Source organism: Bradyrhizobium sp. AZCC 1588 (assembly GCF_036924735.1).
GTDB lineage: Bacteria > Pseudomonadota > Alphaproteobacteria > Rhizobiales > Xanthobacteraceae > Bradyrhizobium.
The window spans coordinates 3,074,901-3,131,932 of the sequence record NZ_JAZHSC010000001.1 but is presented as its reverse complement, the minus strand read 5'-3'; the positions used below and the strand labels follow the sequence as shown (position 1 = coordinate 3,131,932).

The 57,032-nt window shown below is 63.5% G+C and carries 49 protein-coding genes and 2 tRNA genes (1 of these 51 only partly in view); 20 read left to right on the top strand and 31 right to left on the bottom strand.

Going from position 1 to position 57,032, the window contains the following annotated elements:
• Positions 1-42: 42 nt before the first annotated feature.
• Positions 43-2,496, bottom strand: coding sequence for a DNA translocase FtsK (locus V1277_RS14600; RefSeq protein WP_334416866.1), 2,454 nt, complete (start codon positions 2,494-2,496; stop codon positions 43-45).
• A gap of 13 nt (positions 2,497-2,509) precedes the next feature.
• A complete protein-coding gene (locus V1277_RS14595; protein WP_334416864.1) occupies positions 2,510-3,736 on the bottom strand; it encodes an aminotransferase class I/II-fold pyridoxal phosphate-dependent enzyme in 1,227 nt (408 codons plus the stop codon).
• Between the two features lie 171 nt (positions 3,737-3,907).
• Between V1277_RS14595 and V1277_RS14590 the strand changes: the two genes are divergently transcribed.
• Positions 3,908-4,144: an AbrB/MazE/SpoVT family DNA-binding domain-containing protein gene (locus tag V1277_RS14590; RefSeq protein ID WP_057844908.1), complete on the top strand. Its 237-nt coding sequence runs from the start codon at positions 3,908-3,910 to the stop codon at positions 4,142-4,144.
• Positions 4,141-4,551 carry a type II toxin-antitoxin system VapC family toxin gene (locus V1277_RS14585; RefSeq protein WP_334416862.1) on the top strand — a complete coding sequence of 137 codons (411 nt, stop codon included), beginning with the start codon at positions 4,141-4,143 and terminating at the stop codon, positions 4,549-4,551. The genes V1277_RS14590 and V1277_RS14585 overlap by 4 nt, the downstream gene beginning before the upstream one ends.
• Before the next feature lie 130 nt (positions 4,552-4,681).
• Here the strand turns inward: V1277_RS14585 and V1277_RS14580 are convergent, their stop codons facing one another.
• From V1277_RS14580 to V1277_RS14565, 4 genes are all read right to left on the bottom strand, one after another.
• Complete coding sequence (locus tag V1277_RS14580; protein ID WP_334371714.1) at positions 4,682-6,124, bottom strand: ammonium transporter; 1,443 nt, start codon at positions 6,122-6,124, stop codon at positions 4,682-4,684.
• A 37-nt stretch (positions 6,125-6,161) separates the two neighbouring features.
• Positions 6,162-6,500, bottom strand: coding sequence for a P-II family nitrogen regulator (locus tag V1277_RS14575; protein WP_008142813.1), 339 nt, complete (start codon positions 6,498-6,500; stop codon positions 6,162-6,164).
• Positions 6,501-6,802: 302 nt separating this feature from the next.
• The gene (locus V1277_RS14570) at positions 6,803-8,110 is read right to left on the bottom strand and encodes an ammonium transporter (protein ID WP_334416860.1); all 1,308 of its coding nucleotides are present in this window, start codon (positions 8,108-8,110) and stop codon (positions 6,803-6,805) included.
• A 91-nt stretch (positions 8,111-8,201) separates the two neighbouring features.
• Positions 8,202-8,540, bottom strand: coding sequence for a P-II family nitrogen regulator (locus V1277_RS14565; RefSeq protein ID WP_028348351.1), 339 nt, complete (start codon positions 8,538-8,540; stop codon positions 8,202-8,204).
• Between the two features lie 249 nt (positions 8,541-8,789).
• On the opposite strand from V1277_RS14565, the gene V1277_RS14560 reads away from it, so the two are divergent.
• Complete coding sequence (locus tag V1277_RS14560) at positions 8,790-9,677, top strand: DUF4339 domain-containing protein (RefSeq protein ID WP_334416858.1); 888 nt, start codon at positions 8,790-8,792, stop codon at positions 9,675-9,677.
• Between the two features lie 133 nt (positions 9,678-9,810).
• Here the strand turns inward: V1277_RS14560 and tesB are convergent, their stop codons facing one another.
• A complete protein-coding gene (gene tesB / locus V1277_RS14555) occupies positions 9,811-10,671 on the bottom strand; it encodes an acyl-CoA thioesterase II (protein ID WP_334416856.1) in 861 nt (286 codons plus the stop codon).
• A gap of 215 nt (positions 10,672-10,886) precedes the next feature.
• Between tesB and V1277_RS14550 the strand changes: the two genes are divergently transcribed.
• Positions 10,887-12,104, top strand: a complete 1,218-nt coding sequence (locus V1277_RS14550; protein ID WP_334416854.1) for a ubiquinone biosynthesis hydroxylase — start codon at positions 10,887-10,889, stop codon at positions 12,102-12,104.
• 75 nt (positions 12,105-12,179) lie between these two features.
• Here V1277_RS14550 and V1277_RS14545 read toward each other — a convergent pair whose 3' ends face one another.
• Together V1277_RS14545 and V1277_RS14540 are read right to left on the bottom strand one after the other, a co-directional pair.
• A complete protein-coding gene (locus V1277_RS14545; RefSeq protein WP_334371721.1) occupies positions 12,180-12,374 on the bottom strand; it encodes a Trm112 family protein in 195 nt (64 codons plus the stop codon).
• Between the two features lie 50 nt (positions 12,375-12,424).
• On the bottom strand, positions 12,425-12,961 hold the full coding sequence (locus tag V1277_RS14540) for a TetR/AcrR family transcriptional regulator (protein ID WP_334416852.1): 537 nt from the start codon (positions 12,959-12,961) through the stop codon (positions 12,425-12,427).
• A 94-nt stretch (positions 12,962-13,055) separates the two neighbouring features.
• Between V1277_RS14540 and V1277_RS14535 the strand changes: the two genes are divergently transcribed.
• The gene (locus V1277_RS14535; protein WP_334371725.1) at positions 13,056-13,406 is read left to right on the top strand and encodes a hypothetical protein; all 351 of its coding nucleotides are present in this window, start codon (positions 13,056-13,058) and stop codon (positions 13,404-13,406) included.
• Between the two features lie 128 nt (positions 13,407-13,534).
• On the opposite strand, the gene V1277_RS14530 is transcribed toward V1277_RS14535, so the two are convergent.
• Both V1277_RS14530 and trxA read right to left on the bottom strand, forming a co-directional pair.
• Positions 13,535-14,209, bottom strand: a complete 675-nt coding sequence (locus V1277_RS14530) for an LON peptidase substrate-binding domain-containing protein (RefSeq protein WP_334371727.1) — start codon at positions 14,207-14,209, stop codon at positions 13,535-13,537.
• 73 nt (positions 14,210-14,282) lie between these two features.
• Complete coding sequence (trxA, locus tag V1277_RS14525) at positions 14,283-15,206, bottom strand: thioredoxin (RefSeq protein WP_213286599.1); 924 nt, start codon at positions 15,204-15,206, stop codon at positions 14,283-14,285.
• Between the two features lie 429 nt (positions 15,207-15,635).
• On the opposite strand from trxA, the gene V1277_RS14520 reads away from it, so the two are divergent.
• The 3 genes from V1277_RS14520 (at position 15,636) to V1277_RS14510 (ending at position 17,788) form a co-directional block, all read left to right on the top strand.
• Positions 15,636-15,710 (top strand) — tRNA-Gly (locus V1277_RS14520).
• Positions 15,711-16,044: 334 nt separating this feature from the next.
• Positions 16,045-17,382, top strand: coding sequence for an MATE family efflux transporter (locus V1277_RS14515; RefSeq protein ID WP_334416850.1), 1,338 nt, complete (start codon positions 16,045-16,047; stop codon positions 17,380-17,382).
• A gap of 115 nt (positions 17,383-17,497) precedes the next feature.
• Positions 17,498-17,788, top strand: a complete 291-nt coding sequence (locus V1277_RS14510) for a hypothetical protein (RefSeq protein ID WP_334416849.1) — start codon at positions 17,498-17,500, stop codon at positions 17,786-17,788.
• A gap of 68 nt (positions 17,789-17,856) precedes the next feature.
• Here V1277_RS14510 and V1277_RS14505 read toward each other — a convergent pair whose 3' ends face one another.
• The gene (locus V1277_RS14505) at positions 17,857-18,330 is read right to left on the bottom strand and encodes a hypothetical protein (RefSeq protein ID WP_334416848.1); all 474 of its coding nucleotides are present in this window, start codon (positions 18,328-18,330) and stop codon (positions 17,857-17,859) included.
• Between the two features lie 85 nt (positions 18,331-18,415).
• Positions 18,416-20,500 carry a DUF2235 domain-containing protein gene (locus V1277_RS14500; RefSeq protein WP_334416846.1) on the bottom strand — a complete coding sequence of 695 codons (2,085 nt, stop codon included), beginning with the start codon at positions 20,498-20,500 and terminating at the stop codon, positions 18,416-18,418.
• 419 nt (positions 20,501-20,919) lie between these two features.
• Between V1277_RS14500 and V1277_RS14495 the strand changes: the two genes are divergently transcribed.
• Both V1277_RS14495 and V1277_RS14490 read left to right on the top strand, forming a co-directional pair.
• A complete protein-coding gene (locus V1277_RS14495) occupies positions 20,920-22,182 on the top strand; it encodes a PQQ-dependent sugar dehydrogenase (RefSeq protein WP_334416844.1) in 1,263 nt (420 codons plus the stop codon).
• A gap of 89 nt (positions 22,183-22,271) precedes the next feature.
• Positions 22,272-22,853 (top strand): c-type cytochrome, encoded by a 582-nt coding sequence (locus V1277_RS14490; protein ID WP_334416842.1) that lies wholly within the window; start codon positions 22,272-22,274, stop codon positions 22,851-22,853.
• A gap of 144 nt (positions 22,854-22,997) precedes the next feature.
• Here the strand turns inward: V1277_RS14490 and panE are convergent, their stop codons facing one another.
• The 3 genes from panE to V1277_RS14475 form a co-directional block, all read right to left on the bottom strand.
• Positions 22,998-23,921 (bottom strand): 2-dehydropantoate 2-reductase, encoded by a 924-nt coding sequence (gene panE / locus V1277_RS14485; protein WP_334416840.1) that lies wholly within the window; start codon positions 23,919-23,921, stop codon positions 22,998-23,000.
• A gap of 149 nt (positions 23,922-24,070) precedes the next feature.
• A complete protein-coding gene (locus V1277_RS14480; RefSeq protein ID WP_334416838.1) occupies positions 24,071-24,676 on the bottom strand; it encodes a 2-hydroxychromene-2-carboxylate isomerase in 606 nt (201 codons plus the stop codon).
• 37 nt (positions 24,677-24,713) lie between these two features.
• Positions 24,714-25,325 (bottom strand): DUF2239 family protein, encoded by a 612-nt coding sequence (locus V1277_RS14475; protein WP_334416836.1) that lies wholly within the window; start codon positions 25,323-25,325, stop codon positions 24,714-24,716.
• Positions 25,326-25,473: 148 nt separating this feature from the next.
• Between V1277_RS14475 and V1277_RS14470 the strand changes: the two genes are divergently transcribed.
• Positions 25,474-26,139 (top strand): glutathione S-transferase family protein, encoded by a 666-nt coding sequence (locus V1277_RS14470; RefSeq protein ID WP_334416834.1) that lies wholly within the window; start codon positions 25,474-25,476, stop codon positions 26,137-26,139.
• A 33-nt stretch (positions 26,140-26,172) separates the two neighbouring features.
• Here the strand turns inward: V1277_RS14470 and V1277_RS14465 are convergent, their stop codons facing one another.
• Together V1277_RS14465 and ggt are read right to left on the bottom strand one after the other, a co-directional pair.
• Positions 26,173-27,069 carry an SDR family oxidoreductase gene (locus tag V1277_RS14465; RefSeq protein WP_334416832.1) on the bottom strand — a complete coding sequence of 299 codons (897 nt, stop codon included), beginning with the start codon at positions 27,067-27,069 and terminating at the stop codon, positions 26,173-26,175.
• 298 nt (positions 27,070-27,367) lie between these two features.
• Complete coding sequence (ggt, locus tag V1277_RS14460) at positions 27,368-29,107, bottom strand: gamma-glutamyltransferase (protein ID WP_334416830.1); 1,740 nt, start codon at positions 29,105-29,107, stop codon at positions 27,368-27,370.
• A 128-nt stretch (positions 29,108-29,235) separates the two neighbouring features.
• Here ggt and V1277_RS14455 point away from each other — a divergent pair, with 128 nt between their 5' ends.
• Positions 29,236-30,621, top strand: a complete 1,386-nt coding sequence (locus V1277_RS14455) for an MFS transporter (RefSeq protein WP_334416828.1) — start codon at positions 29,236-29,238, stop codon at positions 30,619-30,621.
• Between the two features lie 172 nt (positions 30,622-30,793).
• Here V1277_RS14455 and purH read toward each other — a convergent pair whose 3' ends face one another.
• From purH to V1277_RS14440, 3 genes are all read right to left on the bottom strand, one after another.
• A complete protein-coding gene (purH, locus tag V1277_RS14450) occupies positions 30,794-32,386 on the bottom strand; it encodes a bifunctional phosphoribosylaminoimidazolecarboxamide formyltransferase/IMP cyclohydrolase (protein WP_334416826.1) in 1,593 nt (530 codons plus the stop codon).
• A gap of 105 nt (positions 32,387-32,491) precedes the next feature.
• Positions 32,492-34,207 (bottom strand): heparinase II/III family protein, encoded by a 1,716-nt coding sequence (locus V1277_RS14445; protein WP_334416825.1) that lies wholly within the window; start codon positions 34,205-34,207, stop codon positions 32,492-32,494.
• Positions 34,208-34,368: 161 nt separating this feature from the next.
• Positions 34,369-35,718: an RsmB/NOP family class I SAM-dependent RNA methyltransferase gene (locus V1277_RS14440; protein ID WP_334416823.1), complete on the bottom strand. Its 1,350-nt coding sequence runs from the start codon at positions 35,716-35,718 to the stop codon at positions 34,369-34,371.
• Between the two features lie 159 nt (positions 35,719-35,877).
• On the opposite strand from V1277_RS14440, the gene V1277_RS14435 reads away from it, so the two are divergent.
• Entirely contained in the window at positions 35,878-36,087 is a 210-nt protein-coding gene (locus tag V1277_RS14435) for a DUF1674 domain-containing protein (RefSeq protein WP_334416821.1), read from the top strand.
• A 76-nt stretch (positions 36,088-36,163) separates the two neighbouring features.
• On the top strand, positions 36,164-36,775 hold the full coding sequence (locus V1277_RS14430; RefSeq protein ID WP_442894578.1) for a thermonuclease family protein: 612 nt from the start codon (positions 36,164-36,166) through the stop codon (positions 36,773-36,775).
• Here the strand turns inward: V1277_RS14430 and cysC are convergent.
• The 6 genes from cysC to acs form a co-directional block, all read right to left on the bottom strand.
• Positions 36,741-38,636, bottom strand: a complete 1,896-nt coding sequence (cysC, locus tag V1277_RS14425) for an adenylyl-sulfate kinase (protein WP_334416817.1) — start codon at positions 38,634-38,636, stop codon at positions 36,741-36,743. The genes V1277_RS14430 and cysC overlap by 35 nt on opposite strands.
• Positions 38,636-39,598, bottom strand: a complete 963-nt coding sequence (gene cysD, locus V1277_RS14420; protein WP_334416815.1) for a sulfate adenylyltransferase subunit CysD — start codon at positions 39,596-39,598, stop codon at positions 38,636-38,638. Before cysD ends, cysC begins: the two co-directional genes overlap by 1 nt.
• 5 nt (positions 39,599-39,603) lie before the next feature.
• Entirely contained in the window at positions 39,604-40,623 is a 1,020-nt protein-coding gene (locus V1277_RS14415; RefSeq protein ID WP_334416813.1) for a sulfotransferase family protein, read from the bottom strand.
• 158 nt (positions 40,624-40,781) lie between these two features.
• On the bottom strand, positions 40,782-42,500 hold the full coding sequence (locus V1277_RS14410) for a methyl-accepting chemotaxis protein (RefSeq protein WP_334416811.1): 1,719 nt from the start codon (positions 42,498-42,500) through the stop codon (positions 40,782-40,784).
• Positions 42,501-42,675: 175 nt separating this feature from the next.
• Complete coding sequence (locus tag V1277_RS14405) at positions 42,676-43,188, bottom strand: L,D-transpeptidase (protein ID WP_334416809.1); 513 nt, start codon at positions 43,186-43,188, stop codon at positions 42,676-42,678.
• A 320-nt stretch (positions 43,189-43,508) separates the two neighbouring features.
• Entirely contained in the window at positions 43,509-45,461 is a 1,953-nt protein-coding gene (acs, locus tag V1277_RS14400) for an acetate--CoA ligase (protein WP_334416807.1), read from the bottom strand.
• Between the two features lie 368 nt (positions 45,462-45,829).
• Between acs and V1277_RS14395 the strand changes: the two genes are divergently transcribed.
• Positions 45,830-46,981: a DNA topoisomerase IB gene (locus V1277_RS14395; protein ID WP_334416805.1), complete on the top strand. Its 1,152-nt coding sequence runs from the start codon at positions 45,830-45,832 to the stop codon at positions 46,979-46,981.
• Between the two features lie 190 nt (positions 46,982-47,171).
• Here V1277_RS14395 and V1277_RS14390 read toward each other — a convergent pair whose 3' ends face one another.
• The 3 genes from V1277_RS14390 to tsaD are packed head-to-tail and all read right to left on the bottom strand — an operon-like array spanning position 47,172 to position 49,643.
• The gene (locus V1277_RS14390; protein WP_028348379.1) at positions 47,172-47,585 is read right to left on the bottom strand and encodes an EVE domain-containing protein; all 414 of its coding nucleotides are present in this window, start codon (positions 47,583-47,585) and stop codon (positions 47,172-47,174) included.
• 2 nt (positions 47,586-47,587) lie between these two features.
• Entirely contained in the window at positions 47,588-48,568 is a 981-nt protein-coding gene (locus V1277_RS14385; protein ID WP_334416803.1) for an NAD(P)H-dependent glycerol-3-phosphate dehydrogenase, read from the bottom strand.
• Between the two features lies 1 nt (position 48,569).
• Positions 48,570-49,643 carry a tRNA (adenosine(37)-N6)-threonylcarbamoyltransferase complex transferase subunit TsaD gene (gene tsaD, locus V1277_RS14380; protein WP_334420378.1) on the bottom strand — a complete coding sequence of 358 codons (1,074 nt, stop codon included), beginning with the start codon at positions 49,641-49,643 and terminating at the stop codon, positions 48,570-48,572.
• A 133-nt stretch (positions 49,644-49,776) separates the two neighbouring features.
• On the opposite strand from tsaD, the gene V1277_RS14375 reads away from it, so the two are divergent.
• From V1277_RS14375 to V1277_RS14355, 5 genes are all read left to right on the top strand, one after another.
• The gene (locus V1277_RS14375) at positions 49,777-50,532 is read left to right on the top strand and encodes a uroporphyrinogen-III synthase (RefSeq protein ID WP_334416801.1); all 756 of its coding nucleotides are present in this window, start codon (positions 49,777-49,779) and stop codon (positions 50,530-50,532) included.
• Positions 50,533-50,643: 111 nt separating this feature from the next.
• Positions 50,644-51,867, top strand: coding sequence for a COG4223 family protein (locus tag V1277_RS14370; protein ID WP_334416799.1), 1,224 nt, complete (start codon positions 50,644-50,646; stop codon positions 51,865-51,867).
• Between the two features lie 8 nt (positions 51,868-51,875).
• A complete protein-coding gene (locus tag V1277_RS14365) occupies positions 51,876-53,654 on the top strand; it encodes a heme biosynthesis protein HemY (protein WP_334416797.1) in 1,779 nt (592 codons plus the stop codon).
• 94 nt (positions 53,655-53,748) lie between these two features.
• Positions 53,749-53,824, top strand: a tRNA-Thr gene (locus V1277_RS14360).
• A gap of 152 nt (positions 53,825-53,976) precedes the next feature.
• Complete coding sequence (locus V1277_RS14355; RefSeq protein ID WP_334416795.1) at positions 53,977-55,503, top strand: hypothetical protein; 1,527 nt, start codon at positions 53,977-53,979, stop codon at positions 55,501-55,503.
• Positions 55,504-56,102: 599 nt separating this feature from the next.
• Here the strand turns inward: V1277_RS14355 and V1277_RS14350 are convergent.
• Positions 56,103-57,032 carry the 3' portion of a polysaccharide deacetylase family protein gene (locus V1277_RS14350; protein ID WP_334416793.1) on the bottom strand. It continues 105 nt past the right edge of the window, so only the last 930 of its 1,035 coding nucleotides appear in the window; the start codon falls outside the window, past its right edge; it ends in the stop codon at positions 56,103-56,105.

The window sequence follows — 57,032 nt, the reverse complement described above, 5'->3', positions numbered from 1 at the left end:
TTTTTCCGTGAAAATCGTTGCGCCGAATCCACGTTCGGCGCTTTAGAATCCGCCCTCTTCCTCCTCGACCAGAATTTCGCGTTTGCCGGCATGGTTCGCTTGGCCAACGATGCCTTCCTGTTCCATCCGTTCCATCAGCGAGGCGGCGCGGTTGTAGCCGATTTGCAGCCGGCGCTGAATATAGGAGGTCGAGGCCTTGCGGTCGCGCTTGACGATCGCAACCGCCTGCGCGAACAGGTCGCCGCCACCATCGCCGCCCATGCCGGTGGAATCGAATACCGCGCCGTCTTCTTCGCTCGGTTCCTCCGCGGTGACCGCTTCCAGATATTCGGGCGCGCCTTGCGTCTTGAGGTGACGCACCACCTTCTCGACTTCTTCGTCTGAAGCGAATGGTCCATGCACGCGGCTGATGCGACCGCCGCCGGCCATATAGAGCATGTCGCCCTGGCCGAGCAGTTGCTCGGCGCCCATCTCGCCAAGAATCGTGCGGCTGTCGATCTTCGACGTGACCTGGAAGGCGATGCGAGTCGGGAAGTTAGCCTTGATGGTGCCGGTGATGACGTCGACCGACGGACGCTGCGTCGCGAGAATGACGTGCAGGCCGGCGGCGCGCGCCATCTGCGCCAGGCGCTGCACCGCGCCTTCGATGTCCTTGCCGGCCACCATCATCAGGTCGGCCATTTCGTCGACGATGATGACGATATAGGGCAGCGGCTCGAGCTCGAGCTTTTCCTCCTCGTAGATCGCCTTCCCGGTTTCCTTGTTGAAGCCGGTGTGCACCGTGCGCGTCAGCTCCTCGCCCTTGGTCTTGGCTTCGACGAGGCGCTGGTTATAGCCGTCGATGTTGCGCACACCGAGCTTGGCCATTTTCTTGTAGCGCTCCTCCATCTCGCGCACGGCCCATTTCAGCGCCACCACCGCCTTCTTCGGATCGGTCACGACCGGCGTCAGCAAATGCGGGATGCCGTCATAGACGGAGAGCTCGAGCATCTTGGGGTCGACCATGATCAGGCGGCACTGATCCGGCCTCAGGCGATAGACCAGGCTGAGGATCATGGTGTTGATGGCGACTGATTTGCCGGAGCCGGTGGTGCCCGCGATCAGCATGTGTGGCGTACGCGCCAGATCGATGATGATGGATTCGCCGCCGATGTTTTTCCCGAGGCAGAGCGGCAACTTCACCGTCGACTCGTTGCTGTCCTTTGTGGTCAGCAATTCGCGCAGGTAAACTTTTTCACGATGCGCATTCGGTAGCTCGATGCCGATGGCATTGCGGCCGGCAACCACGGCGACGCGCGCCGAAAGCGCACTCATCGAGCGCGCGATGTCGTCGGCAAGGCCGATGACGCGCGAGGATTTGATACCGGGCGCCGGTTCGAGTTCGTACAGCGTCACGACCGGGCCGGGATTGGCCTTGACGATCTCGCCGCGGACGCCGAAATCGCCGAGCACGCCTTCCAGCGCGCGCGAATTGGCCTCCAGTTCGGCCTTGCTGAGCGGCTGCCGGTCCGACGCCTTCGGCGCCGTCAGCATCGAGACCGAAGGGAGTTCGAACTTGTCGGATTTCTTCGCCGCTGCGCGCGGTGCAGGCTTCTTGCGCGGAGCGCGGGTGGCCGGGACTTCCTCGTCCTCCTCTTCCTCTTCCTCTTCCTCCTCGTCCTCGAATTCCTCTTGCTGCGGGGCCAATGCCGGTGCGGCGCGGCCGCCGAGGCTCGGTTCCTGACGTTCGAACGAGGATTTGCGAGGCGGCGGCGAACTCGACACCAGCGATCGGTAGGCCACGCCCATCAGCCATCCGAGCCGAGCCTTTGCGCTCATCAGGGCATGGTACACCCATCCGAGCGATACCGAACTGCGGTCCTCTTCTTCAACGAAGGGCGCGTCATCATCCTCGATCGGCGTAAGCTCTTCCTCTTTCGGGCGCGAGCCCCAGCCACAGGCAAACAGAAAGGCCGCGGCCATCGCCGCAAACAGGATGATGCCGAGCACGAGGCGATAGGTGAAGCCGACCGGGCCGAACACGACGGCGGGCGCACGTACCAGCGCGTCGCCGACGACGCCGCCAAGGCCGGTCGGCAGCGCCCACGCGCCGCCATGCGGCCAGCAGCTTGCAAAGCCTGCCGCGATCACCGTGCATAGAATCCAGCACCCAAGCCGCAGCGCTTCGCGGTCGAAGGCGCGATGGGTCAGCATGCGCCAGCCCCACACCGCGACGGGCAGGATCAGCATGATCGCGCCGAGGCCGAGAATCTGCATCAACAGATCGGCGCCGATTGCGCCAGGGTAGCCGAGAACGTTGCGGATCGGGCGCGAGGTCGCGTGGCTCAAGCTTGGGTCCTGCACCGACCACGTCATCAGCGCCGCCGCCGCCACGCCGGACAGCGCGATCAGGCTGAGGCCGGCAAGCTCGCGCAGCCGCCGCGCCAGGGCCTCGCGGATCGAGACCGGCAGATGACCGACCAGGGGAATGACACGTTCGATCGCTGGCATGCTCATTGGGGCCCTGCGACTAATCCAGAATTTCGACCAGCCGGTGCAATGCCTCGGCCGTTGATTCACTATCGGAGACCAGCGCCAGGCGGATGTAGCCTGCGCCGGGATTGAAGCCGTCAGGCTGCAGCCGCGACAGATAGCTGCCCGGGATCACGCGGACGCCCGCATCGCGATAGAGTTTCACCGCCGCCGCTTCGTCGCCACCGCGTTCGGATACGTCGAGCCAGACGCAAAAGCCGCCCGCCGGCCGCACATAGCCGTAGCGGCTGCCGAGAATCTGGTCGGCAAGATCGAATTTGATGCGATAAAGCCTGCGGTTTTCTTCGACGTGGGTCTCGTCGCTATAGGCGGCGATTGCGACGTGTTGCAGCGGCACCGGCACTTGCGGCGCCGCGACATTGCGAAACTCGTGGAAGGCAGCGAGGAACTTGCTATCCCCGGCGGCAAAGCCGACGCGCATGCCGGGCAGATTGGAGCGCTTCGACAGCGACTGGAACGCAACGACGTTGGTAAAATCGGGCCCGGCGCATTCCAAGGCGCTGCCCGGCGCCTGCCTGGTGTAGATCTCCGAATAGCACTCGTCGCTCAGGATCATGAAGCCGTAGCGGTCGGCGAGGGTCTTCAGCCGCGTGAAGTAATCGCGCGAGGCGACGGCGCCTTGCGGATTGGCGGGCGAGGCAATGAACATCGCGACGGTTCGGGCCAGCGTCGCCTCGTCGAGCGTATCGAGATCCGGCAGGAATCCGTTGGCGCGCGTGGTCGGCAGGTAGATCAGTTCGCAACCAGCGGCCCGGGCGCCTGCGCCATAGGCCGGATAGAACGGGTTGGGCATCAGGATCGCGGGCCTGCCCTTGCGTGGGCCAACATAGCGAGCGGCGGTGATCGCCGCGAAAAACAGCCCTTCCCGGCTGCCGTTCAGCACCAGGATTTCGCTCTCGGGGTCGATCGGGCGGGGGAGCTGGAACCGGGTCGAAAGCCAGTTGGCGGCGGCGCGTCGGAACGGCTCGATGCCCTTGGCAAGCGGATAGCGGCCGAACTCAGCAATGTGTTTCGCGAGCACCGGTCCGACGAAGTCGGGCACCGGGTGCTGCGGTTCGCCGAGGGACAGCGTAATCAATGGCTTGGCCGGCTGGTAGGGCGCCAGCAGCTCGGTCGTACGCAAGAACGGCGAGCGTTCGGCCTGACCGGCAGGGGTTGCACTGCCAGCGCCCTGCGCCACGCCGGAAGAGGCGGTCATTGCCATGTCTGAAACGCCAGCACTTTCAAAAGCGGTCAAAGGGCTTAAGCGAGCCCCGGAAACCCACAAACCACCATAGATACGGCGAGGTTAAGACGCGATTAACCATCGGTTGGTCTGGACAATTTGCAGAGTATTACCATATTTTGAGCGGGTATTACTTCCGGGAGTTCAGCCATGGCGACGACAGTTACGAGCAAGGGCCAAGTGACAATTCCGAAACGTGTCCGCGACTATTTGGGGATTCAGCCTGGCAGCCAGGTGGATTTCCGCCGCAGCGCCGATGGTGGTGTGGTGATCGAAAAAGCCGATGGGCCTCGGCCGCCTAGCAGGTTTGCCAAAGCGCGAGGGTCGGCTGGGCCAGGCATGACGACCGACGAGCTGATGGCTCTCTTGCGTGGCGAACCGGAATGACGCTCGTCGATTCGAACGTCCTCCTGGATGTCGTCACCGACGGTGAAATATGGGCGGACTGGTCGCAACAACGGCTTGAACAAGCGGCCTCGTCCGGGCCGCTTATCATCAATGATATCATCTACGCCGAGATATCGACGCGCTACGCCACGGTCGAGGGCGTGGACGCGATGCTCCGCAATTTGGGCATCGAACTGGCGGCGATCCCGCGCACCGCGCTCTTCCTCGCGGGCAAGGCTTATCTGCGGTATCGCGGCTCCGGGGGCCTTCGCACCGGCGTGCTGGCGGATTTCTTCATTGGCGCTCACGCCGCTGTCGAACAGCTACCTTTGCTGACACGCGATGCAAGGCGTTATCGAACCTATTTTCCGACTGTCGAACTGATCGCGCCGGAACGGGAACAATAGCGGCATTAAAAGAAAGGGGCTCCAGCTTGCGCTGGAGCCCCTCAACGGTCAGGGCATTGCCGGGTATGTGCCCGAACCGGAGTTGTGGATGCGACCCTTTGGGAGATCGCACCCGGGGAGAACTTAGAACTTACATGTTGTAGGCGCGCTCGGTGTGCTCGGTGACGTCGAGGCCTTCACGCTCGGTCTCGACGTTGACACGCAGCCCGACGATGACATCGACGACCTTGAACAGGATCGCCGAGCCGATGCCGGACCACACCAGCGTGGTGCAGACGCCCCAGAGCTGCGAGGTCATCTGCGCGACGAAGTCGTAGTCCGCGATCTTGCCGGCGACGTAATCCATGACGCCAGTGCCGCCGAGTGCGGGATTCACCAGGATGCCGGTGCCGATCGCGCCGACGATGCCGCCGACGCAGTGGACGCCGAACACGTCAAGCGAGTCGTCATAGCCGAGCGAGTTCTTCACCACAGTACAGAAGAACAGACAGACGACGCCGACCACGAGGCCAAGCACGAGCGCACCCATCGGACCCGCAAAGCCGGCCGCAGGCGTGACCGCTACAAGGCCCGCCACCGCGCCCGACAACGCGCCGAGCACGGAAGGGTGGCCTTTGACGATCCATTCCGCGAACATCCAGGACATCGCCGCCGCTGCGGTCGCAACGAAGGAGTTGGTCATGGCGAGCGCGGCACCGCCGGAGGCTTCGAGGTTCGATCCGGCGTTAAAGCCGAACCAGCCGACCCAGAGCAGCGAAGCGCCGATCATGGTCATGGTGAGGGAATGCGGAGCCATCAGCTCCTTGCCGTAGCCGACGCGCTTGCCGATCAGGAGCGCACCGACCAGACCGGCGATGCCGGCGTTGATGTGCACCACGGTGCCGCCCGCGAAGTCGATCGCGCCTTTCTTGAAGATCCAGCCGGCGTCGGCGTTGATCTCGTCGAGCTTGGCCTGCGCCGCGGTTTTCGCCGCACCGTCAGTCGCCGCGGCAAGAGCCTTTGCTGCATCCGTGATCAAGTCCGGTCCTGGCCAATACCAAACCATATGCGCGATCGGGAGATAGATCAGCGTGACCCAGAGCGGGACGAACAGGGCGACTGCCGCGAACTTCATGCGTTCGGCGAAGGCGCCGACGATGAGGGCGGGGGTTATCGCCGCAAACGTCATCTGGAAGCAGATGTAGATGAGCTCGCTGATGTTGGCGTCGACACTGAAGGTCGCCGCTTTCGAATCCGTCGTCACGCCCATCAGGAAGGCCTTGGAGAAGCCGCCGATGAAGTCGGAACCGCCGGTGAAGGCGAGGCTGTAGCCGTAGAGCGCCCAGAGCAGGACGACGATGCAGACGGTATAGAACACCTGCATCAGCACCGAGAGCATGTTCTTGGCGCGGACGAGACCGCCATAGAACAGCGCCAGACCCGGAATCGTCATCAACAGCACCAGCACTGTCGACGTCAGCATCCAGGCGTTGTCTCCCTTGTTGACGGTCGGCTCGGCGTAGGCAGCGGTCGCGGCGAACAGGCCGACTGCGAGGGCCGCCAATCCCGCGCTATAGGGACGTTTAAACGTCATTTGGTTTTGCTCCTGAGTGTAAGGTTTGTGCGCGAAATCAGAGGGCCGCGGCATCTGCCTCGCCGGTGCGGATGCGTACCGCATGGTCGAGGTTGATGACGAAGATCTTGCCGTCGCCGATCTGTCCGGTCTTGGCAGCCGATGTGATGGCGTCGATGGTCTTGTCGACCTGGTCCGACGCTACCGCGACTTCGATCTTGATCTTGGGCAAGAAGCTCACGGCGTATTCGGCGCCACGATAGATTTCCGTATGGCCCTTCTGGCGGCCATAGCCTTTGACTTCCGTCACCGTGAGACCGTGAACGCCAATGGCGGTCAGGGCGTCCCGGACTTCTTCGAGTTTGAATGGCTTGATGATCGCCATAACAATTTTCATGAGTCTTGGTCCCCGCTTGGGCCCGGGTCAGGCGGACCGGGCGTCTCGACTGAGGTTCACCACGCGGAGATGTTCACTACGCGGGCACAGCCGGGACCCTTAGAATCAAATGCCGTGCCAGATCGGGATCGTTCCCTAACAGACTATGAATCCGGACCTTTTCGCCCTCTGCGAGAATTGCATCTTCCCGCGCCATTCCGCCCCGCCCAAAGCGTAATCAGGCATGCCCAAAACATGGGCAGAGCCTGACGGCCGACGCAATCGTGCTTAGCAGCAGGGCAAACGGTAATCCGGTGGGGGGCCTATTGCAGGGCTTCGCCGTGCTGCGAGATGTCGAGGCCTTCCAGCTCCTGCTGCAGCGATACCCGCAGGGGCGCGAACACGCCCACCAGCTTGAGCAGGATAAAGGTAATGCCGCCAGACCAGACGAGGGTAACCGCGACGCCATAGAGCTGGGTCAGTACCTGCTGAGCATTGCCCTCGATCAGGCCGGCAGTGCCTCCGATCGCGTTCACCGCGAAGACGCCGGCGAGCAATGTGCCGGTCAATCCCCCGATGCCGTGAACGCCGAACACGTCGAGCGAGTCGTCATATTTGAAACGCTGCTTGAGCCAGGTGCAGGCCCAGAAGCAGAGCGTTCCCGCGACGACGCCGATGACGATGCCGTGCCACGGCGCGACGAATCCTGACGCCGGCGTGATCGTGCCGAGGCCTGCGATCGCGCCCGAGATCATGCCGAGTACCGATGGTTTGCGCCGGGTCGCCCATTCGATCGCGGCCCAGGTCAGCGCGCCGGCGCAGGCGGCCAGGTGCGTCGCGGTGATCGCCATGATGGCGCGCGAGTTCGCGGCCAGCGCCGATCCGCCGTTGAAGCCGAACCAGCCGACCCACAACAATCCGGTGCCGATCACGGCCAGCGAGAGGTCGAACGGCGCGAGGTTCTCGCTGCCATAGCCGTGACGCCGGCCCATCACCATCGCGGCAACCAGTCCGCCGACACCGGCGGAAAGATGCACGACGAGGCCGCCGGCGAAATCCAGCACGCCCATGGTGGCAAGGAATCCGCCGCCCCAGACCCAATGTGCGAGCGGCACATAGACGAACATGAACCAGCCGACCGAGAACAAGAGATAGGCTGAAAACCGCATCCGGTCCGCGACCGCGCCCGCCACCAGCGCCACCGTGATGATCGCAAACGTCATTTGGTACAGCATGAAAAGCGCTTCCGGAATCGTCTTCGCCGCCGGATTGACGCTCTCCATCGTCATGCCGATCAGAAACCAGCGATCGAGCGTTCCGATCCAGGCGCCATCGCCGACAAAAGCCAGCGAATAGCCGAAGGCCACCCAGAGAATCGAGATGATCGCGACGGCGGCGAGGCTTTGCGCCATGGTCGCCAGCACGTTCTTCTTGCGCACCATGCCGGAATAGAACAGCGCCAGGCCCGGTATCGTCATCATCAGCACCAGCGCGGTGGCAACGATCATCCACGCGGTGTCGGCGGCACTGATGGTGGACGTCTCGGCTTGGGCCGGCGTGATGAGTGCGAAGCTCGCCGCAAGAATAATGAGCGCAGCATTGCCTGCTGCACGATACGATGGTGCCCCCATAAAAATCCCCCGGCCTGTTGTCGTTTCGTTGCCGCTTCCTGGCTTCGCGCGTTCAGCGTCGTTGCCGCCGCGCCTTGAATTCCGTGATGTCTCAGAGCGCGTCGCTATCGGTCTCGCCGGTGCGGATTCTCAGCGCATGGTCGATCGGCGTGACGAAGATCTTGCCGTCACCGATCTGCCCGGTACGCGCGTTCGCGGTAATGACCTCGACTGCCTTGTCCGCAACGTCGGAGGCGACCGCGATTTCGATTCGGAGCTTGGGCAGAAAGTTCACGACATACTCGGCGCCGCGATAGATTTCGGTGTGGCCCTTCTGGCGGCCGTAGCCCTTGACCTCCGTCACGGTCATGCCGTGGACGCCGATGGCCGTCAGCGCCTGGCGTACCTCGTCAAGCTTGAAGGGTTTGATGATCGCGACGACGAGCTTCATGGTCAGGCCTTCATTTCTCTGGGGAATTTTTTGAGCACGCGACAGGCTGGGCGCCCCGACGGCGGACCGCCGACGCAAATCTGGCATCTTTCTGGGCAAATGGCACAAAAAAGTTGCAGGTAGAAGGGGAAAACATTTCGAGCTGGTGACATCGATCACTGTACAGGCACCTGTAACGTCCGCCAAAATGCGGTTTCACCCCCAGCCGCCCGCCGGCTACCTCCATTTTCCACGGCTCAAGGAAATAAAATGTCGAACCGATCGTGGTTTTATGCAGCCAACGGACAGCAACAGGGTCCTTATCCGGAGTCCCAGCTTCGCGACCTCATCACCCGCGGCATGGTCGGGGCGGATACGCTGGTATGGACCGAGGGAATGTCGGGCTGGCAGCGGGCAGGAGAGATTCCGGGGATGATACCCGGCGGATCAGGTCCGCCCGCTTTCGCGCAACCCGGTGGCCCATCTACGGCTGCAACCGGAGGTTACGGCGGCGGTGCGCTTTCGATCGATGTCGGGCTGTGGGAGCTCCTCGGACGCAGCCTGTTATTCGTCATCGGCATGGTGCTGGTGATTCCGGCGCCCTGGGTTGCGACCTGGTTCTATCGCTGGATCTTTTCCCGGCTCTACGTGCCGGGCCGGCCGAACCTTGCTTTCACCGGCCAGCCCCTCGACATCTGGTACGTCTTCATCGCCATCGGCATTTTGACCTATGTGGGCTCGGCCGACCTCTATTACCTGCAATACCTCTCGATCCCGATTCAGGCCGTGCTGGCCTGGATGGTCATTCGCTGGATCGCTTCCAACCTGAGCTCCAACGACCAGCCGCTTCCGATCGCCTTCAACGGCAGCGCGTTGGGTTATGTCGGCTGGCATGTGCTGTTGTATGTATCCTTCATTACCATCGTTGGCTGGGCCTGGGTGGTCACGGCCTGGATGCGCTGGATCTGCCGCAACATCGACGGGACGCAGCGCGAGGTCATCTTCACCGCGTCCGGACTGGAAGTGTTGTGGCGAACCATCGTGTTCGTGATCGCCTGTATCTTCATCATTCCGATCCCGTGGATGCTGGCCTGGTACGCTCGCTGGTACGCGTCGCAATTCGCGCTGGCCGAGCGCGGAACGCTGGCGAACGCGTAAGAGGTCGCGCTGCCGTTAGCGTGGAATTTGTAGGGTGGGCAAAGGCGCAATTGCGCCGTGCCCACCATCCATTCTCACGCGCATTTCGCGATGGTGGGCACGCTTCGCTTTTGCCCACCCTACAAGGTGTGACTCACTTGCGCTGGCGGACTGAGCCTTCCTGGGCGACCGACGCCACCAGCGTGCCGTCAGGCTTGAAGATCAGGCCGCGGGTCAATCCGCGGCCGTCCTGCGCGCTCGGCGAATCCTGCGCGTAAAGCAGCCATTCGTCGGCGCGGAACGGCCGGTGAAACCACATCGCGTGGTCGAGGCTCGCCGGCATCATGCGCTTGTCGAACAGCGTGCGGCCGTAGCGCGCCATCACCGCGTCAAGCAGCGAGAAATCCGACGCATAGGCCAGCGCGCACATGTGCAGCGCCGGATCGTCGGGCAGCTTGGCCGCGGTGCGGATCCAGACATGGATGCGCCCGTCGTCGATCTTCTGGCCGAAATAGCGGCCGAGCTCGACCGGGCGCAGCTCGATCGGCCGGTCGGATTCGTAATAGCGGCGGATGAATTCCGGCATCTCCCGGAACATCGGCTGTTTTGCCACTTCCTCGGCGGTGAGTTTCTCCGGCGGCGGCACGTCCGGCATCGTGTCCTGGTGATTGAACGCGCCTTCCTCCTCGGCATGAAAAGAAACCATGATGGAGAAGATCGCATTGCCGTGCTGGATCGCGGTGACGCGCCTTGTCGAATAGCTCTTGCCGTCGCGCAGCCGCTCGACCTGGTAGATGATCGGAATCTGCGGATCGCCGGGCAGGATGAAATAGCAATGGATCGAATGCGGCAGGCGGCCTTCGACAGTGCGGCATGCCGCAACCATGGCCTGCCCGATCACCTGCCCTCCGAACACCCGCTGCCAGCTCGTCTTCGGGCTGTTGCCGCGGAACAGGTTCACCTCGAGCGGCTCCAGATCGAGGATGGAAATCAGGTCAATCAGGCCTTTGGACATGGTGTGGTGCTTTCAATTCGTGGAGGCGCCGTCATTCCGGGGCGCCTCGAAGAGGCGAACCTGGAATCTCGTGCCAAACCTCTGGATTCCGGGTTCGCGCCAAGCGCGCGCCCCGGAATGACGGTCTGGTTAAGGACCTTGTTTCTCGGCCCTGTTTCGCCCAGCTATTATCAGGTAGCAAGTCTGGTCTGAGGGCGTAACCGGGTACGGATCGCATGGCGACACAGCGAAGTATTGTCATTTGCGGCGGCGCATTTGCCGGGCTGGCGCTCGCGTTGGCGCTCCGCCAGGCCCTTGGCGCGGAGATTCCCGTCGTCGTCGCCGATCCTGCGCTCGGGGTGCGGCCGAGCCGCGACCCACGCGCGACCGCCATTGTGGCCGCCTGCCGGCGGCTTTTCGAGACGCTCGGCGTCTGGAATCAGGTATCGGATTCGCAAGCCATCCTCGACATGGTCGTTACCGATTCCCGGTTGGATGACGCGACACGTCCGGTATTCCTGACGTTTGCGGGAGATGTCGAACCTGGCGAGCCATTTGCCCACATGGTCGAGAATCGCCGCCTGATCGACGCGCTGGTCGAGCGCGCCGAGGCCGATGGCATCGATCTCCGGGCCACGGCGGTATCGACCTACGATTCACGTTCCGATGGCGTCACCGTGACGCTCGCCGACGGCGCTGTCATCGAGGCAAGCCTGCTGGTCGCCGCCGACGGCGCGCGCTCGAGACTGCGCGAGCGCGCCGGCATTGCCACCAATGGCTGGGACTACGATCAATCCGGCATCGTGGTCACCGTCGGCCATGAGCGGGATCATCACGGCCGCGCCGAAGAGCATTTTCTCCCGGCGGGTCCGTTCGCAATCCTGCCGCTGAGTGGAAAGCGCTCGTCGCTGGTGTGGACCGAGAGCCGCACCGAGGCCGCACGCATTACCACGCTCGGCGAAGCCGAATTCCACGATGAGCTCGAGAAGCGTTTCGGGCTGCACCTCGGCGAGATCAAGGCGCTCGACAAGCCGCGCGCGTTTCCGCTCGGCTATTTCGTTGCGCGCTCATTCATCGCCGAGCGGCTGGCGCTGGTCGGCGACGCCGCGCATGTGATTCATCCGATCGCAGGGCAGGGGCTGAATATGGGCCTGAAGGACGTCGCGGCGTTGGCCGAAGTCGTGGTCGACGCGGCCCGGCTCGGCATTGATCCCGGGCAGGCCGATGTGCTCGACCGCTACCAGCGCTGGCGGCGGTTCGACACCATGGCGATGGGTGTTGCGACCAACTCGCTGAATTTTCTGTTCTCGAACGAATCGACGCTGTTGCGCACCGTGCGCGATATCGGCCTCGGCCTCGTCGATCGCGCGCCGCCGCTGAAGAACTTGTTCATCCGCCAGGCGGCGGGATTGTCGGGCGAGGTGCCGCGGCTGTTGAAGGGCGAGGCGCTCTAGGCGAATGGCGAATAGGGAGTGGCGAATGGAGGTTCTTGCTATTCGCTACTCGCCATTCCCCATTCGCTACTTCCCTCACTCGATCTTCCGCGCCTCTTCCGGCAGCATGATCGGGATGCCGTCGCGGATCGGATAGGCGAGCTTGGCGGAACGCGAAATCAATTCCTGCCGGCTCGAATCGAATTCGAGCGGACCCTTGGTCACCGGACAGACCAGGATCTCCAGCAACTTTGGATCGACGGTGCCGAGGCGTTCGGGCGGGGCTGTCATTTACTCTCTCCAGATAGGCGTAGTCCCCTAGCATACCAAATCGCGAGGTGTCATGACGCTGACATCCGTACCAATTCGTCCACCACGGCCTGTTGTCGTGCCTTCGGCAATGGCTGATCCGACAGCGCAAAGCCGAGAAACGCCCAATACAGGATTTGCCCCCGGGCGCGGGCCACATCCGTCGACAATCCGGATTGCGTCAAAAGACCTTCGACATAGCCGAGCCGGCGCCGGTCGATCGCCTGCACGGCGGCGCGGGCGGCGGGTTCGACGCTCGCCCAGGTGCGGACCGCCCGTTCCAGCATCAGCCGTTCGCCGAACACGCGGCGCAGCAGCAGCGCGAGCGGGTTCTCGTCCTTCGAGGCCGCCTCGACATTGGCGATGATCTGCTCGGCCGCGACCTCATGCCAGCGCGCGAGGACGGCGGCATGGAACGCGCCGATATCGGCGAAATGCCAATAGAAGCTGCCGCGCGACACTCCCATCGTCTTGGCCAAAGGCTCCGCCTTCAGCGCGGTGAAGCCACGGGTCGCCAACGTCTTCAAGCCCTGATCGAGCCAGTCCTTTGCCGATAGTTGATCGTTCATGCCGGGTTCCGCGATCTTACCACCATACACCACTGTATTGACAGGCGCCAGAACGCAGCGCATAACCATACAGCAGTGTATGGAGACGTTATCGATGCGCGATCTCATTTTGCAATGCGCCGGCGTCGCCGGCATAGCGGTGGCCCTGATCCATGGCGTGCTCGGGGAAACCAAGGTGTTCGCCAAGGCGACCATCCAGCCCGAAAGCCTGCGCACCCTCATCCGCCTGGTATGGCAGGCGGGTACGGTGGCCTGGATCGGCGGCGGCGTGCTGCTGATTGCCGCGCCCTCGTTTGGATCGGAGAGCGCGCGGCACTGGATCGTCGCAACGATCGTCGTGGTCTACGCCTTTGCCGCCGCCGCCAATGCGTGGTGGTCGCGCGGCCGCGGCTTCGGCTGGAAAGCCCTTGGCGCCGTCGTCGTGCTCGCGGTAGCCGGGTATTAGGTCGGTATTAGGTCAATGGGAGCTTGATCTGTCATGCCCGGACTTGATCCGGGCATCCATCAATCATCGCAAAAATCTTCCGAAGAAGATGGGTCACCGGGGTCAAGCCCGGTGACGACGTCCGCGCGCTACTGCAGCCCGGTGTCGCCGCTGGTACCCTTCTTGGCGAGGTCCATTTCGGTCACCGCAATCAGGATCTCGGCGCGGGTTTTCAGGTCCGGCGCCTCCAGCATCGCCTGTTTCTCAGCAGGACCATACGGCGACATCATCGCGAGCGCGTTGACCAGCGCCTCGTTCGGAGCGCTCTCGATGCCTTCCCAATCCACCTTCAGATTGTTGGCTTTTAGGAAATCGTTCAGCACGTCGAGCAACGCCGTGCGGTCGACTTCCTCCTCGCCTTTGCGCGCGACGAAATCGTCGGCATAGGGGAAGAAGTCCACCTGGCATTGCCGGTACGCGGTCAGTGCTGCGATTTCCTCGACCACCTTGAAGCGGGCGACTCCGGTCAATTCGAGGATGTAGCGGCCGTCGCCGGATTCGGCGAGCTGGGTAATGCGGCCGACGCAGCCGACCTGGAACAGCACCGGCCTTGCCTCGTCCTTGGTGTGGGAAATATCCGGCTGGATCATCCCGATCAGCCGGTGGCCGTCGCGCAGCGCGTCGTCCACCATCGCCAGATAGCGCGGCTCGAAAATATTGAGCGGCATCTGGCCGCGCGGCAGCAACAGCGCGCCCGGCAACGGAAATACCGGAATGATTTCGGGAAGCTCGCCGGGTCCGCGGTATTCGGCATTGATCGGCATCTGCAGTCCCGGTCAGTTCGTTGGTTCGGTGGATGTTCTCTTCACAAAACCATGTCCCGCGCGTGTGGACGTCCTACGAGAAAAGGATCGTCGATAGCCGCTTGCGTCCCTCGACGGTTGCTTCGTCGGTGCCGCCCCACGCCTCGAAAAACTGCACGAGCTGCTTACGCGCGCCATCATCGTTCCACTTCCGATCGCGCTTGACGATTTCCAGCAATTGGTTGGTTGCCTCGTTGCGCTTGCCGAGCGCATTGAGCGCCGTCGCCAGGTCGAATCGCGCCTGATGGTCGAGCGGGTTTGCGGCGACCTTTTGTTCGAGCTCGGTCACCGGGCCGACCGACTGGGCCTGCTCGGCAAGATCGATCGAGGCCTGCACCGCCTTGACGGCGGCGTCATTGCGCTTCGATTCCGGCACCATCGCAAGCGTCTGCTTGGCTTGTTCGACGGCACCCGTCGTCACGTAGCACTTCGCCAGTCCCGCCAGGGCAGCGATATTGGTGGCATCGAAACCGAGTATCTCGGCATAAATCTGTGCTGCGGCGGCCGGATCGCCTTCCGCCAGCACGGCCTCAGCCTCTTTCAGGATCTCCGCAATGTTCGGCTCACCCGGCGCCGTCATGCCCTTGGTGAGCTTGTCGATGAAGGCGTTGACCTGGCTCTCCGGCACCGCGCCCATGAAACCGTCGGCGGGTTGGCCGCCCACGAACGCGATCACCGCCGGGATCGACTGAATGCCCATCTGGCCCGGAATGGCCGGATGCTCGTCGATATTCATCTTGACCAGTTTGACCTTACCCTTGGCGGCCCGAACCGCCTTTTCCAGCACCGGCGTGAGCTGACGGCAGGGGCCGCACCAGGGCGCCCAGAAGTCGATCAGCACCGGCTGGCGCTTCGATTCCTCGATGACATCCTTCACGAAGGTCTGGGTGGTCGTCTCCTTGATCAGATCGGGTACTGCCTGCGGTGCCGGGCCGCCGCCCTGCTCAACTATCGTCACGGTAACCTCGCCTGATGTCATTCGAGAAGGAACGCAGAATATCGGCTGCGGGTCCGGCTGCTTCTAGCACGGTCCGGAACCAAGTTCTCGTTCGCTAGATGGCGGCTTGGCCGCAAAAATCAATCGGTCCGGGCTTCGCGCCTTCTGCAACCGCCGCTCGGGCCGACGTTCCGAACCGTCCGGGTGGCCCCGCGGCCAGCGGCCCGCGAATCGGGCTATCGCGCGCTGGCAGATGATTCTGGGTTCCCGGCGATGGCACGAGGCCCGATAAATTCCATTTTGCCGTTGTTTCGGACGGATTCGAGCCTATTTGGTCAAAGAAATCGGATTATCCGGAAAAGCGTCGGACTGTACGCGGACTGTTGCATTCGCAGCCCGCATTTGGCATAGGTCTGCCGTTGACGGCGAGCGATCGCCGCCATCTCGGATGCGGGTGTAGCTCAGTGGTAGAGCACGACCTTGCCAAGGTCGGGGTCGAGGGTTCGAGCCCCTTCGCCCGCTCCAACTTCTCTCAACATTGGTAATGACTTAGCTGACCCCTTCGGGGGTCGGCAGTCGTGCGTTTTTAGCGCCGGGGTATCCTAGGGGTATCTTCCGGGGTTAATCGGCGAGCTATCGTCAGTGCTGGACCGGCTGACATCATAAGCTAGCGCGCCGGGCGCTCATCCTGTAAATCGAACGCGTAACCTCCTCAACCGGGCGGCAATAAAAGAGAAGTCTGGTGATCCTCGGAAGCTGAGACGCGCAGCGTTGGCTACCCGACCCGCGAACTGTCCAGTTCGTGCGGGCGACAAGCTGCGTCACTGCCTCTCACCTGACCGTTGGATATCCCCTTCTCATGAAAGACTTTACGTCGGGCTCGATTCTGAGCCATTTGCTGACTATGGCTGCGCCGCTCTTCGCGGGCCTTATTCTAATGCTGGTCTGCGGACTGGTTGACCTCTACTTCGTGGCGGATCTCGGTGAGTCAGCGATTGCTGGGGTAGGCGCAGCGGGAAATGCCGCGTTCGCGGTCAACGCGATGACGCAAGTCGTAAGCGTCGGGACCCTAGCGATAGTCTCGCAGGCCGTAGGTCGCAAAGATCGAGCGAGTGCGAACTCGGCTTTCCTTCAGTCTCTGCTTCTCTCCAGCCTCTTCGCAGCGTGCACGCTTCTGTGCGGCTTCGCATTGGCTGGCCCATACATGAAAGCCGTTGCCGCTGACGCTTCGACGATCACAGATGGCACGATATATCTGATTTGGTTTCTGCCAGCGCTCACACTCCAATTCATCTTGCAAGCAATACTGTCGGCCTTACGAGGAGTCGGCCTTGCCAAACCGTCGATGTACGTTCAGGCACTAATTGTCGGTATAAACATAGCCCTTGCTCCAATCCTGATTCTCGGTTGGGGGACTCAGAAGCCGATGGGAGTTGCTGGGGCTGGCTTGGCAAGCTCATTGGCCGTTGCCGTGGGAGTTATCGCCGCTTTCGTCTACCTCTTGAATGTGAATGGCTATCTCCGGCTCAATGAAGGGCAACCAAAGTTCAACTTTGCATATTGCCGTCGCATTCTGAAAATCGGTCTCCCAGCGAGCGGCGAGTTTGCGATCATGTTTATATATATGGCCGTCATCTACCACGCGCTGGGAAGCGTAGGCCCGTCGGCGCAGGCGGGGTTTAGCATAGGCTCGCGCGTGCTGGGCCTCATCCAAGTGCCAGCTATGGCAATCGCCTTCGCGTCGGCCGCAATCGTCGGGCAAAACGTTGGCGCTCTCGATTTGTCTCGCGTGAAGCAGGTGCTTCGCGTCGTTCTGATTACCACATCGGCGGTGATGCTCGCTGCGACGATAGTAACCCAGTGGCAATCGGCATCGCTACTGCATCGCTTTACGAGCGACGCTCAGGCGATCGCGGAAGGCGATCTATTTCTCAGGATGGTTTCGCTGAATCTGTTCGCGCAGGGGATTATCTTTGTGTGCTCTAGCGCCTTCCAAGGCTTGGGAAACACCCGGCCACAACTCATCAGCTCCACCGTGCGATTGATCAGCTACGTGTTTCCGACGCTTTGGCTTTCCGCGCAGCCAAGCTTTAGTTCGAAGCAAATGTGGTATTTGTCGATTGCGACAACGACCGCGCAAGCAATTGTAAGTCTCTGGCTCTTGCGTAGAGAGCTTGGAAAGTTCGAAAAGCGATAGTGCGTCCGGCGAATAGGGTCTGCCGATTCGTTTGCTAACATATCCACAGCCGCTGCCACTCGCGGCGCGAAGTTGTTCCCGCCTGCGCTATTGGTCTGATGGGACGCCGTCAGGCATGAAGGCCGAAGGCTTCAAGACCATTTTTGTCGACTGCGTCGGCCCGCCTGACGGTGATCCCAGCGAGCGCTGTTGGCATTCGTCGGCCGTGAAGCTGGACGACCTGCCGGAATGGCAAAATCGGCAAACACTGGATCCAACGACAGCCCGCCATTTGGCGGCCTTTCGTTTACAGCCGACAACGGGCGTGCGCCTCCAGCGGCGGCATCCTTACTCCAGAGCCTTTTCGGTTCTGATTGAATCCAAACCGGGCTCTAGATTTTTGTTTTGCCGCGTTTTCTTGACGTGAACCGGTGCGCACCCACGACGGATCAAGTCCGAGGGCATGCTTCGCTGGAAAACGCTCTAACGGGTCGCTCACCTCGGGATGCGATAGACCCAGATCCGGGCCTTTCCCGAATTCACGTTGCGAAACAGACCCGGGAAGACGCCGCTGACCGGCTGGTTCAGATAGACGAACAACTGCCCGTCGCGGGTAGCCCTGAATTTCTCGTCGAGCCGGCCGTTCGTCGGCTCGCCATCGATGAAATTCTCCTCATTGCCGGTCTCGCCGTAGCGGAGGATAACGTGGCCAAAGGGCCGGTCGAGCGTTCGCTTGAGCGGGTAAGCTGCCGCCAGCAAAGCGAATCGGCCCAGTGGAACGGTCGGATCGGTTGCACCGTTCTTCTTCCAGTTGGGCAGGAACGCACGGAGCGGCATTCCGCCCGGGCTCGAAGGCGCGCCGAGAAACGACCAGTCGCCATCCTTTTCCAGAACGAACTGATAATGTCCGCGCCTCTCGAGCATGACGCCCACGGGTGTGCAAAGGTCGGCGGTGTTGAATGCAGCCAAGTCGACCCCTCGGCACGCCACCGACGTGCAGGTGCCAGGGAAGCTGCCGTCGGGCGCGCGCTTGCACAGTTTCATATCATCGGGGTCACACACCTTCAGCGTGATTGGCTTTTCCGCCGGCTGGCAGAAGTGGCCAAGGCTGTCGCGAATGTTGAAAACATAGTGGCTGGCGAAAGCGATGCCGCCGACCAGGAAGAAAACCGCAAAGAATGCAGGCGCGACCTTGAGTTTGATGTTGGTGAGCAATCGCCGGTAGGCGTCCTTCAGTCTGAAGCGCGCGATCGTCCTGTCGGGGAGCAACATGGTGACCAGGACGGCAAAGGCGAAGAACTGGAAATAGGGATGGGTGATCCGGTCGATGAAGGTCTGCGGCGAGGCAGACAGCTTTGGCAAGCTGTAGCCGGTCCAGCCCGGTAGCGGATAGAGCGCGACAAAGAGCAGGCCAGCCAGCACCACCATTTGCGATGTGTTGAGGCCGAGCCTTGGTTTGGATTCGCTCCGGTGTAAATCGACCTTTGCAAGGCTCACCCGCCACGCGCGGCGCATCTGATCGGTGATCCTTCCGGTCCTTAAGGCTGGCGCTCAACCATAGCAGCAGCGCGACAAGACCGGCGCAAAGCACAAACCAAAGCGGTTCCCTGGCATAGGCGTTGATCCAGCGTGAGGCCGCGCCCGGCAAAGCGAGTCCGACCATCCGAATGAGGTCGGAAAGCGGCCGCAGGGGCGTGGTGAATTCGGCGGCGGCCGGCGCGGTGGATGTAAGCGGATAGGTCAGCAAATAGAGCGACGCGATGACGGTCAGGAAATAGATAATGCGTCGCCGCCAGATCGAACTTCCGACGACGTGCTCCTGGGTGAGCTCGCGCTGGCGGGCGGAGGCCACGCTCTCATATCTCGGCCTGCCCGGCGGGACGGTCAGCTTGTCCGGGGTGACGATCCTCTCGTCGTAGGTCAATATTTCATAGACCGGTGGCAGTGCGACCGGCGCATAGAGATGCGCATCGACGGAGATCCGGTCGAATACGCTTTCGTGGATCTTCGGCATTGCGATCTTCACGCAATCGCGCTTGTCGTCGGAAAATTTCGTATCCGACAGCGCGGCCACGCTCCGTGGCCCGTAGCGGTAGTAGCCGCCGAGCCCGTTGCGGGAATCGTAGATGCGGCCGTCCTTGTCCTGGGTCGACTGCACCCGCGCAAACGCGTCGGGATCGGCTCCCGGCGCCGCCTTCAAGGTAAGGCCGCGGCTGCGCGCCTCTGACAACATCCAGGTCAGCGACACATGGGCGAGCGAGTCGTCCGGATATCCGCCGCCGACATTGGAATGCACGCCGGCGAACCAGACCTGTGTGATCCGTTCCGAACTGGTCTTCCGGGTACCGGGGACAACGGTCTCCGGACTCTCGTCCCACAGCAGCGGATGAAACGTGGTGCGCTCATCGTCGAGCGAGAGCGCATGGCAGGCCTTGCGCACCAGTGGATGAAGCTGCCGGTCCGGCAGTTCGAGCGGCCAGAGATAGCGGCTGACGCCGCGGGTCATTTCGTCGATGGGGAGGCCGTAGGCGGCGACGGTATCCCAAAGGCCGAGGAAGGCGATGTGATCGACCGGGCGCTCGTTCTTGTCGTGCTTGGCTGATACGAACAGGTTGCGCAGCTTTCGAAATGCCCATTCGATTTGAAACTGCGATTTGAACGTCTCTGCCCGGTGCGCGCGGTAGGCCGCGGCGACCTTTCGATCGAGCTCTTCTTCGGTCTGGTATTTCACCAGGCCCTGTTCGCAGATCAGCCCGTTCACCACGCGGATGGTGAAGGCCCCCCGGCTGAACCCGAATGCAAAGATGTCGTCGCTCTGCCAGGGACCGTATCTCTCCTCGCGACCCTCGGCCTTCGCAGCGGCAGCCTCGAGCGCCAGATAGTCCAGATGCGAGCGATAGTTGCGGCAGGCAAACTTGTAGATATCGAGCACGTTCCGCTTCAGGCCGAAGCCGAAGGCGCCGCCCAGGATCGCAAACGGCTTGAAGGACGAGGTGCCGACCCCGTCGTCGTAGAACGCAATCTGTTGCGAACTCGTCAGATCAAGCGATTCAAACACACGCCAAACATTCGTCCGCCAGACCTTGCCGGCGGAATTGCCGGTGCCGTCCGAGAGCAGAATGATCCGCTTGTTGGCCATACGGACGCTCGCTCAAACCCGGCGAGGGGAGACTGACGTTGAAGGGTATGCCGAATGGTTTTCTCAGGGTTTGATCCACTCCTGTATGAAATGGACCACAATTGCGTTGTTCGTTTATCAATCGGTGACAGCGCAAGCGGTCCACTTGATGTGGAACGCCGCCCACTCGTGCGCCTTGCGCGCGTTAGCTCGACGCGGATATTGCGATGCAGCGGCGCAAGAGCGGATTGAACGTGCGGCTTGGCAATCCGTCTCACAATTTGCTTCAGCATGTGCTGAACCGCGTGGCGTGCGCTTCTCTCCGGCACCGGATGTGCTACCATTTTTCGGTCTGCCACACTTCACCAGACCATATTCGCCTCTCGAAAGTTCAAAATAATAACAGGCGCGGCCCATCCGGCTGCATAGGGAGTGACGCGATGAAATCGGCTTTCAATCGATCTATTCTTGCGCTCGCAGCAATCCTTGTTGTTGCGGGGGCCAGCCAGGCTCCTGCGCAACAGAAGGCCCTAAAGAAATACGAGTCCGGCACCAAGGACTTCTGGAATAATCCGCCGCCGGACTGGTTCCTCGGCGACGAGACCGAACAACAAAAGGGCCTCGCTCCGCCGTCAGGGCCGCCGACCGGCGCCTCGGACGCAGAACTGGCGGCGCTGATGAAGAAGATCAAGCTGCCCGACGGCTTCAAGATCGAAGTTTATGCGTCTAACGTGTTGTCCGCGCGGCAGATGGCGTGGGGCGACAAGGGCACGCTGTTCGTCGGTTCGTTCGACCTCGGCAATGTCTATGCGATCAAGGACAATGGCGGCAAGAAAGAGGTCAAGACCATTCTCAAGGGCCTCAAGATGCCGACCGGCCTCGCCTTTCTCGATGGCGCGCTTTACGTCGTCGCGGTCGACAAGCTGATCAAATACGAAAACGCCGAGGCCAATCTCGACAACCTCGGCGCCGGCAAGGTGGTGTATGACGACATGCCGTCCTACATCGCTCATGGTTGGAAATACATCACCGTCGACAAGGATGGCTGGTTCTACCTGCCGTTCGGTCCTCCCTTCAACATCGGCATTCCGCCGACCAGCGTTTCGCAGGTCCGCCGCGTCGATCCCAAGACCGGCAACGCCGAGATCTGGGCGCTCGGCGTCCGCAACAGCGTCGGCGGCGACATCGATCCACGCAGCGGGCGATACTGGTTTACCGAGAACGCCCGCGACTGGGTCAGTGACGACATGCCGAGCGACAAGCTGAACATGATCTCCAGGATCGGCGAGCATTTCGGCTATCCCTATTGCCACCAGGGCGACATGCCGGACCCGAAATTCGCGATGGGCCACAAGTGTTCGGAATTCACGCCGCCCGTCGTCAATCTGGGCGCGCACGTCGCGCCGCTCGGCATGAAGTTCTATACCGGCGATCAATTCCCGGCCGAGTACAAGAACAACATCCTGATCGCCGAGCACGGCTCCTGGAATAGGCACAAATACCAGGGCGCCCGGATCAAGCGCGTCATCGTCGATGCCGACGGCAAGAACGCCAAATCGGAGATCTTTGCCTCTGGCTGGCTCGAAGGCGACCAGGGCTACCTCGGCCGGCCAAACGATATCTTGCTGGACAAGGACGGTTCGATCCTCGTGGCCGACGACTGGGCCGGTGCGATCTACCGCATCAGCTACACCAAGAAGTAGGATTTGAGCTGGCGGAGGCTGCGGTTTGCCCTGGAGAACGGGTGGCCGCAGCCTTTGCTGTTTGATGCACAGGGCGGAGAGTAGTCGAAATGCGAAGTGCATTGATGGGGTCGCTGCTGGCGTTTGTGATTTGCGTGCCGCTCGCCCGCGCCGCTGATATCGCGGCCGGCAAGGCGAAAGCCGAGCTGTGCGTCGGTTGTCATGGCGAGGGCGGCATTTCGCAGATCGAGAACACTCCCTCGCTGGCGGCGCAGCCCGATCAATTCATCCAGTGGCAGCTCGTGTTCTTTCGTGCCGGCACCCGCAAAAACGAGCAGATGCAGCCGATCGTCGAACAGCTCAATAATGAGGATATTCGCAACCTCGGCGCCTACTACGCTTCGCTCGAACCGCCGAAGGCATCAAAGCCTGACGACAATCCCGATTTGTCGAAGAAGGGCGAGCAGGCGGCCGTCGGCCGGCGCTGCGCGTCATGCCACACCGATAGCTACGCCGGCACCAAGGGGGTCGCCCGCGTCGCCGGCCAGCGCGAGGAATACCTGGTCAAGGCGCTGCGCGAGTACAAATCGGGAGTGCGATCCGGCGGCGCGATGGCTGCGATGACGGATGTCGCCTATTCCCTCAGCGAGGAAGAGATCGAGGCACTCGCGCATTATCTCGCGCATCTCTGAGTGGCTCGTCGTCCCTGCGAACGCAGGGACCCATAACCACTGCACTCAGCCGTTGAAGCAAAGCAATCTCCGGTGTGCCATTTCCGCAGGCCGCGGCGTATGGGTCCCTGCGTTCGCAGGGACGACCGAGATAAGATCGGATGACTACGCTGAGCGCTGCTTCTCATATGCCTTCAGATGCGTGTACGCGATGCGCAGCTTCGGCACCGGAATCTTCGCCGCGTCGGCGCGTGCGACGAGATCGCCGATCACATGATCGGCTTCCACCGGCAGTCCCGTCTTGATGTCGCGGAACATCGAGGCGGTCATCGGCGAGCCCTCGGTGGTCAACAAGCCGCTGGTGCGCTGGAAGAATGGTCCCGTCGGCTCGTAGCCCGAGGCCTTTGCGATCGCGCTGCATTCATCGAGCATGCCGAGCAGAAAATCCTTGCCGCCGGCGACCGCCAGGATGTTGCCGACAGAGGTACGCATCAGGCAGGTGGAGGCTGCGAGCGAAGCAAGGAAAACCCACTTCTCCCACATGTCCTGCATGATGTGTTCGCTGGCTGCGGCGGCGAATTTGCCACTGTCGAACACTTTTGCGATCGCACGCACCCGCTCCGACATCGAGCCGTCGCGTTCGCCAAAATTAAGCGACTGCATCGGCGCTAGCTGGACCACCTCGCGGGCCTCGTTGAGCGTCACCGCGATCGCGCAGAGACCGCCGAGCACGCGGTTGGCGCCGAATTTCTTGTCCAGCACGTTGAGGTGCAGCATGCCGTTGAGCAGCGGGATGATTGCGGTTGTCGGCCCGACCGCAGGAGCAAAAGATTTGATCGCATCCTCGAGGTCGAACGCCTTGCAGCTCAACAGCACGACGTCGAATGTCTCGGTGAGCTTGTCGGCCTGTACTGTCGGCGGGTTCTCGAGCGTCACGTCACCGGCGGGGCTCCTGATGACGAGACCTGTGCTTGCGAGTTCCGAAGCGCGCTTAGGCCGGACCAGGAACGTCACGTCGTTTCCTGCCTGAAGCAGCCTGCCGCCGAAATAGCCGCCGATGGCGCCGGCCCCGACCACGAGAATACGCATGGATCAACTTTCCTTATTGTTGATTTTGGAACGGGCGAATAGCGAGTAGCGAATGGCGAGTAGGAAGATGCCGGCTGCAATCTACTCCCAACTATTCGCTATTCGCTACTCACCATTCGCTTGCCTACCATGTGGTCTGATCTGGGCAGCTACTTTCCCGAAATCATTTCCTCGACTTCGCGAAGTTGCTCCTTGCCGAAGAACATTTCCTTGCCGACGAAGAACGTCGGCAAGCCGAACGCGCCACGGTCGACCGCGTTTTGCGTATTCTCGATCAGCCTGGCCTTTACATCCGCATCCTGCGATCGCGCCAGCAGCTTGGCAGTATCCAGGCCGGACGAGGTCAGCGCCTTGGCAGCGACTTCGGGATCATCCATCTTCTTTGGCTCGACCCACATGTGGTGGAAGGCAGCATCGACATATTTCTCGAACACGCCCTCGAACTGGGCTGCCACCGCCGCTCGCATCAGGTTCAGCGTGTTGACCGGGAAGAATGGGTTCCAGACGTAGGGCTTGACCCCAAAGCGCTTCACGAAGCGTTCGGTTTCCAGCGCGAGGAATTCGCGTTTGTTCTTGATGCCGGCGAGCGTTTCGGCGGGCGACTTGTTGTTGGTGGCCTTGAAGATGCCGCCGAGCAGGATCGGCACATATTCGAACTCCACGCCGGTGCGCTCTTCGATCGCCGGAATCGCTTCATGGCTGAGGAAGGCGTTTGGGCTGCCGAAATCGAACAGGAATTGCGGATTTGTGCTCACGGCAGTCTCCTTATGTTTTGGCGCATTGTGATCGCGCCTATGGCTCGGCGCGATCGCTGAAGGCGAGCTTGACGACGTGGTCGCGGATATCGTCGGGCCAGCCGGCGACGAGAGCGACGAAGCGCCGCCGGTCATCGGCGAACAACGCCCGCGAGGCTTCCTCGAAGCCGGCGAGATTGCCGGCCATCACCGACATGAAGCGATAGGCGGCGTCCCTTGCCGCGCGGGCGCGATCCGCATCGCCATTGGCGCGGCGCGCCTCGTCGACGAGCTTGCGCAAGGCCACCGACGCTCCGCCGGGCTGCGCCCCGAGCCATTCCCAATGGCGCGGCAACAGCGTCACCTCGCGCGCGACCACGCCGAGCTTGGGCCGTCCTCGTCCGCGCGGCCCAGTCGTCGCAGCAGCCTCATCGGCTTCGACTTCCGGAGACGAGGCCGGTTGCGGCAGGCGGGCAACAACGTCGCCCTCGGTCCCGCGAAGGTCGAGATCGATCGGCTGGCCGGTCGCGTCGTTGAATATGATGATAGGCAGTACGGCAGGCCTGCGGGAAGCCTGCATGACCGCCAGCGCGACCTCGGCGAGCGGGCCGGCCGCCAGGCGTTGCGGGCCGATGAAGGCTGTGAACTGGGGGCGAGACGCGTCGGCCATTGGAGATACTCTGGATTTTCGTGAACAATACTACCCGGATAAATTTCGGATGTCAATATCCCCCGGGTAAAATATGATCTGGCTCAAGGCCGTCTCGACTTTCCATCCCCCGGCTGGCACCAACGCCACGCCAACTCCAGGGGGACGCATGCTGACGGTTCATCATCTCAACAATTCACGCTCCCAGCGCGTGCTCTGGCTTCTCGAAGAGCTTGGCCTCGCTTACGAGATCGTCTGCTATCAACGCCAACCGGACATGCGCGCGCCCAAGGAACTGCGCGCCATTCACCCGCTCGGCAAATCGCCCGTCATCATCGACAACGGCAATACGATCGCCGAGTCCGGCGCGATCTGTGAATATATCGTTGGCACCTATGGCAATGGCCGCCTGATCCCGCCGCCGAACACGCCGGAGCGGCTGCGCTACACCTATTGGCTGCACTATGCCGAAGGCTCCGCGATGTCGCCGCTGCTTTTGAAGCTGCTGTTCACGCTGATGCCGAAGCGTGCGCCTGCGCTGCTGCGGCCGCTGGTGCGCAAGGTCTCCAACACGGCGCTGACCACCCTGGTCAATCCGCAGCTCAAGCAGCACATGGATTACTGGGAGAGCGAGCTCGGCAAGAGCGAATGGTTCGCCGGCAATGAATTCACCGCCGCCGATATCCAGATGAGCTTTCCCCTGGAAGCCGCCGCGGCGCGCGGCGGGCTCGAGCAGGGCCATCCCAAAGCGATAGCGTTTCTCGAACGCATCCGCGCGCGGCCGGCCTATGCGCGCGCGCTCGAGAAGGGCGGGCCGTATGTGGTCGGGCGTTGACGTCTCCTCCGTCATTGCTGTCGGTGTTCACCTCTAGCGCGACGTCTGCGCGGCGCCGACCGAGGGCAGCGGTTGCACCGTGACGCCGGGCGGCGGCACGTCGTCGTCGGGGACGAAGAAATCCGACATCAGCGGCACGGACTGATCGACGCGGTAGCGCTCGAAATCCCTGACGCCGGAGGCGTACAGCACCTTGTCGTCGATGCAGAACTGTCCGGTGAATTCCCGCGCCGGCCTGGTCAGGATCGCGTGCGCGGCGTCGCCCATGATCTCGGGCGTGCGGCTGGCGCGCATCATCGCCTCGCCGCCGAGCAGGTTGCCGACCGCGGCAGTGGCGATGGTGGTGCGCGGCCATAGCGCGTTGACAGCGACGCCGGCGGATTTCAACTCACCCGACAAGCCCAGCACGCACATGCTCATGCCGAACTTCGCCATCGTATAGGCGGTGGAATGCTCGAACCATTTCGTCTTCATGTCGAGCGGCGGCGACAACATCAGTATGTGCGGGTTTTCCGCCTTCTTCAGATGCGGAATGCAGTATTTCGACACCATGAACGTGCCGCGGGTGTTGATGCCCAACATCAGGTCGAACCGCTTCATGTCGGTTGCTTGCGAGGTGGTCAGGCTGATGGCGCTGGCGTTGTTGACGCAGATATCGATGCCGCCGAATTCGGCGACGGTCTGCTCGACCGCCGCGATCACCTGCGCCTCGTCGCGGATGTCGCACAGCACCGGCAGCGCCTTGCCGCCGGCGGCGCGAATTTCTTCCGCCGCGGTGTAGATCGTGCCCTTGAGTTTCGGATGCGGCTCGGCGGTCTTCGCCGCAATCGCGATATTGGCGCCGTCACGCGCGGCGCGAAGCGCAATCGCCAGCCCAATGCCGCGACTGGCGCCAGAGATGAACAACGTCTTGCCTTTGAGGGATGTCATGACGAGAACCTCCAGTTATGGACGCACGAACGAACGGCTCCCTCCCCCCTTGCGGGGGAGGGTTGGGGAGAGGGGTACGCCACGGGCGCTGACGGCGGACATACTCGATCCTGCGTCAGCGACCTCGCGAAGCGATCGGCGAGGCCGAGAGCATTGTCCATGCTATGTGTCGAACAGTCGAGCAAGCGGCACCCCTCTCCCTAACCCTCCCCCGCAAGGGGGGAACCCATCCGCTAGTGCGTCCCTTACAAACCCGCGTCCCTCACGAGTGTGCGGCTTCATTGTCCAACTGCTACGCTCAGTGCCCCACCGCCGCCGCCGCTCTCGTCCGCGGATCGGGGGCGCCGAGCAGGCCGCCGGGGGTGACGGCGATCGAATTGGCCGAGGTCTGGCCGAGCGGCTCGATCACCTGATGGCCCTTCTCTTTTAGCGCATCCAGCGTTTCCTGCGGGAAGCCGCGCTCCACGCGCACCACATCCGGCATCCATTGATGGTGCAGCCGGGGTGCGGCCACGGCGGTGCCCACGTCCATCTTGTAATCGAGCACGTTGACCACGACCTGCAGCACGGCTGAAATGATGCGGCTGCCGCCCGGCGAGCCCGTCACCAGCACCGGCTTGCCGTCCTTCAGCACGATCGTGGGCGACATCGACGACAGTGGCCGTTTGCCCGGGCCTGGCAAATTGGCTTCGAAGCCGACCAGGCCGAACGCGTTCGCCGCGCCGGGTGCTGCGGTGAAGTCGTCGAGTTCGTTGTTGAGCAGCACGCCGGTGCCATCGGCGACGAGGCCGACGCCATAGGAAAAATTCAGCGTATAGGTGTTGCTGACGGCATTACCGCGGGCGTCGACGACGGAATAATGCGTGGTATTGCTGCCCTCGCGCGGCAGGCTCACGGATAACGCCTCGGCGGGCGTAGCGCGAGCAAGGTCGATGCTGGCGCGTTGCTTTGCCGCGTAATCCTTCGCGATCAGGATACTCGCCGGCGCATTGACGAAGGCGGGATCGCCGAGATAGCGCGCCCGGTCGGCGTAAGCGCGCTTCATGGCTTCGATCATGACATGCAACGAGGGCGCCGAGCTCTGCTTCATGTCCGCCATCGCAAACCCTTCGAGAATGTTCAGCGCTTCCAGTAGCACCGTGCCGCCGGACGAGGGCAGCGGCATCGACACGATCTCGTAGCCGCGATAACTGCCGCGCACGGGGCTGCGGATCACCGCCTCATAGGATTTGAGATCGTCCGCCGTCATGATGCCGCCGGCATCGCGGACGGCTTTTGCCAGCCGTTCGGCGACCGGGCCCTGGTAAAATCCACGCGGTCCCTGCTCGGCAATCGCCGACAGCGTTGCCGCGAGATCGGCCTGAACCAGACGGTCGCCCTCTCGCAGCGCCGTGCCGTCGTCACGGGAGAACGCCTTGGCCGAGTCCGGCCAGCGCGCCATCCGGCGATACATGTCCGGCAGCGTGTCGGCGGTGTCGTCGGCGATCACGAAACCGTCTCGTGCGAGCTCGATGGCGGGCTTCAGGATTTGCGCGAGCGTGAAGCGGCCGGAGCCGTATTTCTCCAGCGCCAGTGCCAGTCCGGCCACCGTGCCGGGCACGCCGATACCAAGCGCGGAATTGCGCGACTTGTCCGCATCAGGCTTGCCGTCCGATCCCAGAAAGATATCGCGCGTGGTCGCGGCCGGTGCGGTCTCGCGATAGTCGATGGCGACGTCTTCATTGCGCTCGGCCGAATGGATCACCATGAAGCCGCCGCCGCCGATGTTCCCGGCGCGCGGATAGGTGACGGCAAGTGCAAAGCCGGTGGCGACCGCGGCATCAATCGCATTGCCGCCTTGCCGGAGAATGTCGGCGCCGACTTCCGCCGCGATCCTTTCCTGGGCGACCACCATGCCGCGTTCGGCTGCAATGGAACGAACGGCGGAGAGGTCCGGCGAATAAAAGCGGCGTTCCTGCGCAAAGGCGGTCGCACCGCAGGCAAAAGCCAATACGATTGCGGCAATCGCCTTGCGCCGAGTGATTTGAAAGATTGTCATCGAAAATCCGCCGCAGTTTGAGCCTGTGTGGCGCGTGGGCAACAGCGCCAGCGTTGGTGACGCATGCTATATGGGTTCGGTTTCGGCACGCAAAACGCTTCGCGAGACTTTTGAAGGAAATATCCGGCATGGCGGTGATCGCTTCCGAGGCAGTTGGCGCCGAGATTCCGCAGGCATATCCGCGCCGCGCCGCCGTCGTGAGCTGGATCTTCTTCGATTGGGCCGCGCAGCCATATTTCACGCTGATCACCACGTTTGTCTTCGCGCCCTATTTCGCGGGCTTCGTCGCACCGGATCCGGCAAGGGGGCAGGCGCTGTGGGGATTCGCCACCGCCGCCGCCGGTCTGGTGATCGCGCTGCTGTCGCCGGTGCTCGGTGCCATTGCCGACGCCAGCGGCCGCCGCAAGCCGTGGATCGCCGGCTTCGGCTCCCTTTTGGTGATCGGCTCTTGCCTGATGTGGTTCGGAAAGCCGGGCGACCCCAGCGTCATCCCGCCACTGCTGTTGGCCTATGCGATTGCGAGCATCGGTGTCGAATTCGCCACCGTCTTCAACAATGCGATGATGCCGACGCTGGTGCCGCCGGACAGAATCGGGCGGTTGTCCGGAACCGGATGGGCGACCGGCTATATCGGCGGTATCCTCAGCCTCATCCTCGTGCTCGGCTTTCTGGCGGCCAGTCCCGAGACCGGGCGGACATTGTTCGGCCTCGCGCCGTTGTTCGGTCTCGATCCGGTTACGCACCAGGGCGATCGCATCACCGGTCCCTTGACCGGCATCTGGTTCGTCATTTTCGTGACGCCGATGTTCCTGCTCACGCCGGATTATCCGGCCAGGCGTCCAATCCGCGAGGCGTTGCGCGAAGGATTGAGCGGGCTCAAGCGAACGCTCGGCGAATTGCCGAAGCAAAAGTCGATCGCGACGTTCCTGCTCGCCAACATGATCTATACCGACGGGCTGGTGTCGCTGTTCGCGTTCGGCGGCATCTACGCCGCCGGCACGTTCGGCTGGCATACGATCCAGATCGGGACGTTTGGAATTCTTCTGGCGATTGCGGGTACCTTCGGCGCCTGGCTCGGCGGCAAGCTCGACGACAGGCTCGGACCCAAGCGCGTTATCGCCGGCAGCCTCTCGATCCTGCTGCTTGCGCTCGCCGCGATCTTGCTGGTCGACAAGGATTCGATCCTGTTCGTGAAGGTCGCGCCACCAGCTCCCGGCGGTGCACTGTTTTCCGGCGCCGCCGAGCGCGCCTATCTCGTGCTCGGGTGCCTGATCGGCGCGGCCGGCGGCCCGCTGCAGGCGGCGTCGCGCACGCTGCTGATCCGTCTCGCGCCGAAGGATCGCATCGCGCAATACTTTGGATTGTTCGCGCTGACTGGAAAGGTGACGTCGTTCATCGGTCCGCTCCTGATCGGCGCGATCACGGCCGTGACCGCAAGCCAGAAAGCCGGCATGGCGCTGCTGGTGCTGTTCTTCGTCGCGGGCCTGGCGCTGCTGTCGCGCGTGCGGGAGTGAGGGTGGACGATTTGACAGGCTCGTCGTCCCTCGCGAAGGCGGGGACCCATAGCCACCGTTCGTGCTTGTCGGACGGGATCGCGGCCCCGGCTCCATTTCCCAATTCGCATTTGTGGTTATGGGTCCCTGCGCCGAGTGCGCGATTGCGCACGGAGGCAGGGACGGACGCGCATCAATGCCTGAAATGCCTGACGCCGGTGAACACCATGGCGATGCCGTGGTCGTCGGCGGCCTTGACTACTTCTTCATCGCGCATCGAACCGCCGGGCTGGATCACCGCCGTTGCGCCGGCTTCGATGCAGGCCAGCATGCCGTCGGCGAACGGGAAGAACGCATCGGACGCGACGACGGAGCCTTTGGTCAGCGGTTCGGCGAGCTTCATTTCGGCCGCAGCATCCTGTGCTTTGCGGGCGGCAATACGCGCCGAATCGACCCGGCTCATCTGGCCTGCGCCGATGCCCACCGTGGCGAGGTCCTTGGCGTAAATGATGGTGTTCGACTTGACATGCTTGGCGACGCGGAAGGCGAATTTGAGGTCGCGCAGTTCGGCGTCGGTCGGCGCGCGTTTGGTTGCGACCTTGATGTCCATGTCCTCGACCACCGCATTGTCGCGGCTCTGCACCAGCAAGCCGCCGGCAACCGTCTTGGCGGTCAGGCCGACCGTGCGCGGGTCGGGCAAGCCGCCCGCGAGCAACAAGCGCAAATTACGCCTGCTGCCGATGATCGAGATCGCCTCTTCGGTGGCGTCGGGGGCGATGATCACTTCGGTGAAAATGCCGATGATGGCGCGCGCGGCCTCCGCATCCAGCGTGCGGTTGACTGCGATGATGCCGCCATAGGCCGACGTCGAGTCGCAGGCGAGCGCGCGGCGATAGGCGGTGACGAGATCGGGTCCCTCCGCAACACCGCAGGGGTTCGCATGTTTCACGATAACGCAGGCCGCGGTGCGCTTCGGATCGAACTCGCCGACGCATTCGTAAGCCGCATCGGTGTCGTTGATGTTGTTGTAGGAAAGTTCCTTGCCCTGCAACTGGCGCGCGCTGGAGACGCCGGGCCGCTTGTCGGGGGTTGCATAGAACGCCGCGGTCTGGTGCGGGTTCTCGCCATAGCGCAAGGACTGGATCAACCGGCCGCCGAAGGCGCGGAAATCCGGCGCATTGTCCTTGAGCTCTGTAGCAAACCAGTTCGAGATCGCGGCATCATAGGCGGCGGTGCGCGCATAGGCTTTTGCGGCGAGGCGGCGGCGCAACGCGAGCGTCGTTGCGCCCTTATTGGCGGCGAGTTCGTCGAGCACGGCCTGATAGTCCTGCGCCTCGACGACGACGGCGACATCATCGTGGTTTTTGGCGGCCGCCCGGATCATCGCGGGCCCGCCGATATCGATATTCTCGATGCAGTCTTCATAGCCGGCGCCTTTGTCGACGGTCGCCTCGAACGGGTAGAGGTTGACGACGAGCAGGTCGATCGGCGCGATGCCGTGCGCCTTCATCGCGTCGGCGTGCTCCTTGTTGTGGCGGATCGCGAGAAGGCCGCCATGCACCCTCGGATGCAGCGTCTTGACGCGGCCATCCATCATTTCGGGGAAGCCGGTAAGTTCGGAGACGTCCTTGACCTTCAGCCCTGCGGCGGCGATCGCCTTCGCCGTGCCGCCGGTCGAGACCAGTTCGACGCCATGTCCCGCCAGCGCCTGGGCAAATTCGATCAGGCCGGTCTTGTCGGAAACGGACAACAGGGCGCGGGTCACGCGGCGCGGATGGTCGGTCATGGCTGGATTCCTGGCTGTTAAGGCCAGCCCGGTAGCATGGATTGGCCGGTCATGAAACCGCCAGAAGGCGCCAAATCCGGGTGTGGAAATCTGGCCGGGAAGGGCTCAGAGCGGCAATTCCGGCTCTCGCCGCGCATTGCGCCGCGTGTTGGTGGCGCCTGGCGACGTGCTCGAGCGGACAAAGCTCCAGCGGATCGAGGAGGCGTGGCGGGAATCCTGCCTGATCACGATCTGGGCGGTACGGCGCGGCCCGTCATTGCCGGCCAGAAACACGCTGTCCTCGAGATCGACCTTGTCGTCGAGCGCCTCGAAGGTCCAGACGTCGCGGTTGGGCAATACCAGCATGACGCCGCGCGCATCGCTGAGGCGGCTGGCCTTCACCGCGGGATGAAGATGAAACCGCAGCGCAAAATCGGTCTCCGCGCCCTTGATGCGCGTCCCCGGCGCCGGCGACACCGTGTCCTCGCCGTCGAGCCTTGCGCCGTCATGGGAGATCATCAGCACCCGGCGATGCACGACGCCGAAGCGTGCGAGATAGCCGTCATGCGAGGTGGTCAGGAGATCGCCGTCGGCCACCGCCTCGCGGTAGCTTTCCACGTTGGCCGGACCGCTGACGACCGGCGCGCCCTGAAGCAGGCGCTTCATCGCCGACAATTCGACGAACTGACACGAGGACGCCTCGTGATAGGTCAGGGTCGAATGCGCTGCGGTGCTGCGGGCAAAGGTGCGCCAATTATCCCGGCCGGTCGAGGGCATCCCGCAATTGACCACGATCCGGCTCGGCCCCGAAGACAGTTCGAACGAGAGACAGCCGGCGTGCGCTTCCTGGCTGACATTCGGCGGCGGCGGCGGGCCGCTATCGATGATGACGGTCGTCGTGCCGGCGTCGAGGCGCTGGAAGCCGGTATGCGGCATGTTCGCCATCGGTACGCCGTGCGTGTCATCATAGGCGAGCAGCGTCGCCACCAGGTCCGACGGCGCGTTGCTCATGCCGTTGAACAGCGCGAAGCTGCCGTCGCCATGACGGAAGAAGCGCAGCATCGGCATCATGCGGTCGATCGCATTCAACAGCGCGGGCGGCGGCGCGATGTTGCGGGCGGCAAAGGTCTGGCGCAGGGGCAGGAGGTCGCTGAGCAGTTCGACCAGCGCGCCGGGGTTGCGCGAAATATGCCCGCCGTCGGGCTGGATCTGGCGCTGCAATTCGTCGGAAAGCCGTCGCGTGGCGGAGCGGATGTGTCGCGCCTGATTGGCCAGGCACAGCGAGGCGTAGCACAGCGCGATCAGGACCTGCAGCCGCGGCACACCGTCGGCGATGTCGAGCATCGTGTAGCGCAGATAACGGATCTCACGGGTCAGCCCGCGCAGATATTTGCGATAGAATTTTCCGTCGGTGTCGCCGAGCACCAGCGGCGCCTGCGACAACAGCGAGATCACGCGGCGGGCCAGCACGTCGGGGCGGCGTTCGAGCGGCCGCTTGCGCGCCGGATTCGAGATCCAGTCGTCGACCAGCGAGCGGGCATTGGCGCGGGTCAGCGCGGTGTCGGCGGCGCGCAGGTGCCGCAGCCAGCCGAAGCCGAGCAGCGCGACTTCCCAATCTTCCGACGGCGGCTCGAGATCGAAGATCGAACGGCCATGGCAGGTGACGATTTTGCCGGCGAACACGAAGCGGCCGGCATAGATTTCCGCGGCGCGGGTCGCGTCGGCGGTGCGCAGATCGTGCGGGGCGATGATCAGCCGGTCGGCGCGGCCGGGCCACAGCCGCGATACCGCCACCGTGGCGCCGGTCGCGCGCGCGATCACGGTCCGCGCCGAGCGGCTCATGATAAGCGTCGAGATGCGTCTGCGTTGAGCGACCGACACGCCGTGCCTTGGCTTAGGGAGGGAGGGGTATTCTGGCGAATCCTTTTAATCCGGAAACACCGGCAACACACCATCTTGAAAATCGACGAATCACCGAAGGCAGGGTGATTCCGGTCTAAAAATCAGGTTTTAACCAGTCGCGCGGCGTAAAATCCATCTAGTCCGCCGAGCCGGGGGTCGTCATGGGGCAAATGGCAGGGCAGGGTGCGTAAATCGCCGCTTGGGGTCACGATTTCGCTGAGGCCCGCGACCTCGTCCACCTCGACCGGGACGCGACGCACGCCCGGTTCGGTAGCGAGCAGGGACGCGATCGCCTGTTCGCCTTCCTCGGGCTCCAGCGAACAGGTACAATAGACCAGCGTTCCGCCCGGCTTGAGCAGGGCGACCGCCTTTTGCAGCAACCGTTTCTGTAGCGCGGACAGCGCCGCAATGTCGGCTTCCTGACGCAGCCAGGCGACATCGGGGTGACGGCGGATGGTGCCGGTGGAGGTGCAGGGCGCATCCACCAGCACGCCGTCGTAACCGCCATTGCCGCTGCCTTGCCATTCGGCCGCATCGGTCACCACGTCATCGGCCTGCAGCGAGAGCCGGGCCAGATTGTCGCGCAGCCGCGCCATGCGCGCCGGCGAGCGATCGACCGCGGTGACGCGCGCGCCGGCGTGCGCGAGTTGCGCGGTCTTGCCGCCGGGCGCGGCGCAGAGGTCGACGATGCTCTTGCCGGCGACATCGCCAAACAACCGCGTCGGCAGCGCGGCCGCGGCGTCCTGCACCCACCACTGTCCCTCGGAGAAACCGGGCAGCATGGTCACCGACCCTTGCAGCAGCGTGCGCACGGTTCCGGTCGGCAAGGTTTCGCCATGCAGGCGGCTCGCCCATTGCGCCGCGTCCGTCTTCACGGTGATGTCGAGGGACGGCTCGTGGCCGATGGCGCGCGCCATCTCCCGCGCGGTGGTCTCGCCATAGGCGCCGATCCAGCGCGTCAACAGCCACGGCGGAACATCAAGCGTCTGCGACTTGATTTCCTCGATCAGCGGCTGTCCCTCGCGGGCGCAGCGGCGCAGCACGGCGTTGACGAGGCCGGCATACTTTGCGGCGCGGCGGTCCGATTGCACCAGCCGCACCGAAAGATCGACAGCGGCGTGATCAGGCACGTCCATCCAGAGAATCTGCGCCGCGCCGATCAGTAGTGCGCTCTGTGCCCGCGGCGCATCCGTCGGAATACCGCGATCGAGCAGGCGCGACAGCAAATGGCCGAGCGTGCCGAGCCGTCGCAGGATCGTCGCCACCAGCCGCCGCATCAACGCACGGTCGCGATCGGCGAGCGCCTTCAGTCCGGGATGGGCGCCCGTGCCGTCGAGCTGATCGTCGAGGGTGCGATGCTTGTGCAGCACGCCGTCGAGAATATCAGCCGCGATCCGCCGCGCCGCGAGGCCGGGCACTTCTGAAGGTACTGCGAATCTTGAAGGGGGCATGAAGCAGGAATGTCTCGGAAGGCGGAAAGGTTTCGGCTCATGCCAATGAAATGAAACACTCATTTGGCATGCGAATATGCCAAATGTAAGAATCGCCACAGACAATTTCTCGATTGTGATGTCATCTGTGCGCCCATCCCGTGCTATGGGAGAGTTGCGATGACCGACAATTATTCATCCCCCGCGCCGGTTGCGGAACGCAAGAAGCTGACGCCCGCGGCCGAGCGCGCGCTTGCCGAGGCCGAAGCGCGCCGCAAGGCCACTGACGCCAGCGCCATGCCGCAGCAGAAGGAATTCCAGGGTCCGAAGGGACCGGAACCGACCCGCTACGGCGATTGGGAGCGCAGAGGGATCGCTTCGGATTTTTGAGGGCCAAGATTTTTGAGGCGCAAGGACGGGCAATGGGCCCTTGCCGGACGACCCGACTCAGCCCTTAGTAGGGAATATGCCTCCATATGAGAAGATAACTGCTTACCGGACCTCGCGCCGGGGTCCGTGGCGCCGCTGGTTTGCGGCGGCCTTGCCGTGGATGTTCGTGCTTTGCGTCGCGGTGGCGACGACGCTGCCGGTGCGGGACTGGGTGCGCCGGTCGTTGCCTGACTTCGCCGACAGCCAGGCGGCGCGCGATGCCGAGATGATCTGGAAGCGCTCTGGAAGTCCTGACGTGCGCCATCCCGTCGATGTCATCCGGACCATCGATGGCGACACGTTTGAGGCGCGGGTGCATTTGTCGCCCGGCGTTGAGCCGACCACGCGCATACGCCTGCGCGGCATCGACGCGCCCGAATTGAAGGCATCGTGCCCTGGGGAATTGCAGATGGCGGAGGCCGCGGCCGGTGCCCTGCGCGCGCTGCTTGGCGAAGGCGGGGTCACGATCTTCAGTATCGGACCGGACAAATATAGCGGCCGTGTTGTTGCCGAGGTTGCAACCAGGCGCACCGGGAATGTTTCGGCGGCCATGCTCGCGGCAGGTCATGCGCGCGGCTATGGCGGCGGCCACCGCAACGGATGGTGCGCGACCGCTACAGGTAACGATGCTCCCGCAAGTAAGCGATGATGCGCTCGCAGGCCGCTTCCGCCGACATCTCCGATGTGTCGATGATGATTTCCGGAGCAAGCGGCGTCTCATAGACCTGGTCGATGCCGGTGAAGTTCGGCAGCTCGCCGGCGCGCGCCCTGGCGTAGAGCCCCTTGGGATCGCGCCGCTCGCATTCGGACAGCGATGTCGCGACATGAATCTCGATGAACTCGCCGTCGTCGAGCCGGCGTCGTGCCGTTTCGCGATCGCCGCGGAACGGGGAGATCAGCGAGACCAGCGCGATCAGGCCGGCATCGACGAACAGCGCCGCGATCTCCGCGACGCGGCGGGTGTTCTCGACGCGGGCCTCGCTGGTGACGCCGAGATCGCGGTTGATGCCGTAACGAAGATTGTCGCCGTCGAGCAGCGCGGCGTGGCGCCCGAGTTCGGCAAGGCGGCGATCGACGAGATTGGCAATGGTCGACTTGCCGGCGCCGCTCAGGCCGGTGAACCACAAGACGCAGGGCCGCTGCTGCTTGATGCGGGCGCGCACGGATTTGTCGACGTCGAGCGCCTGCCGGCGGATATCGGTGGCCCGTCGCAGCGAGAAATCGATCATCCCCGCCGCCGCGGTGCGGTGGCTGATCGGATCGATCAGAATGAAGCTGCCGAGCTCGCGATCCTCGCGATAGGCCTCGCAGACCAGCGGGCGGTCGAGGCTGAGATTGACATAGCCGATCTCGTTGGTAGCGAGCGTGATTGCGGCCTGATGCTCCATGGTGTCGATGGCGACGCGGTGCTTTAGCGTCGAGATGACCGCGCCGGTCGAGGCGGTGCCGCATTTGAGCACGTAGCGGCGGCCCGGCAGCATGGCATCGCCGTCGAACCAGACGAGATGCGCGGCCAGTTGATCCGATACCAGCGGCGGGCCGCCCGCGGTCAGCACGTCGCCGCGGCTGACATCGATCTCATCGGCCAGCATGAGGGTTACCGATTGGCCGGCTGCGGCGTGGTCCTGCTCGCCGGCGGCGGTGATGATGCCGGCAACATGGGTGAGCTGACCGGACGGCCGCACGCTGATCGCGTCGCCTATGCGTACCGTGCCGCTGGCGATCCGCCCGCTGAAGCCGCGAAACTCCGCATTCGGCCGGTTCACCCACTGCACCGGAAGCCGGAACGGTCGCTCTGCGATGTCGCCGGCCACGTCGACCGTCTCCAGATGCGCCATCACCGTCGGCCCGTGGTACCAGGGCATCCGCGTACTCGCAGCGAAGATGTTGTCGCCGTCGCGCGCCACCACAGGAATGCATTGAACCTGCGGAATGCCGAGCCTGTCAGCCATGGTTCGATATTCGGCGGCGATCGCCGCAAAACGATCGGTATCGAATCCGACCAGGTCCATCTTGTTGACGGCCAGCACGACGTGGCGGACGCCGAGCAACGCGAGGATATGGCTGTGACGGCGGGTCTGCGTGATCACGCCCTTGCGCGCGTCGATCAGCACCACCGCGAGATCGGCGGCGGAAGCGCCGGTTGCCATGTTGCGGGTATATTGGGCGTGGCCCGGCGTGTCGGCGACGACGAAGCGGCGGCGTTGGGTGCAGAAGAAACGGTAGGCGACGTCGATCGTGATGCCCTGCTCGCGCTCCGCCTGCAGGCCGTCGACCAGCAGCGCGAAATCGAGATCGCCGCCGGTGGTGCCGGCGATCTTGCTCTCGGAGGCGAGTGCCGCCAGTTGGTCGTCGAGCAGCGTCTTCGAATCGTAAAGGAGGCGGCCGACCAGCGTGCTCTTGCCGTCGTCGACACTGCCGCAGGTGACGAAGCGCAGCGTCGGCCGGTCATCCTGCCCGAGCTGCAACGCGTCGAGCACGGCTGCCGTGGGCGCCTGGTGATAAGACATCAGAAATAGCCCTCAGCTTTCTTGCGCTCCATCGACGCGGTCGAGTCGCTGTCGATGACGCGTCCTTGCCGTTCGGACGTTCGCGAAATCATCATCTCATGGACGATCTCCGGCAGGTTCGCCGCTGTCGACGGCATCGCGCCGGTCAGGGGATAGCAGCCGAGCGTGCGAAACCTGACCGAGCGCCACATTGGCTGCTCGCTGGCGTGCAGCGGCATCCGATCGTCGTCGACCATGATCAGGGCGCCGTCGCGCTCGACCACCGGCCGCCGCGCGGCAAAATACAAGGGCACGATCGGGATGTTCTCGATCAGGATGTATTCCCAGACGTCGAGCTCGGTCCAGTTCGACAGCGGAAACACCCGCATGCTCTCGCCGGGCGCGAGCATGGTGTTGTACAGGCTCCAGAGCTCCGGCCGCTGCTGCTTCGGATCCCATCGATGGGTTGCGCTCCGATGCGAAAAGATGCGCTCCTTGGCGCGCGACTTCTCCTCGTCGCGGCGGGCACCGCCTATCGCGGCATCGAAGCCGCCGGCTTCCAGCGCCTGCCGCAGCGCCTGCGTCTTCATCACGTCGGTATGAAGCGCCGAGCCGTGGCTGAACGGGCCGATGCCCTGCCTCACGCCGTCGGCGTTGACATGGACGATCAGATCGAGCCCGAGCTCGCGTGCGCGCTGATCGCGGAACGCGATCATCTCGCGAAACTTCCAGGTCGTATCGACATGAAGCAGCGGAAACGGCGGCTTGCCGGGATAGAACGCCTTCATCGCCAGGTGCAAGAGCACCGAGGAGTCCTTGCCGATCGAATAGAGCATCACCGGTTTACGGAATTCGGCCGCCACCTCGCGCATGATGTGGATGCTTTCGGACTCCAGGCGCTGTAGATGGCTCGTGGCGGTGCAGGGCTGCTTGCCAGCCCTTCCCGGGAGGGCTGGCTCGGCGATCGCAGGAATGTCCAGCATGGCGATCACGTGGCCGCGGCGAACCAATCGCCGAACAAGCGTTCCGACGTGGCCGCACTCAGGCCAAGATCCCGAACACACGCCGCAACCGAGGCGCGATAGGCATCATTGATCCCGCAGCGCTCCAGGATGTCCAGTTGGGTTTCGCTCAGCGAGGCCGTTGCGCGGCACTGGTAGCGATAGGCGCTATCGGAGGTGTGCAGATTGGGCACCTTGTAAATCGTTGCTTCGCTCGGGAAGATGACGCGCGCGTTGTTCACCTGCGTTTGTCCCGGCTCCCGCCAGGACGTCACGGCGTTTTCGGTAAAGCTGCTCGAAAGGCCAAGGCGGTCGAACAGGACACGAACCGACGATATAGCCTCCTTGCTCACCTCGTAAACGTAGTGAGTGACCGGAACGCCCTGTTGCTTGGCATAGCTTGCCACCCGAACCGCGCTGAGCGCGGCGATGACATAATGCTGTAGCAACGTACTTTCCGGCGCGCGAGAGATTAGCTTCTCGAGCCATGACGCCAGCGCACTTGCCGGCTCGCGATCGAGCACGATGAGGTGCAGCCTGGCCTGCGGATAGCCCGCCTCGATCAGGAGCTGCAGCGGATTGAACAGGCTCTCGGCGAGCACGTAGGGCCCGATCGTCTCCTTGCTGAAGATACGCGGCTCATCGGTCGCCGACGGCACGATCCAGGGCGTCAGCGACTCGCCGACAAGCGCATCGCGCAGGATGGCCTTCAGCGGCTGATAGTATGAGGGCATCCCGATCATGCCGAACAGGTTGCTCAGAGCTGTCGATCCGACCCGGGCCTTGCCGCACGCGAAATAAAGCATCGGGAAGTCTTGCGCCGGGCGATGTCGGAAGTTCTCGGAAAGACACTCGGTCACTTCGCGCATCAACGTTTCGAGCGTGACGGTCCTGGTCTGGAATTCACCAACTGGCGAAAGCAGCATGGTGTCGAGGGAACTGTGCTGCTGCCAAACCAGATCGGCGATTCGCTCGAGCGAATCGGCTGAGGTCGCGTGGATGTTCATGTCGGGAGGCTCACTGAGGCAGGTTCCGTAAGGTTGCTTACGGATTATCATCAAACCTATAGTTGTCAATGGTGCCGGTCAAATCCGTATAATCCCGGGGGCGTGCGTGCTGCGTATCGAGCGAGCACCGAAGGTGTGCTCGCCGCTATGTTGGCGGCTTAGGCGGCGCGCACGGTGTTGAGGAACTTCTCGACCTCCGCCCTCAAGAGACCGCTTTCGCTGGAAAGCGAGCGCGCAGATGCCAGCACTTGGGCGGAGGCCGAACCGGTGGAGCTCGCACCGGAGTTGACCTGGGTGATCCTCTCCGCGACCTCGGAGGTGCCCTTGGCAGCTTCGCTGACGTTGCGGGCGATCTCGGCCGTTGCAGCACCCTGCTCCTCGATGGTTGCAGCGATGGTCGTCGAGATGTCCGAAATCCTGGCGATGGTGGCGCCGATCTCCTTGATCGCGCTGACCGAGTCTTCGGTCGCCGCCTGCATGCCCATGATCTGTGCGCCGATCTCGTCAGTGGCCTTGGCCGTCTGGGCCGCCAGCGCCTTCACCTCGCTCGCCACCACGGCGAAGCCGCGGCCGGATTCGCCGGCGCGCGCAGCCTCGATGGTAGCGTTGAGCGCCAGCAGGTTGGTCTGTTCGGCGATCGCGGTGATGAGCTTGACGACGTCGCCGATCCGGCCCGCTGCCTTCAGCAGTTCATTGATGCGCAGGTCGGTCTGCTCCGCCTGCCTCACGGCCTCGGTCGCAATGCGGCTGGAATCGTGGACCTGCCGGCTGATCTCGACAACCGACGTGCTCATTTCCTCGGCGGCGGAAGCCACCGCGCCGACATTGGTCGAGGCTTCCTCGGAAGCCGCGGCGACCATTCCGGAGAGTTGCTGCGTCTGCTCAGCGGTGCCCGACAGCGTGCCAGCGGCGGCCTCGAGCTGCTGGGATGCCGACGATACCGTGCTGACGATGCCGCCGACGGCGGACTCGAAAGCGTCGGCAAGCTTGATCATTTCCGCCTTGCGCCGTGCGGCCGCAGCGGCTTCCTGCTCCTTCCGCTCGGCTTCCATCTGCTCGATGCGGAGCAGATTGTCCTTGAAGGTGTGGGCCGCGCGGGCGTTGTCACCGACTTCGTCGCCACGGGCCGTGTAGGGAATCTCGACGGCCTTATTGCCGCCAGCGAGTTGCATGAGCACGTCGCCGATACGCCGGATCGGCCGGGCAATGCTCAACACCGAAAAGACCGCGGAGGCGATCAACATCACCATGACGAACGCGCCGACGATGAACGCGAAGTTGGCGACACGATCCAGTTCCGCCAGCAACTCGCCTTTGCGTCGCGCCGCGAATTCGTTGGCGACGCCCACCAAGTCGTCAATGCGTTTGCTGACTTCCCGGGCCGCCGGGCGCATACGCTCTGTGAGAATGCTCGCCTTCGCCGTTTCGGCCGCGGCCTTAGCGTCGCCGGCGGGAGCGCCGATGACGGCCTTCTGCGCCGCCGCCAGCTCGACGGCACTGGCCAGGTAGGCATCCACGAATTTCCTGGCCTCACGGTAGGCATCCTGCGTGACCTTCCGCGTCGCTCGCTCCGTTGCGGCGTTGATTTCCGTCCCGGCTTCAGTTGCGTGGGTGCGGAGAATCTCGAGGAACTTGTCAACTTCTCCAACTGACGGCGCGGCGCCGATCTCGAGCGCGGCGAGCTGCGCGCGCGCCATCGCCGTCTGCGTCGCCTGCGCATTGCCTTTGTTGAGGTAGTTGATGATGACCAGGCGGTTGGATTCTACAATCGACCGGTGGCCGAGCATCTGGTTGGTCAGGATGCCGCCCACCAAAATGACGCCGATACCGGCCGTCAGACCCAGCTTTGTACCGATACGAAACTTGAACCGTCCCATGGTGCGCCGCTCCCCTAACAGTTGAAGCAGTAGGCGACATACAACTAAACCAAACGTAAAAACTAAACCCCGTACAACTACAGGGGGAGTTCCGCAAAACGCGTTTTGCGGAACCGCCAAAACAAAAAAGCTGCGCCAAGGCGCAGCTTTTTCTGGTGGAAATGATGCGAGCCGATCAGCGCGTGACGGTTACGGTGGTTCCGACCGGCACGCGTTGATAGAGATCGAAGATGTCGTCGTTGAGCATGCGGATACAACCGTAGGACACGAAGCCGCCGACCGAGCCCGGCACGTTGGTGCCGTGAATGGCATATTCCCCGCCGGCCAGTGTCATCGCCGCGACGCCCATCGGATTGCGCGGCGAGCCGCCGGGAATCACGTCGGGCATATAAGGCTTGTCGCGCCTGACCTCGTTCGGGGGCGACCAGGCCGGATTGAGATACTTGCCGTCTATCTTTGTGGTGCCCGACCATTGCTTGCCGGCCTTGCCGACGCCGACCGGATAGCGCATGGCGCGGCCGGATTCGAGAATGAGATAGAGACGTCGTTCATGGGTCTTCACCACGATCGTGCCCGGCGCGTAATCGTCGCTGATGCCGACCAGTTCCGGGCGCGCTTGCGCCTGCGTCGACATCATAGTGGCCACAGCCAAGGTGGCGGCCAACGCCACCGCAATCTTCTTTGACATTCCCCAGCTCCACTCTGCCCGCCCTCTCAGGGGCCCTCAAAATGTCCTTTCAAGCCTTGACGGCCCGCTGTCTCGTCCACGCGTAGTTTAGTCGCGCGAGCTGACCGGCTGGTTTCAACGCCAGCCTTCGAGACTGTTTTCGATGGAGGGAACAAAGGGAATGTTCGAAATAAAGTAAATGACCGTAAAACGACACACAGCGGCGAAAAGCCCAGTGAGGCGGGCTCGCCACTGACAAACGCGTGAGCGATGGGATTGATGCAAAATTCGTCATTGCCTCGTCCCGGGTCCCGGGACGAGATGCTTGCTCCAGCGGCGCCCTACGCCGGTGCGCCCTTCTTGTTCTGCCGGTTCTTCACGAGGTCGTCGACCACGGCGGGGTCGGCGAGCGTCGAGGTGTCGCCGAGGCTCGACGGCTCATCTTCGGCGATCTTGCGCAGGATGCGGCGCATGATCTTGCCGGAGCGGGTTTTCGGCAGGCCCGGCGCGAACTGGATCTGGTCGGGGGACGCGATCGGGCCGATGTCCTTGCGCACCCAGGCGACCAGCTCTTTCCGTAGCTCCTCGGTCGGCTCGGTACCGGCCATCAACGTCACATAGGCGTAGATGCCCTGGCCCTTGATGTCGTGGGGATAGCCGACCACGGCCGCTTCCGACACCTTGGCATGCGCCACCAGCGAGCTCTCGACTTCGGCCGTGCCCATGCGGTGGCCGGAAACGTTGATGACGTCGTCGACGCGGCCGGTGATCCAGTAATAGCCGTCAGCGTCGCGGCGGCAGCCGTCGCCGGTGAAATACTTGCCTTTGTAAGTCGAGAAATAGGTCTGCTCGAAACGCGCGTGGTCGCCATAGACCGTGCGCATCATCCCGGGCCAGGATCTGGTGAGGCAGAGATTGCCGGTGGTTTCGCCTTCCAGCACCTTGCCGTCGGTGTCGACGATCTCGGGCACCACGCCGAAGAACGGCCGCGTCGCCGAGCCCGGCTTCAGCTTGGTCGCGCCCGGCAGCGGCGTGATCAGGATGCCGCCGGTTTCGGTCTGCCACCAGGTATCGACAATCGGGCAGCGGCCGTCGCCGACCACGCGATAATACCATTCCCAGGCTTCCGGATTGATCGGCTCGCCGACGGTGCCGAGCAGCCGCAGGCTCTTGCGCGAGGTCTTTTTCACCGGCTCGTCACCGCCCTGCATCAGCGCGCGGATCGCGGTCGGTGCGGTGTAGAAGATGTTGACCTTGTGCTTGTCGATGACGTTCCAGAACCTGGAGGTGTCAGGGTAATTCGGCACGCCCTCGAACATCAGCGTGGTGGCGCCGTTGGCCAGCGGTCCATAGAGAATGTAGCTGTGGCCGGTGACCCAGCCGACGTCGGCGGTGCACCAGTAGATATCGCCGTCATGGTAGTCGAACACGTATTGGTGCGTCATCGCCGCGTAGACGAGATAGCCGCCTGTCGTGTGCAGCACGCCCTTGGGCTGGCCGGTGGAGCCCGACGTATAGAGGATGAACAGCGGGTCTTCTGCGTGCATGTGCTCGCACGGACATTCCGTCGTCACCAGCTTGGCCACTTCGTGGTGCCAGAAATCGCGCGTTGGATTCATGTCGACGGCAGCGCCGGTGTGCTTGACGACGACGACCCAATCGACGCCACCGGCTTTCTCGATCGCGGCGTCGACATTGGCCTTCAGCGGCACCTTCTTGCCGCCGCGCAATCCCTCGTCGGCGGTGATGATGACCTTGGATTGGCAGTCGGTGATGCGTTGGGCGAGGCTGTCGGGCGAGAAGCCGGCGAACACCACCGAATGAATGGCGCCGATCCGCGCGCAGGCCAGCATCGCATAGGCGGCTTCCGGGATCATCGGCAGATAGATGGTGACGCGGTCGCCCTTCTTGACGTTCCGCGTGCGCAGGATGTTGGCCATCTTGCAGACTTCGTCGTGCAACTGGCGATAGGTGATGTGCTTGGACTGCGAGGGATCGTCGCCTTCCCAGATGATGGCGGTCTGGTTGCCGCGCTTGTCGAGATGCCGGTCGATGCAGTTCCAGGCGGCGTTCAGGACGCCATCCTCGAACCATTTGATCGAGATGTTGCCAGGGGCGAAGGAGACGTTTTCGACCTTGTGGAAGGGCTTGATCCAGTCGATGCGCTTGGCCTGTTCGGCCCAGAAGCTATTGGGGTCCGAGACCGAGCGGGCGTACATTTCGCGGTACTTGGCGTCATCGACGTAGGCACGTTTGGCCCAATCGGCGGATACGTCGTAAATCTTTTCGGACATCTTTTCCTCCCACTCATTGCGGCCGGATGCTCGGCGGCCACAAGTCGTCCCTGATTGTTGCAGCGATTATGCGTCGCGGGACGATGCCCGGACAAGGCGGAACGTCTGCGACCTTGGTCGGCCAGCCGGTTCCCGGCCTTGTCGTGGATCAAGGTCAGGCCATTTTCGCAGATCCACTCAGGGCGAAATCAACGTTATCGGCCGAATGGCTCCCATGATCGGTATCTAATAACCGCCAATGACGGAATCGGGACTCGCAAAGTGGTTCGTTACCCCCTAAATGGCCTCCCCGGGGCCGGCGGCCTCCCGGAACAAGCCATAACAACCGGCATTACCGGCGAAACAGGCGGAGTAAGGCGACAACGGACATGATGGATCAGCAGAATTTCGAGGCTACGCGGCCCGTTTCCGCCGATCCCGCCGTTGCATTGGCCGAAGCACTCGGGCAACTGCCGAAGGAACCGCCCAAATCATCCGCGGCAAAGCCGCACATCATCTCCGTCGAAGCGCTGGCACAGGGACTTGGCCTCAAACTCGGCGATCAAAACGGCCTGACCATCCGCCGCATCAAGCGCGGAAAAAGCTATTCATTCATTCGCGCCAATGGCACGCAGATCCGCCACGCCGGAACGATCCGGCGCCTGCATTCGATGGCGGTGCCGCCGGCCTATCGCGACGTTCGCTATTCGGCCGATCCGACCTCGCATCTGCAGGCGGTCGGCTTCGATGCCGCCGGCCGGTTGCAATACCGCTACCACGCCGATTGGGAAAAGGTTCGCGAGCACCGCAAGGCGCATCGCCTGGCCAAACTGGTCGCGGCGCTGCCCAAGATCCGGCGCAAGGTCTCTGCGTATCTGTCGGGCGACGAGCCGACGCGGGAGTTTGCGCTCTCGGCCGTGATCGAGTTGATCGCGCGTACCGCGATCCGTCCCGGCAACGAGTCATATGCTCGTCTCAACGGCACCCGCGGCGCCACCACGCTGTTGAAATCGAACGTCACGCTGGAAGACGATTGCCTCGTCCTGACCTTCAAGGCCAAGGGCGGCAAGGCCGTGCGCAAGGAATGCGACGCCGCCAAGCTGGTGCGCGCCATCGGCATCCTGCGCACCGTGCCGGGCAAGCGCATGTTCCAGTACCGCGACAGGTCTGGCGTCGTGCGCGCAGCCTCGACGACGGCCGTGAACGCGTTCCTGCGCGAGATCGCCGGCATCAAGATTTCGCTGAAGGATTTCCGCACGCTGATGGCATCGGCCGTGGTGCTGGAATCATTGTCGCGGATTTCACCGGCAGCGAGCGCCCGCGGCCGCAAGAAGCAGGTGCTCGAAGCCGTGCGCGCGGCGGCCGACGAACTCTCGAACACGCCGGCTATCTGCCGCAAGAGCTATGTCCACGACACCATCGTCACCGCGTTCGAGGACGGCATCCTCGAGCGCTTTGCCGCGACGATGAAAGGCTATCGCACGCAAGCCAAGCGCGAGGCGCTGCTGGCGCAGGTGGTGACGGCAGCCGCTGCGGCGTAGTGCTTCACCCTCCCCTGGAGGGGGAGGGTCGGCTCACATTGAGCAAAGCGAAATGTGAGCCGGGGTGGGGTGATCTCTCCACTCGGGCACTGTTGGACGTGGATAGACCGTCACCCCGCCCCGGATCGCATTTAGCTTCGCTCCATGCGCTCCGACCCTCCCCCTCCAGGGGAGGGTAAAGATAAGAGCGCTACATCCCGCCCATCTTGCAGACCAGCTTCCACTCTTCGGCGGTGACCGGCTGCACCGACAGCCGCGAATATTTCACCAGCGCCATGTCGGCTAGCTTCTTGTCAGCCTTGATCGCGGCCATCGTCACCGGCGTCTTCAACGGCTTGTCGGCCTTGATGTCGACGCAGACGAATTTGCCGGTCTTGTCGGTCGGATCGGGATAGGCTTCCTTGATGACTTCCGCGATGCCGACGATCTCCTTGCCCTCGTTGGAATGATAGAAGAAGGCTTTGTCGCCCTTCTTCATGTTCACCAGATTCTGCCGCGCGGTGAAATTGCGCACGCCAGTCCAGGCTTCGCCCTTTGCTCCCTTCGCGACCTGCTGGTCCCATGACCAGGCCGACGGTTCAGATTTCACCAGCCAGTACGCCATCGTCATTCCTCCGCCTTGAACGGCCGCGTCAGCAGGCCTTCGATCGCCGCGTCGATCGTCACCTTGCCGCCGAGAATCGCCGCGACCGCATTTGATACCGGCATATCGACGTTCTGCGAAGCCGCCAGTTCGATCAGGACCGGCGCGGTGAATTCGCCTTCCGCGAGCTTGTCGCGGTTCGGCTGCTCGCCGCGGCCGAGCGCGATGCCGAATGCCAAATTGCGAGACTGCGGACTGGAGCAGCTCAGGATCAGATCGCCGAGACCCGACAGGCCCGCCAGCGTTTCGCTGCGCGCGCCGCAGGCACGGCCGAGGCGCGCGAGTTCGCTGAAGCCGCGCGTGGTCAGTGCGGCCAGCGCCGAGGCGCCGAGCTGACGGCCGACGACGATCCCGGCAGCGATCGCCAGCACATTCTTGGCCGCGCCGCCGATCTCGACGCCGCGAACATCCGTGGTGTGATAGGGCCGGAAGGTTGATGAGCCCAGCGCCTGCACCAGACGGCTCGCCAGCTTTTCGTCCCTTGCCGCAAGCGTCACGGCGGTCGGAAGGCCTCGCGCGACGTCGTCGGCGAAGTTCGGTCCCGACAGAATCGCCGGGATTGCATCGGGAATTGTTTCGGCAATGATCTCGGTCATGAACCGGTGGGTGCCGCGCTCGATGCCCTTGGCACAGGCGACGACGGGTGTCTTTGGCTTGAGGTGCGGCGCCAGTGTCGCCGCGGCTTCGCGCAAACTTTGCGCAGGCGTCGCAAGCAGGACGATGTCCGCGCGCGCCGCGGCAGCGATATCGGCCGTAACGCCGATACTGCTGTCGAGGCTCACGCCGGGTAGTTTTGGATTGTTTCGCGTCGTCTGCATCTGCGCGGCGCTTTCGGCGCTTCGCGCATAGAACACGACTTTGCGGCCGGCGCGCACCGCGGCGCAGGCGAGCGCGGTGCCATAGGCGCCACCGCCGATCACCGCGACGGAATTGAAGGACGTCATGTCAGAATCCTGCGCGGGTGTTGGCGAAGCCGGCCGGCGCGATTGCGTTGGCATCTAACAGCCAGCGCGCGCGCGGCGGCGCATCCATCGTATCGGTCAATCCCAGCGCCATCCGCTCCGCGCCGGCCCAGGCGATCATGGCGCCGTTATCGGTGCAGAGCGCAGGCGGCGGAATGATCAGCGTGGTCTGCGCCTTCGAGGCGACCTCCTGCAGCGCCCCGCGAATGGCATGATTGGCGGCGACGCCACCGGCGGCGACCAACGCGCGGGGCGGGCCGAATTGCTCGTGAAACAGTCGCAAGCCGACGCTCAGCCGATCTGCGGTCGATTCCAGCACCGCGGCCTGAAAACTGGCGCAGAGGTCGCTGACGTCCTGCGGCTCCAGCGGCGCCAAGCGGTTGGCCTCATTACGAACCGCCGTCTTCAATCCCGACAGCGAGAAATTTGCATCCGGCCGGCCAAGCATCGGCCGCGGAAAGGCGAAACGTTTGGCGTCGCCACTTCCCGCCGCGCGCTCGACCTCAGGGCCGCCCGGATAGGGCAGCGACAACATCTTTGCGACCTTGTCGAAGGCTTCCCCCATCGCGTCGTCGACGGTGGTGCCGAGCCGCACATACTTGCCGACGCCGACCACGGCGACGATCTGGGTGTGACCGCCGGAGGCGAGAAACAGGCAATAGGGAAAGGCGAGCGCGCAAGTGAGCCGCGGCGTCAGCGCGTGCGCTTCGAGATGATTGACCGCAATCAGCGGCGTGTCATGCACCATCGCAATGGCCTTGGCGGTGGTGAGGCCGACAATCACGCCGCCGATCAGGCCGGGACCTGCGGCAGCCGCGACCGCTGACAGTTGCGCGAAGCCGACATTGGCGTCCTTCATGGCCTGGCCGACGATTCCGTCGAGCAGGTCGACATGGGCGCGCGCCGCGATCTCCGGCACCACGCCGCCGAAACGGGCGTGTTCCGAGGTCTGCGAGCGCACGATATTGGATAGAATCTTTCCGCTGCCGTCGCGCTGGCGCTCGACCACGGCGGCTGCGGTTTCATCGCAGGTGGTCTCGATACCCAGCACCAGCATCGGCTTGTCGTTGTCCAATTTGAACCCTTGCGCTATCGCCAAAAACAACGCTTCCGTAACCGGGTAGCATTACGAGGTCACAACGTGCAATCGCCTGCGCGTGCCCGAAACCGGTTTGGCGGAGATCTGAAATATGGCCGTTCTCGTGACGCGACCAAGTCCGGATGATGCGATGACGGCGAAGGCCCTCCACGCGCGGGGGTTCGACGTGCTGCGCGCGCCGATGCTGCGGTCCGAGCCGGTGCTGTTCCAGGACGATGCGGACGCGACCTATGGCGCCGTCATCGTCACCAGCGCCAACGCGCTGCGTGCCATCGCGCCCCAGCTTGCCGACAGTCGGCTTCTCAAACTGCCGCTGTTCGCGGTCGGAGAAAATACCGCGGCGGCGGCCCGCGATGCGGGGTTCGGCGACGTGATCGCCTCCAAGGGCGACGCCGGCGCGTTGCGCGATCTGGTGCTGGCGAGCGCGAAATCGAAGCAACTGAAGAAGGCGAGCCCCATACTGTACCTTGCCGGGGCCGATCTCGCGCGCGACCTTGCCGGTGAACTCGGCGAGAAGGGTTTTGCGGTGGTGACGCATACCACCTACCGGATGGTGCCCGTGCCCAGCCTGCCGCGGGAAATATGTGACGCTTTCGTGGCGCATGAGGTCGAGGCCGTGCTGCATTACTCGCGGCGCAGCGCGCGTGCGTTTCTGGAGGCGGCGCGTTTCGGCGGCGTCGAAATCTCAGCATTGGCGCTGCCGCAGTGCTGCATTTCAGCAGGCGTTGCCGCGGTGTTGCGGGACGCCGGCGCAACCCAGGTCACGACGGCGGTTTCACCGGACGAAAATGCCCTGTTCGAGGCGTTGGACCGGGCGTTGCAGGCCCGATCGGATCCTAATCTTTAAGTCTGAGCATGGTCTTATCGGAAAACCGGTGCCGCCACGGCCGGATCATGCTCTAAGACGTCTCGATTCTGCTAAGTTCCGGCATCTAACCACCTTAAGGGAACCGTTGTGATGGTCGATAACAGGCCCGAAGACACTGGATCGCTGCCCGAATCGGGTCGGCCGAAGCGTGAGCCGCCGACCATCGATCTCGATGCCTCCGAAGTTTCGAGCGAGACCAAGAGCTCTGGCGAGGCGCCATCCGAGCAGCCTGAGGCTGAACCCGCGCCCGAGATCGCCCAAGCGCCGGTTGAGCAGTCTCCAGTTGAGGAGTCACGGGTTGCGGAGCCGCCGTCCCGGCCTGTCTCACCCTGGGTCGTCGCGCCGGTTTCCGGCGCGGTCGCGGCGGCGCTGGTGATCGGTGTCGGCTGGATGCTGGGCTGGCCCGCGATTCAGCCGGCCTCCGTATCGCAGACCGCGCAGCTCAACGCCGCTGCCATCGACGGTTTGACCGCGCAAATCGCCGGCCTCGAATCCAGGGTGGGCAAACCGGTGGCCGATCCCGCCGCGGCCGCGCGCACAGACGCGCTTGAAAAATCGGTCGCGACCCTGCGCGGTGAGCTCGCCGCGGCGCGCGCGCAAGGCGAGAAGCTGGCATCTGCCATCAACGAGGTGAAGTCGGCGCCGCGTGGCGACGGCACCGTGTTGCCTGATCTCGCCGCTTTCGCCGAACGCATCACCAAGGTCGAGAGCCAGATGCGGGCGCAGAGCGCCGAGATCGCGCAACAAGGCAGCAAGCTTGCCGACCCGACGGCCGACGCCAAACCTGCGGATGATATGCCGCTGCGCCGTGTGGTATCGGCAGCGCTGCTCGATGTGCTGGTCCGGATCGGCGATCCCTATCCGACGGCGCTCGCCGCAGCCAAGGCGCTGGCACCAAATCCCGAAGCGCTGAAGGCGCTCGATGAATTTGCGGAGAAGGGCGTGCCGAACGCCGGCAAGCTGAGCACGGAACTGTTGGCGCTGGTGCCAAAACTGTTGCCGGCCCAACAGAGCGCCGCCACCACCGGCACCGGCATCGTCGACCGTCTGCAGGCCGGTGCTGCCAAACTGGTCAAGATCGAACGCACCGATACCGCCGGGACGGATCGCGGCGCCGTGGTGGCGCGGATCACGGCGGCTGCGCTGCGCAACGATTTCAACGAGGCGCGGCGGGAATTGAGGACGCTGGAGCCGGCCGATCGCGCCGCGGCGCAATCATGGCTTGAGTCGGCCGATGCGCGCGACGCCGCGCTGGCCGCATCCCGTCAATTTGCGACTGAGGCCATGGCTGTGCTCGCCAAACCGGCGCAATAAGGATTTCAATGGTCCGGATCATTCTGTTTCTGCTGTTGATCGCGCTCGGTGCAGCGGGCGCGGCCTGGATTGCCGAGCAGACCGGCGATGTCGCGCTGTCGTGGGGCGGCTATCGCGTGCAGACCACGCTGCCGGTGTTCGTGCTGGCACTCGGCATCGTTATCGTCGCGGCGATGATGCTGTGGGCGACCCTGCGCGGCCTGTGGCGCACGCCGCAACGGATCCGCCGCAACCGGCGCGAACGTCGTCAGGCCCGCGGCCGGCATGCGATCACCCAGGGCCTGCTCGCGATCGGCCATGGCGATTCCACGGCTGCCCGTATCCATGCGGACGCCGCGCGAAAGCATGCGGCGCATGATCCGCTGGCCTTGCTGCTGCACGCGCAGTCGGCGCAGCTCGACGGCGACCGCGAGGGCGCGCAGCGCGCCTTCCGCGCCATGGCGGAGCGCGAAGACACGCGGCTGTTGGGCCTGCGCGGCCTGTTCATCGAGGCGCAGCGCGCCGACGATCCCGTCGCCGCCGTCATGCTCGCCGAGGAAGCGCTAAAGCTGTCGCCGTCGTCGTCATGGGCATCGCACGCCGTGCTAGGCTTCTGCTGCGCCAAGGGTGACTGGGCTGGCGCGCTAAAAATCCTCGACAACAATCAATCGGCAGGGCTGATCGACAAGGCGACCTATCGCCGGCAGCGCGGCGTGCTGCTGACCGCACGCGCGCTCGAACTCGAAAAGGTCGATCGCGACCTGGCGCGCGAGAGCGTGATGGAAGCGGTCAAGCTGGCGCCGACGCTGGTGCCCGCCGCGGTGCTGGCGAGCAAGTTCGAGAGCGAAGCGCACCAGGTGCGGCGTTCGATGCGGCTTGTCGAGACGGCGTGGCTGGCGCAGCCGCATCCGGATCTGGCCGATGCCTATGCCCATGTGAAGTTGGGGGATTCCGCGCGCCAACGGCTGGTGCGGGTGGAGACGCTGGCGGCGAAAGCGCCTGAACATATCGAGGGCGCGCTGGCGATCGCGCGCGCCGCGATCGACGCGTCCGAGTTCACCAAGGCACGCGAGGCGCTGGCGCCCTTCATCGCTCAGCCGACGCAGCGGGTCGCACTGTTGATGGCCGAGATCGAGCGCACCGAGCACGGCGATAGTGGCCGCGCGCGCGCGTGGACCTTGCGCGCGGTGCGCGCGCTGCACGATCCGGCCTGGACCGCGGACGGCTATGTCAGTGATCGCTGGCGGCCGGTCTCCCCGGTTACCGGGCGGCTCGATGCCTTCCAGTGGCAGACGCCGGTCGCGGCCCTGCCGTCCGATAAGGTGAGCACGATCGAATCCTCCCCGTTCGAGGAAGCCATGTTGGCGACGCCGCGCCGTGCCGTGGTGATTGCGCCGCCTGAGGTCGTGGACGAGCAGCCTGCCGGGCCCGCTGCCCCTGTCACGCCCGAACCGCCCGTGGCACCGGCCGCGCAGGACAATGTGCCGCCACCCGCGGCTGCTGCCGAAGTGCCTCCCGCCGAGGTCCCCCGCCCCGAAGCGGCCACCATTCCTCCGACGCCGGAGCCAGCCCCGCCGAAGCCGGCCGAACCGGCACCAAGCCAGCCGGCCCCGCTGTTCCGTTCGCGTCAGGATATTCCAAAGACGGTTCCGGCCCCGATTCCCGCAGTGATCCCCCTCATTCGAGCCCCGGACGATCCCGGCATCGACGAGGACGGCCCAGCGGACGAGTTCGCGGAACAAATCGCCCCGCCCAAGGCCCAGGCCGGCGGCTGGCGGGGATTTTTGTCACGTTGGGGCGGCAGCTAGGGGTTTCCGAAGCAGCGTTTTTCTTGCCAATCGGGGCGCTGCCCGATATCAGGTGCGGGCGTTCGCGGCTAACGCCCGGACGCCGCTTTGGTCCGCCGCAATAGCTCAGTTGGTAGAGCACGTCATTCGTAATGACGGGGTCACAGGTTCGAGTCCTGTTTGCGGCACCACGCTTTTTTTCGGCGCCGGAGCGCTTCCTTTCAGCCGATCGCCGCCTTCAGCTTCATAGCCATGTGCTTGGCAAGCGCGTATCCAACCCCCTGAAATCTCTTATTAACTGGCCCCATCTAGCTTGCCTGCACAGTTTTCAGCAGGATCTTGCATGTCGCTCAATGTCGGCCTGAGCCTTCCCGGGGACGAAACCGCCCGCCAGGGAGCCTGGGCCGTGACTCCCCTGCACGCCGTCGTCGCCGTCTTCATGGTGGCGATCATGCTGCGAGGGATTTTGCCCTTCAACGTCGATGTAAGCTGGTGGTTGACCATCTGCGAGCGCATGCTCGACGGCCAGCGTTTGTATGTCGACATCCTCGAGACCAATCCGCCGATGGCGGGATCGGTCTATATGCTCGGCGTCGTCGTTGCACGCGCGATTCACATGCGGCCTGAGGTCGTCACCAACGGGCTGATCTTTCTATTGATCGCGGCATCGCTGGCGCTGACATGGCGGGCCTTGCGTTTCTCCTCGTTGCGCGAGCGTGCCGGTGGCGTGGTTGCTGTATGGGCGGCCGCGTTGCTGACCATTTTGCCGATGTATGATTTCGGCCAGCGCGAACATCTGGCGCTGGTGGCGCTGCTGCCGGCGCTTGCGGTCTACATCCTGCGCGCCAATGGCGAGCGGGTTGCGCCGTCGGCGATCCTGATCGCCGGCCTGTGCGCCGCGACAACCATGAACTTCAAGCCGTATTTCGTCTTTGCGGTCGGCTTTTGCATTCTGACCGCAGCCGCGCAAGCGCGAGACTGGCGGGTGCTGTTCGCGCCGGAGAACTGGATCGCCGCGACCTTGGTCGTGATCCATGCGCTCTGCATCGTCGCGTTCTATCCGGAGTATCTTACGCTCATCTATCCGCTGGTGCGCGACGTCTATCTGCTGGCGAACTTACCGCTCCTCTCCATTCTGCCGACGTCAGCAACAACGCTGTGGCTGCTGGCGATCACGGTCACGCTGGCGTTGCAAAGCCGGCGGCAGAAAGTGGACACGGTGGCGCTGGTGATGATGGCCGGATCGCTCGGCTTCGCGGTCTCGTTTTTCGTGCAGGCCAAGGGATGGGGATATCACGCCTATCCGATGGTCGCGCTCGGATTACTGGCCGCAGGTTGGGCGGTCGCGGCCGGCGGCGAGAGGCAGGCGGGATCGCGTCGGCTTCGCGTTGGCGCGATGTTGCTCATCGCGCTTGTCTTCGCAAACGGATGCCTCCGGTTCGCCACAAGCATCGATACGCGGGTCGTCCGGGAGGAGGTCACCCCGATAGGGCCGCGGCCGAAGATCCTGATGCTGAGTGCGGCGAACGACATCGGTCATCCGGCGGTTCGCGAGCTTGGGGGGACATGGGTCTCGCGTCAGCAGGCGCTTTGGGTTCGGGAAGTCGTTCGTCGGGCGCTCCGGGACGGGACCATCGATCAGGCGACGGCGGACCGCCTCGCGGGCTACGTGGCGCGCGAGCGCGCCGGCCTGATCGAGGATTTCAGGAAGCAGCCGCCCGACGTTGTTGTGATCGACAACCAGAATAGCGACTGGGGTAGTTGGGCCGCTGCCGACCCCGAACTCTCCCAACTCCTGAAATCCTATATCTTGGTGAAGAATATCATGGGGATAGAGATCCTGAGGCGAGTGGATCAGACCCGGTCCTAGGCGCGTCGATAGATCGCCGGGCGGTGCATGCCTTGCGTGACCTGTCTCACATAGAGAGCCGCGGGCCCGGCCTAGTCTCCGCCTCGACCTCAAGGGGAGACACCAACATGCGTAAACTCATTCTCATCGCAGGATTCGTTCTGGCATCCACTGCTGCTCAGGCTGGGGATCGGAGCTTGTCGCTGGGGGGCATCGAGCGGGCGCCCGCGAAGGCCGTCGATGCACCGAAAACCGCTGAAGTCCCGCAGCCGCCGGAACCGCCGAAATATGTCGAGCGGCCGGCGATCGAGCCCAAAGCTGAGACTCCGAAGGCTGAAACAGCGAAGGCTGAGACTCCGAAGGCCGAGGCGCCCAAGCCGGCAGCAAAGGTTCAACAGCCGGCCGCTGAGCGGTCGAGAGCCGAGCGCGGAAGGCCCGTTGCTCGGAGAACGGCGTTCATGTCCAGGAGCATGAAGCCGCGCCGCAGGCACCACTGGATTGAAGCGCGCATCGTCCGCGAGCTGCATCGCCACGGGATCTACTGGTAAACATTGCCAAAGCAAAACGCGCCCCTCGGGATTACTCCGAGGGGCGCGTTTTGCGTGCTTGAGCCGATCGGCTTACTGCGAAACCGTCTGGACCACGCTGCTGATCGGGCGGCTGGCAACCGCCGGCATCTTCTGGTCCTTCACCAGCATCGCGTCATATTCGGGCAGGGTTTCGAGTTGCTCCTTGGCGCGCATTTGCACGACCTTGTAGCCGCCGGCTTTCAGGCGGCGCAGCAATGTCGGCAAAGCTTGCGCCGTGCTCTTCTGCAGATCGTGCATCAGGATGACGCCCTTGCCCTGCTTGTCGAGCTTGGTCATGACGTTCTGGATGACCTGGTCGGGACCCGACGATTTGAAGTCGTTGGAATCAACATCAACCGAAAACATCGAGATGTTGCGCGAGGCGAGATAGCCGAGGGCCGGCTGCGTGTGCGCAAGCCCCGGGAAGCGAAAGAACGGCGCGGGCGCCGTCCCGAGCGCCATCTTCACCGCGCTAAAGCCCTTCTCGATCTCTTCCTTGACCTGCGCTTCGGTCAGTTTCTTGCTGTCGAGATGGGCATGCGACCAGGTGTGCGAGCCGATGGTGTGGCCGGCATTGGCGACCTGCTTGAGAATTTCCGGATGATAAGTCGTGTGCTTGCCGACCGGGAAGAACAAGGCCTTGGTGCATTCATCCGATAGCGCCTTGAGCACGGCGGGCGTAGTCGGCCACGGGCCGTCGTCGAAGGTCAGCACAACCTCTTTGTCGGTCAGGAAGTCGAACTGCTTGTATTGCAGGAAGCCGAAGCCGGGGCCGCCGGTGGTGTCGATCACGACGGTGCGGCTGACGCCGAGTGCGTCGGGATTGGCGCAGGCTGATCGCATCGGCAGGGCTGCGGGAATGGGCGCCGGGGCAGGGGCCGGCTTCGAGAGCGAGGCCGTGGTCTCGACGTCGTCCCTCGGTGCCGGCCTGGCTGCGGCGGGCGCCGGCAGCGGCTCGGGCGCACGGGCGGCAACAGTTTG

Coding starts and splice junctions, on each gene's coding strand:
- acs (WP_334416807.1), bottom strand. CDS start 45,461: ATGTCCGAAAAGATTTACGACGTATCCGCCGATTGGGCCAAACGTGCC.
- V1277_RS14365 (WP_334416797.1), top strand. CDS start 51,876: ATGGTCCGGATCATTCTGTTTCTGCTGTTGATCGCGCTCGGTGCAGCG.
- V1277_RS14415 (WP_334416813.1), bottom strand. CDS start 40,623: ATGAACATCCACGCGACCTCAGCCGATTCGCTCGAGCGAATCGCCGAT.
- V1277_RS14465 (WP_334416832.1), bottom strand. CDS start 27,069: ATGACATCCCTCAAAGGCAAGACGTTGTTCATCTCTGGCGCCAGTCGC.
- V1277_RS14565 (WP_028348351.1), bottom strand. CDS start 8,540: ATGAAGCTCGTCGTCGCGATCATCAAACCCTTCAAGCTTGACGAGGTA.
- V1277_RS14510 (WP_334416849.1), top strand. CDS start 17,498: ATGAAGGCCGAAGGCTTCAAGACCATTTTTGTCGACTGCGTCGGCCCG.
- V1277_RS14455 (WP_334416828.1), top strand. CDS start 29,236: ATGGCGGTGATCGCTTCCGAGGCAGTTGGCGCCGAGATTCCGCAGGCA.
- V1277_RS14585 (WP_334416862.1), top strand. CDS start 4,141: ATGACGCTCGTCGATTCGAACGTCCTCCTGGATGTCGTCACCGACGGT.
- purH (WP_334416826.1), bottom strand. CDS start 32,386: ATGACCGACCATCCGCGCCGCGTGACCCGCGCCCTGTTGTCCGTTTCC.
- V1277_RS14600 (WP_334416866.1), bottom strand. CDS start 2,496: ATGAGCATGCCAGCGATCGAACGTGTCATTCCCCTGGTCGGTCATCTG.
- cysD (WP_334416815.1), bottom strand. CDS start 39,598: ATGCTGGACATTCCTGCGATCGCCGAGCCAGCCCTCCCGGGAAGGGCT.
- V1277_RS14405 (WP_334416809.1), bottom strand. CDS start 43,188: ATGTCAAAGAAGATTGCGGTGGCGTTGGCCGCCACCTTGGCTGTGGCC.
- tsaD (WP_334420378.1), bottom strand. CDS start 49,643: ATGCTGGTGCTGGGTATCGAGACCACCTGCGATGAAACCGCAGCCGCC.
- V1277_RS14395 (WP_334416805.1), top strand. CDS start 45,830: ATGATGGATCAGCAGAATTTCGAGGCTACGCGGCCCGTTTCCGCCGAT.
- ggt (WP_334416830.1), bottom strand. CDS start 29,107: ATGACAATCTTTCAAATCACTCGGCGCAAGGCGATTGCCGCAATCGTA.
- V1277_RS14490 (WP_334416842.1), top strand. CDS start 22,272: ATGCGAAGTGCATTGATGGGGTCGCTGCTGGCGTTTGTGATTTGCGTG.
- V1277_RS14385 (WP_334416803.1), bottom strand. CDS start 48,568: ATGACGTCCTTCAATTCCGTCGCGGTGATCGGCGGTGGCGCCTATGGC.
- V1277_RS14545 (WP_334371721.1), bottom strand. CDS start 12,374: ATGACAGCCCCGCCCGAACGCCTCGGCACCGTCGATCCAAAGTTGCTG.
- V1277_RS14515 (WP_334416850.1), top strand. CDS start 16,045: ATGAAAGACTTTACGTCGGGCTCGATTCTGAGCCATTTGCTGACTATG.
- V1277_RS14430 (WP_442894578.1), top strand. CDS start 36,164: ATGCCTCCATATGAGAAGATAACTGCTTACCGGACCTCGCGCCGGGGT.
- V1277_RS14440 (WP_334416823.1), bottom strand. CDS start 35,718: ATGCCCCCTTCAAGATTCGCAGTACCTTCAGAAGTGCCCGGCCTCGCG.
- tesB (WP_334416856.1), bottom strand. CDS start 10,671: ATGTCCAAAGGCCTGATTGACCTGATTTCCATCCTCGATCTGGAGCCG.
- V1277_RS14375 (WP_334416801.1), top strand. CDS start 49,777: ATGGCCGTTCTCGTGACGCGACCAAGTCCGGATGATGCGATGACGGCG.
- V1277_RS14535 (WP_334371725.1), top strand. CDS start 13,056: ATGCGCGATCTCATTTTGCAATGCGCCGGCGTCGCCGGCATAGCGGTG.
- V1277_RS14570 (WP_334416860.1), bottom strand. CDS start 8,110: ATGGGGGCACCATCGTATCGTGCAGCAGGCAATGCTGCGCTCATTATT.
- V1277_RS14590 (WP_057844908.1), top strand. CDS start 3,908: ATGGCGACGACAGTTACGAGCAAGGGCCAAGTGACAATTCCGAAACGT.
- V1277_RS14355 (WP_334416795.1), top strand. CDS start 53,977: ATGTCGCTCAATGTCGGCCTGAGCCTTCCCGGGGACGAAACCGCCCGC.
- V1277_RS14445 (WP_334416825.1), bottom strand. CDS start 34,207: ATGAGCCGCTCGGCGCGGACCGTGATCGCGCGCGCGACCGGCGCCACG.
- V1277_RS14500 (WP_334416846.1), bottom strand. CDS start 20,500: ATGGCCAACAAGCGGATCATTCTGCTCTCGGACGGCACCGGCAATTCC.
- V1277_RS14580 (WP_334371714.1), bottom strand. CDS start 6,124: ATGACGTTTAAACGTCCCTATAGCGCGGGATTGGCGGCCCTCGCAGTC.
- V1277_RS14390 (WP_028348379.1), bottom strand. CDS start 47,585: ATGGCGTACTGGCTGGTGAAATCTGAACCGTCGGCCTGGTCATGGGAC.
- V1277_RS14530 (WP_334371727.1), bottom strand. CDS start 14,209: ATGCCGATCAATGCCGAATACCGCGGACCCGGCGAGCTTCCCGAAATC.
- V1277_RS14595 (WP_334416864.1), bottom strand. CDS start 3,736: ATGGCAATGACCGCCTCTTCCGGCGTGGCGCAGGGCGCTGGCAGTGCA.
- V1277_RS14475 (WP_334416836.1), bottom strand. CDS start 25,325: ATGGCCGACGCGTCTCGCCCCCAGTTCACAGCCTTCATCGGCCCGCAA.
- V1277_RS14435 (WP_334416821.1), top strand. CDS start 35,878: ATGACCGACAATTATTCATCCCCCGCGCCGGTTGCGGAACGCAAGAAG.
- V1277_RS14540 (WP_334416852.1), bottom strand. CDS start 12,961: ATGAACGATCAACTATCGGCAAAGGACTGGCTCGATCAGGGCTTGAAG.
- V1277_RS14410 (WP_334416811.1), bottom strand. CDS start 42,500: ATGGGACGGTTCAAGTTTCGTATCGGTACAAAGCTGGGTCTGACGGCC.
- cysC (WP_334416817.1), bottom strand. CDS start 38,636: ATGTCTTATCACCAGGCGCCCACGGCAGCCGTGCTCGACGCGTTGCAG.
- V1277_RS14495 (WP_334416844.1), top strand. CDS start 20,920: ATGAAATCGGCTTTCAATCGATCTATTCTTGCGCTCGCAGCAATCCTT.
- V1277_RS14560 (WP_334416858.1), top strand. CDS start 8,790: ATGTCGAACCGATCGTGGTTTTATGCAGCCAACGGACAGCAACAGGGT.
- V1277_RS14370 (WP_334416799.1), top strand. CDS start 50,644: ATGGTCGATAACAGGCCCGAAGACACTGGATCGCTGCCCGAATCGGGT.
- V1277_RS14575 (WP_008142813.1), bottom strand. CDS start 6,500: ATGAAAATTGTTATGGCGATCATCAAGCCATTCAAACTCGAAGAAGTC.
- panE (WP_334416840.1), bottom strand. CDS start 23,921: ATGCGTATTCTCGTGGTCGGGGCCGGCGCCATCGGCGGCTATTTCGGC.
- V1277_RS14550 (WP_334416854.1), top strand. CDS start 10,887: ATGGCGACACAGCGAAGTATTGTCATTTGCGGCGGCGCATTTGCCGGG.
- V1277_RS14470 (WP_334416834.1), top strand. CDS start 25,474: ATGCTGACGGTTCATCATCTCAACAATTCACGCTCCCAGCGCGTGCTC.